The sequence below is a fragment of the Nocardia terpenica genome (assembly GCF_013186535.1).
GTDB lineage: Bacteria > Actinomycetota > Actinomycetes > Mycobacteriales > Mycobacteriaceae > Nocardia > Nocardia terpenica.
This window is the reverse complement of record NZ_JABMCZ010000004.1, coordinates 283,908-341,578: the sequence shown is the minus strand read 5'-3', so window position 1 is coordinate 341,578 and position 57,671 is coordinate 283,908. Positions and strand designations below refer to the sequence as shown.

Annotated in this window: 48 protein-coding genes (2 of these 48 cut by a window edge); 23 read left to right on the top strand and 25 right to left on the bottom strand. The window is 70.0% G+C overall.

The window, feature by feature from the left end:
* The 7 genes from HPY32_RS34330 to HPY32_RS34300 all read left to right on the top strand — a co-directional run.
* Positions 1–532, top strand: the end of a protein-coding gene (locus tag HPY32_RS34330; RefSeq protein WP_067589572.1) for a PucR family transcriptional regulator. Its footprint begins 659 nt before the window's first position; only the last 532 of its 1,191 coding nucleotides appear in the window; its start codon lies off the left edge, out of view; it ends in the stop codon at positions 530–532.
* Positions 533–952: 420 nt separating this feature from the next.
* On the top strand, positions 953–2,398 hold the full coding sequence (locus tag HPY32_RS34325) for a condensation domain-containing protein (RefSeq protein WP_082871505.1): 1,446 nt from the start codon (positions 953–955) through the stop codon (positions 2,396–2,398).
* Positions 2,389–3,855 carry a condensation domain-containing protein gene (locus HPY32_RS34320; protein ID WP_082871506.1) on the top strand — a complete coding sequence of 489 codons (1,467 nt, stop codon included), beginning with the start codon at positions 2,389–2,391 and terminating at the stop codon, positions 3,853–3,855. Before HPY32_RS34325 ends, HPY32_RS34320 begins: the two co-directional genes overlap by 10 nt.
* The gene (locus tag HPY32_RS34315; protein WP_067589578.1) at positions 3,855–5,213 is read left to right on the top strand and encodes a condensation domain-containing protein; all 1,359 of its coding nucleotides are present in this window, start codon (positions 3,855–3,857) and stop codon (positions 5,211–5,213) included. The genes HPY32_RS34320 and HPY32_RS34315 overlap by 1 nt, the downstream gene beginning before the upstream one ends.
* A 111-nt stretch (positions 5,214–5,324) precedes the next feature.
* Positions 5,325–5,945: a TetR/AcrR family transcriptional regulator gene (locus HPY32_RS34310; protein ID WP_067589581.1), complete on the top strand. Its 621-nt coding sequence runs from the start codon at positions 5,325–5,327 to the stop codon at positions 5,943–5,945.
* 69 nt (positions 5,946–6,014) lie between these two features.
* Positions 6,015–7,556 carry an FAD-dependent monooxygenase gene (locus HPY32_RS34305; RefSeq protein ID WP_067589584.1) on the top strand — a complete coding sequence of 514 codons (1,542 nt, stop codon included), beginning with the start codon at positions 6,015–6,017 and terminating at the stop codon, positions 7,554–7,556.
* Between the two features lie 193 nt (positions 7,557–7,749).
* Positions 7,750–8,505 (top strand): hypothetical protein, encoded by a 756-nt coding sequence (locus HPY32_RS34300; protein ID WP_067589587.1) that lies wholly within the window; start codon positions 7,750–7,752, stop codon positions 8,503–8,505.
* Between the two features lie 45 nt (positions 8,506–8,550).
* On the opposite strand, the gene HPY32_RS34295 is transcribed toward HPY32_RS34300, so the two are convergent.
* The 5 genes from HPY32_RS34295 to HPY32_RS34275 all read right to left on the bottom strand — a co-directional run bounded on the left by HPY32_RS34295 (position 8,551) and on the right by HPY32_RS34275 (position 12,630).
* Positions 8,551–8,928, bottom strand: a complete 378-nt coding sequence (locus HPY32_RS34295; protein ID WP_067589590.1) for a nitroreductase family deazaflavin-dependent oxidoreductase — start codon at positions 8,926–8,928, stop codon at positions 8,551–8,553.
* A 79-nt stretch (positions 8,929–9,007) separates the two neighbouring features.
* The gene (locus HPY32_RS34290) at positions 9,008–9,889 is read right to left on the bottom strand and encodes a 5-oxoprolinase subunit C family protein (protein ID WP_269456513.1); all 882 of its coding nucleotides are present in this window, start codon (positions 9,887–9,889) and stop codon (positions 9,008–9,010) included.
* 55 nt (positions 9,890–9,944) lie between these two features.
* Complete coding sequence (locus HPY32_RS34285; protein WP_067589593.1) at positions 9,945–10,577, bottom strand: 5-oxoprolinase subunit B family protein; 633 nt, start codon at positions 10,575–10,577, stop codon at positions 9,945–9,947.
* Positions 10,574–11,323 (bottom strand): LamB/YcsF family protein, encoded by a 750-nt coding sequence (locus HPY32_RS34280; protein ID WP_197696536.1) that lies wholly within the window; start codon positions 11,321–11,323, stop codon positions 10,574–10,576. Before HPY32_RS34280 ends, HPY32_RS34285 begins: the two co-directional genes overlap by 4 nt.
* Before the next feature lie 41 nt (positions 11,324–11,364).
* Entirely contained in the window at positions 11,365–12,630 is a 1,266-nt protein-coding gene (locus HPY32_RS34275) for an MFS transporter (protein WP_067589599.1), read from the bottom strand.
* 160 nt (positions 12,631–12,790) lie between these two features.
* Here HPY32_RS34275 and HPY32_RS34270 point away from each other — a divergent pair, with 160 nt between their 5' ends.
* On the top strand, positions 12,791–13,504 hold the full coding sequence (locus HPY32_RS34270) for a GntR family transcriptional regulator (RefSeq protein ID WP_067589602.1): 714 nt from the start codon (positions 12,791–12,793) through the stop codon (positions 13,502–13,504).
* 2 nt (positions 13,505–13,506) lie between these two features.
* Positions 13,507–14,016, top strand: coding sequence for an NUDIX hydrolase (locus tag HPY32_RS34265; RefSeq protein WP_067589605.1), 510 nt, complete (start codon positions 13,507–13,509; stop codon positions 14,014–14,016).
* Positions 14,017–14,390: 374 nt separating this feature from the next.
* Here HPY32_RS34265 and HPY32_RS34260 read toward each other — a convergent pair whose 3' ends face one another.
* The 5 genes from HPY32_RS34260 to HPY32_RS34240 are packed head-to-tail and all read right to left on the bottom strand — an operon-like array spanning position 14,391 to position 19,741.
* Complete coding sequence (locus HPY32_RS34260) at positions 14,391–15,071, bottom strand: TIGR00266 family protein (protein WP_067589608.1); 681 nt, start codon at positions 15,069–15,071, stop codon at positions 14,391–14,393.
* A gap of 30 nt (positions 15,072–15,101) precedes the next feature.
* Positions 15,102–16,412, bottom strand: a complete 1,311-nt coding sequence (locus HPY32_RS34255; protein WP_067589611.1) for an aspartate aminotransferase family protein — start codon at positions 16,410–16,412, stop codon at positions 15,102–15,104.
* Positions 16,412–17,458, bottom strand: coding sequence for a TIGR03842 family LLM class F420-dependent oxidoreductase (locus HPY32_RS34250; protein ID WP_067589614.1), 1,047 nt, complete (start codon positions 17,456–17,458; stop codon positions 16,412–16,414). The genes HPY32_RS34255 and HPY32_RS34250 overlap by 1 nt, the downstream gene beginning before the upstream one ends.
* Positions 17,459–17,480: 22 nt before the next feature.
* Positions 17,481–18,902, bottom strand: a complete 1,422-nt coding sequence (hydA, locus tag HPY32_RS34245) for a dihydropyrimidinase (RefSeq protein ID WP_067589617.1) — start codon at positions 18,900–18,902, stop codon at positions 17,481–17,483.
* Positions 18,902–19,741, bottom strand: a complete 840-nt coding sequence (locus HPY32_RS34240; RefSeq protein ID WP_067589620.1) for a nitrilase-related carbon-nitrogen hydrolase — start codon at positions 19,739–19,741, stop codon at positions 18,902–18,904. The genes hydA and HPY32_RS34240 overlap by 1 nt, the downstream gene beginning before the upstream one ends.
* 122 nt (positions 19,742–19,863) lie before the next feature.
* Between HPY32_RS34240 and HPY32_RS34235 the strand changes: the two genes are divergently transcribed.
* Positions 19,864–21,285, top strand: coding sequence for an aminotransferase-like domain-containing protein (locus HPY32_RS34235; protein WP_231951687.1), 1,422 nt, complete (start codon positions 19,864–19,866; stop codon positions 21,283–21,285).
* A gap of 298 nt (positions 21,286–21,583) precedes the next feature.
* On the top strand, positions 21,584–22,228 hold the full coding sequence (locus HPY32_RS34230) for a peptidylprolyl isomerase (RefSeq protein ID WP_067595944.1): 645 nt from the start codon (positions 21,584–21,586) through the stop codon (positions 22,226–22,228).
* A gap of 102 nt (positions 22,229–22,330) precedes the next feature.
* On the opposite strand, the gene HPY32_RS34225 is transcribed toward HPY32_RS34230, so the two are convergent.
* Both HPY32_RS34225 and HPY32_RS34220 read right to left on the bottom strand, forming a co-directional pair.
* Positions 22,331–23,851 carry an ArnT family glycosyltransferase gene (locus HPY32_RS34225; RefSeq protein ID WP_082871508.1) on the bottom strand — a complete coding sequence of 507 codons (1,521 nt, stop codon included), beginning with the start codon at positions 23,849–23,851 and terminating at the stop codon, positions 22,331–22,333.
* Positions 23,848–24,480 (bottom strand): TetR/AcrR family transcriptional regulator, encoded by a 633-nt coding sequence (locus HPY32_RS34220; protein ID WP_067589623.1) that lies wholly within the window; start codon positions 24,478–24,480, stop codon positions 23,848–23,850. Before HPY32_RS34220 ends, HPY32_RS34225 begins: the two co-directional genes overlap by 4 nt.
* A gap of 111 nt (positions 24,481–24,591) precedes the next feature.
* On the opposite strand from HPY32_RS34220, the gene HPY32_RS34215 reads away from it, so the two are divergent.
* Positions 24,592–24,825, top strand: a complete 234-nt coding sequence (locus HPY32_RS34215; RefSeq protein ID WP_067589627.1) for an AbrB/MazE/SpoVT family DNA-binding domain-containing protein — start codon at positions 24,592–24,594, stop codon at positions 24,823–24,825.
* Complete coding sequence (locus tag HPY32_RS34210; RefSeq protein ID WP_067589630.1) at positions 24,812–25,237, top strand: type II toxin-antitoxin system VapC family toxin; 426 nt, start codon at positions 24,812–24,814, stop codon at positions 25,235–25,237. The genes HPY32_RS34215 and HPY32_RS34210 overlap by 14 nt, the downstream gene beginning before the upstream one ends.
* A 51-nt stretch (positions 25,238–25,288) precedes the next feature.
* On the opposite strand, the gene arc is transcribed toward HPY32_RS34210, so the two are convergent.
* Complete coding sequence (gene arc / locus HPY32_RS34205; RefSeq protein ID WP_067589633.1) at positions 25,289–27,049, bottom strand: proteasome ATPase; 1,761 nt, start codon at positions 27,047–27,049, stop codon at positions 25,289–25,291.
* A 185-nt stretch (positions 27,050–27,234) separates the two neighbouring features.
* Here arc and HPY32_RS34200 point away from each other — a divergent pair, with 185 nt between their 5' ends.
* Positions 27,235–27,777, top strand: a complete 543-nt coding sequence (locus tag HPY32_RS34200) for a WKL family lipoprotein (protein ID WP_507236520.1) — start codon at positions 27,235–27,237, stop codon at positions 27,775–27,777.
* Between the two features lie 103 nt (positions 27,778–27,880).
* Here the strand turns inward: HPY32_RS34200 and HPY32_RS34195 are convergent, their stop codons facing one another.
* Entirely contained in the window at positions 27,881–28,714 is an 834-nt protein-coding gene (locus HPY32_RS34195; RefSeq protein WP_067589639.1) for a tRNA (adenine-N1)-methyltransferase, read from the bottom strand.
* A gap of 81 nt (positions 28,715–28,795) precedes the next feature.
* On the opposite strand from HPY32_RS34195, the gene HPY32_RS34190 reads away from it, so the two are divergent.
* Positions 28,796–29,650, top strand: a complete 855-nt coding sequence (locus HPY32_RS34190; protein WP_082871509.1) for a RecB family exonuclease — start codon at positions 28,796–28,798, stop codon at positions 29,648–29,650.
* A gap of 69 nt (positions 29,651–29,719) precedes the next feature.
* Here HPY32_RS34190 and hisG read toward each other — a convergent pair whose 3' ends face one another.
* The 9 genes from hisG to metH form a co-directional block, all read right to left on the bottom strand.
* The gene (gene hisG / locus HPY32_RS34185; RefSeq protein ID WP_067589642.1) at positions 29,720–30,571 is read right to left on the bottom strand and encodes an ATP phosphoribosyltransferase; all 852 of its coding nucleotides are present in this window, start codon (positions 30,569–30,571) and stop codon (positions 29,720–29,722) included.
* A 60-nt stretch (positions 30,572–30,631) separates the two neighbouring features.
* Positions 30,632–30,895, bottom strand: a complete 264-nt coding sequence (locus HPY32_RS34180; RefSeq protein ID WP_067589645.1) for a phosphoribosyl-ATP diphosphatase — start codon at positions 30,893–30,895, stop codon at positions 30,632–30,634.
* Between the two features lie 46 nt (positions 30,896–30,941).
* Positions 30,942–31,505 carry a GNAT family N-acetyltransferase gene (locus HPY32_RS34175; protein WP_067589648.1) on the bottom strand — a complete coding sequence of 188 codons (564 nt, stop codon included), beginning with the start codon at positions 31,503–31,505 and terminating at the stop codon, positions 30,942–30,944.
* A 334-nt stretch (positions 31,506–31,839) separates the two neighbouring features.
* The gene (locus HPY32_RS34170; RefSeq protein ID WP_067589651.1) at positions 31,840–33,657 is read right to left on the bottom strand and encodes a choline/carnitine O-acyltransferase; all 1,818 of its coding nucleotides are present in this window, start codon (positions 33,655–33,657) and stop codon (positions 31,840–31,842) included.
* Positions 33,654–34,487, bottom strand: coding sequence for a class I SAM-dependent methyltransferase (locus HPY32_RS34165; protein WP_067589654.1), 834 nt, complete (start codon positions 34,485–34,487; stop codon positions 33,654–33,656). The genes HPY32_RS34170 and HPY32_RS34165 overlap by 4 nt, the downstream gene beginning before the upstream one ends.
* A 13-nt stretch (positions 34,488–34,500) precedes the next feature.
* A complete protein-coding gene (locus HPY32_RS34160; RefSeq protein WP_231951688.1) occupies positions 34,501–35,349 on the bottom strand; it encodes a HalD/BesD family halogenase in 849 nt (282 codons plus the stop codon).
* 506 nt (positions 35,350–35,855) lie between these two features.
* The gene (locus tag HPY32_RS34155) at positions 35,856–36,545 is read right to left on the bottom strand and encodes an HAD family hydrolase (protein ID WP_269456514.1); all 690 of its coding nucleotides are present in this window, start codon (positions 36,543–36,545) and stop codon (positions 35,856–35,858) included.
* Positions 36,546–36,639: 94 nt separating this feature from the next.
* Complete coding sequence (locus HPY32_RS34150) at positions 36,640–38,397, bottom strand: serine/threonine-protein kinase (RefSeq protein ID WP_231951689.1); 1,758 nt, start codon at positions 38,395–38,397, stop codon at positions 36,640–36,642.
* Between the two features lie 50 nt (positions 38,398–38,447).
* Positions 38,448–42,026, bottom strand: coding sequence for a methionine synthase (gene metH, locus HPY32_RS34145; RefSeq protein WP_067589663.1), 3,579 nt, complete (start codon positions 42,024–42,026; stop codon positions 38,448–38,450).
* 189 nt (positions 42,027–42,215) lie between these two features.
* Here metH and HPY32_RS34140 point away from each other — a divergent pair, with 189 nt between their 5' ends.
* The 8 genes from HPY32_RS34140 to HPY32_RS34100 all read left to right on the top strand — a co-directional run bounded on the left by HPY32_RS34140 (position 42,216) and on the right by HPY32_RS34100 (position 57,069).
* The gene (locus HPY32_RS34140) at positions 42,216–43,103 is read left to right on the top strand and encodes a PAC2 family protein (protein ID WP_067589666.1); all 888 of its coding nucleotides are present in this window, start codon (positions 42,216–42,218) and stop codon (positions 43,101–43,103) included.
* Positions 43,104–43,154: 51 nt separating this feature from the next.
* Positions 43,155–45,713, top strand: a complete 2,559-nt coding sequence (locus HPY32_RS46655; protein WP_067589669.1) for an AMP-binding protein — start codon at positions 43,155–43,157, stop codon at positions 45,711–45,713.
* 480 nt (positions 45,714–46,193) lie between these two features.
* Positions 46,194–47,387: an XRE family transcriptional regulator gene (locus tag HPY32_RS34125; protein ID WP_197696537.1), complete on the top strand. Its 1,194-nt coding sequence runs from the start codon at positions 46,194–46,196 to the stop codon at positions 47,385–47,387.
* Between the two features lie 24 nt (positions 47,388–47,411).
* The gene (locus HPY32_RS34120) at positions 47,412–48,224 is read left to right on the top strand and encodes a DUF2127 domain-containing protein (protein ID WP_067589675.1); all 813 of its coding nucleotides are present in this window, start codon (positions 47,412–47,414) and stop codon (positions 48,222–48,224) included.
* A 138-nt stretch (positions 48,225–48,362) separates the two neighbouring features.
* Positions 48,363–49,862, top strand: coding sequence for a TIGR02677 family protein (locus tag HPY32_RS34115; protein WP_067595949.1), 1,500 nt, complete (start codon positions 48,363–48,365; stop codon positions 49,860–49,862).
* Complete coding sequence (locus tag HPY32_RS34110; protein ID WP_067589678.1) at positions 49,862–51,265, top strand: TIGR02678 family protein; 1,404 nt, start codon at positions 49,862–49,864, stop codon at positions 51,263–51,265. Before HPY32_RS34115 ends, HPY32_RS34110 begins: the two co-directional genes overlap by 1 nt.
* Positions 51,266–51,464: 199 nt before the next feature.
* The gene (locus tag HPY32_RS34105) at positions 51,465–55,685 is read left to right on the top strand and encodes a TIGR02680 family protein (protein WP_067589681.1); all 4,221 of its coding nucleotides are present in this window, start codon (positions 51,465–51,467) and stop codon (positions 55,683–55,685) included.
* A 19-nt stretch (positions 55,686–55,704) separates the two neighbouring features.
* Positions 55,705–57,069 (top strand): FAD-binding oxidoreductase, encoded by a 1,365-nt coding sequence (locus HPY32_RS34100; protein WP_067589684.1) that lies wholly within the window; start codon positions 55,705–55,707, stop codon positions 57,067–57,069.
* Positions 57,070–57,253: 184 nt separating this feature from the next.
* Here the strand turns inward: HPY32_RS34100 and HPY32_RS34095 are convergent, their stop codons facing one another.
* Together HPY32_RS34095 and HPY32_RS45130 are read right to left on the bottom strand one after the other, a co-directional pair.
* Entirely contained in the window at positions 57,254–57,454 is a 201-nt protein-coding gene (locus HPY32_RS34095; RefSeq protein WP_067589687.1) for a hypothetical protein, read from the bottom strand.
* A gap of 61 nt (positions 57,455–57,515) precedes the next feature.
* A protein-coding gene (locus HPY32_RS45130) for an MspA family porin (RefSeq protein WP_156674528.1) crosses the window boundary here: on the bottom strand, positions 57,516–57,671 show its end. 276 nt of this gene lie beyond the right edge of the window; only the last 156 of its 432 coding nucleotides appear in the window; the start codon falls outside the window, past its right edge; its stop codon occupies positions 57,516–57,518.

Sequence of the window (57,671 nt, the reverse complement as noted above, 5' to 3'; positions counted from 1 at the left end):
CGGCGGCTGGACCGCGCTGGTGCCGCTGCTGCCCGGCGACGACGGCACCGCCACCGCCGCCGGACTGTCCGGCCGCCTACCCGGCCGCGATCCCGAACTGCCGCCGCCGTTCTGGGTGGGCGTCGGGCCCGCCCGCAGCCGCGCCGACATCCCGGACGTCTACGCCGAGGCGCGCGTGCTCGCCGAACTGGGCCGCTGCCTGGACCGTTCGGAACTGCTCTGCCGCCGCCGCGACCTGCAGTTCGAATACACCGTCGCGGCCAGCGGGCCCGCCCGGCCCGGCCTGGCGATCGTGCTCGCGCCGCTGGACAGCCAGCCGCTGCTGGCCGAGACGCTGGAGGTGTTCGTCGACACCGGCTTCAACCAGCTCGCCACCGCCCGGCTGCTCAACATCCATCGCAACACCGTGACCTACCGGCTCGCCCGCGTGCACGAGCTCACCGGGCTGGATCCGCACCGGCCGACCGACGCCATGACGCTGTCGGCGGCCCGCATCGCGCGGCGGCTCGAATCCGCCTCGTTCGCACCGTAAGCCGGGTAACACTGCTGGTCCGGCATAGTGCGCCACGCCACGCGGACGGCGTGCCGCAGGCTTGTAAAAATCAGGAGAAGTCGAAGTGAATTCCGTCGTACCAGATCGAGGCTGGCGGCGGAGAATCTGCCTACCGAGCGATAGTTGACACATCATTCCAACTGGCAGTAGTACTTCAGTCCGAAATTAGCTACAAGATTGCTACCGGATTGTTATGCGACGAAACCGCTCCGTGACAGAGCTCACCGTCACATTCGTCGCTCCCATGATTTAGAGTCATGCCCATTCCGGCGTACGACGAGGTCACCGGCACAATCCGACAATCAGAGCACGCACCGGCGCGCGCCGATAATTTCCCCGACACACCGGAAATACTTCTTCCGGTTGGAATTACCTGAACACTCCGGATGAGGGCTGTCAATGGAATTCATCGAGCTGGCCGACTACCCCCTGCACGCCGGCCACGTCATCGAATGGCTACCGACCGCACAATCACACTGGGCCCACTGGCCGCGCGATACCCGATCGGTCTCCTACAATCACGAATATCATCTCCGGAATGCCTTGGAGCACAGCCGGATTCGCAATCCGCAGCCCAGCTGGCTGGGGCACGTCGTCCGCATCGACGGGCCGCTCGATCCGGCCGCGTGGCGAAAGGCGTTGGAGGCGTGGGTCGATCGGCACGAGGTGCTGCGCAGCCACGTCACCTTCGAGGGCGGCACGCCCGCCCGCTACACGCTGCCGCCGGGCGCGGTGCAGGTGCGGCCGGTCGACGCCGGCCGACCGACCTCTGTCATGGCCAGCTACCGCCTGGTGCAGCGGCTGCTCGACGAACGCACCTCCCCCCTGGACTGGCCCTCGCACCTGTGCGTGACCATCGCCCGCACCAACTCCTTCACCGCCGTCGTCGCCGCGGATCACTCGGTGATGGACGGCTATTCGACCACCACCATCGGCGGTGAGCTGCGCGCCCTCTACGAGGCCGCCCGCACCGGCGCCCCGGCCGAGCTGTCGGAGACCGCCAGCTACGTCGACTTCTGCCGGGACGAGCGCGCGCTGGCCGACGCCGTCACCGCCGAGGATCCCGCGGTCGGGATCTGGCGCGAATTCCTGGCCGGGAGCAGCGATTACGATCCCGCCCCGGGCAGCCTGGCCGGGGTCGCCGCCCAGCCCGTCGAACTGGTCGACCGCGGCGCGCCCGCGGATCGGCCGGTGCTGCAACGCAATCTGGCCGTCGAGGTGCTCGACGCGGCGGCCACCGACCGCGCGTCCGCCGCGGCCCGGGAACAGGGTCAGGGTCTGGTCGCGGCCCTGCTGGCGGCCTTCGCTGCGGCCCAGACCGAACCGACCGGCGCGCCGGACTTCCGCACGGTGGTGCCGATGCACACCCGCCGCGAGCGGCGCTGGGCCGACAGCCTCGGCTGGTACGTCGGCCTCGCGCCGTACTGGATCGACTGCGACGCCCGCGGTCTGGCCGACCTGGTCGGCCCGGCCGGGACCGAGCTGCGCCGGGTGGGCCCGGCCGCCTCGGTGCCCTTCGCGCGAGTGTGCGAGCTGCTCGAGGTGCAGCCGCGCATCTCGTTCATGGTGTCCTACATGGACATCCGCTCGATCGTCGGCGCGGATCGCTGGATCGAGTCCGATACCCGCTGGCTGCGCAGCCGGTGCTCGTCGACCGACGAGTACTTCTTCTGGTTCCTGCGCACCCAGGCCGGGGTGACGCTCAACATGCGCTACCCCGGCACCGCCCGCGCCACCCGCGACGTCCACCGGCACGTGCTGCGGGTGCGCGAACTGCTCGGCGCGTACGCCCGCCACGGCGACGCCCACCTCCGGATCGGACAAGGAGCACCCACATGGAGATGACCCACCTCAGCGAGTGGCTGCCCAAGCCGGGTGAACTGCTCGAATTCGTGCCCGTCGCACGCACTGTCGCCGCCGTGGCACCGACCTCCGTCGCGACCGTGCCCGCCTCGTTCATCCAGGAGTTCCACATCCGGTACTGGCACGGCCGCCGCCTGGCGTCCGCGCCGGAGGAGCTGGCCGACAACGTCCGCAACGAGCTGTCGATGTGCTTCAGCATGGCGGTCCCGCTCGACCGGGTGGCGCTGCGCCAGGCCTACACCGAATATCTGCGCCGGCACGACAGCCTGCGCTGCTGGTTCGATATCGCCGAATCGCCGGAAACGCCGCTGGTCGGGCACGTTCTCGACCCGGAGGCGGTCGAGCTGGCGACGGTCTCGCTGGGCAGCTTCGACTCCAGCGAGGAGCTGCGCGACCGGCTCGGCGTGCGATTCCAGACCCCGGACCCGACCGGCTGGCCCGCCTTCACCCTGGGCGCGATCGACCACGGCATGGACGGCTTCACCGTCTACGTCAGCTTCGACCACGCCTTCACCGACGGCACCTCGCTGGTCGCGTCGATCTTCGAGGTGCACCAGCTCTACACCGCTTTCGCCGCCGATCGCGAACCCGAGCTGCCGCCCGTGACCGGTTACGCCGAGTACGCGCGCCAGGAGCGCGACACCGTCGCCGCGCAACCCCCGGAGCTCGAGCGGCTGGCGCAAATCCTCGCCGACAATGTCGACAACATCCGGCCCACGCCGTGGGAGTTGGGCCTGGCGCCGGGCGAATTCGGCGACAGCACCGGCACCCGGTACGACCTGCTCACCGGCGACGAGGTCAACGCGTTCACCGAGGTGTGCGCGGCCAACGGCGACTCGTTCGCCTCCGGCCTCTACGCCGCCATCGCGCTGACCGAGCTCGAATTGGCCGGGCGCACCCGGTATCTCGGGCTCAACGTGGTCGGCACCCGCCTCGATCCGCGGTTCCAGTTCACCCAGGGCTGGTTCATCAATCTGGTGCCGGTCGCCTTCGAGGTGGGTGAGGCGGCGCGGTTCACCGAGCTGGTGGGGCGGGCCCGCGGCGCACTCAACGACATCAAGCCGCTCAGCGGCATCCCGCTGCTGGCCGCGCTGCGCCGCGCCACGGAACTGACCGGCGGACGGGAGTTCCCGCAGGTGCGGGACTGGCCGTGGGTCTCCTACATGGACATGCGGCCGATCTCGGGCGCGATGCTGGAACAGTCGCTGCCGGGTCTGAACGGCATCCGGGGCCTGAGCTCGTCCTCGCGGATCGGCCAGCCCTCGCCGCTGTGGTTCAACCGCGAGCACGACCGCGTGCACGTCGCGGTCATGTTCCCGGACACCGCGATCGCGCACGCCTCGGTCAACGAGTATCTGGACCGGCTGCGCACCGTGTGCCGCAGCATCGCCACCGCCGGTGAATACGGCACGGTCCCGGTGGGTTCGGAGGCGACCTGATGCGTTTGCTGTTCCTCGACCAGCTGGCGCCCGAACCCGGCACGCTGGTGGAGTGGTCGGTGTCCGCCCGGCCCGGACCGACGCCCGATCCGACGCCGCCCACGTCGAATCAGATCATCCACCTGTCCGGCACGGGGCCGACCACCTGGCTGGCCGCCACCTTCGACGTCGCCGGGCCGATCGACGAGGCCGCCCTGCAGGCCGCCTTCGCCGCCTGGCTCCCCCGCCACGACGCCCTGCACTGCTGCTTCGGCGCCGGGCCGACCGTCAATCTGGTGTCCGACAGCGATATTCGGCTCGAGCGCCGCAGGCCGGTGTACGCCGCCACCCCCGGCGAACTGCGCGACCTGCTCGGCGCCCGGCTGGATGCGGCCTGCGCGCCGTTCACCTTCCCGCCGTACTTCCTCGGCGCGGTCAGCAGATCCGAAACCTCCACGGTCATCTGCGGATTCGATCACGCGGTGTGTGACGCGTGGTCGATCACGGTGGCCGTCACCGAACTCGACGAGCTGTATCGCGCGGCACACGAGGACGGTCCGGCGGGCGCGGTGACGGCGCTCGAAAGACTGCCCGAGGCAAGCAGTTTCCTGGCCTACTCCACCCGCGAGGCGGCGGTCCCGGCGATGACCACCGATCCGCTGCTGCGCGAGTGGCGGGAGTTCCTGAGCGCGGCCGGGAACGATCTGCCGCACTTCCCCATGGATCTGGGCGTGCGATCGGGCGAGCTGGCGCCGCCGGGCAGCGACGTGCGCACGGTGCTCGGGCCGGGGACGACCGCGGGCCTGCACCGGGCCACCCGGGCGGGCGGTCACTCCCTGTTCGCCGTGCTGCTCGCGGCGGTCGCGCAGGCCACCGCGAAGCTGGACGGCAGCGACCACACCGACCTGGTGTTCCCCGTACACACCAGGCGAGAACCGCGGCACCACAACACCTTCGGCTGGCTGGTGTCCAACGCACCGGCGCGCATCCAGGTCGGTCCCGATCTGGCCGCCACCATTCCCGGTGCGGCACAGGCGATCCGGTCCGGGCAGCGGCTGGCGCAGGTCCCGGCGACCCGGGTGCTCGCCGCCCTGGACGGCGAGCTGCGCCGGGAGCGGCACGGGCTGTTCAGCGTGTCCTACGCCGACTACCGGCAGCTGCCGGGCGGCTCCCGCAGCGAGCTCGGACTCTCGTTGCCGCGCAACGCGACCCACATCAGCCGCACCGCACCGCTGGACGACGTGCAGCTGTGGTTCGCCCGCACCGACGACGGGCTCGCGCTGCGCACCCGCTATCCCGACACCCAGACCGCGCGGGCGGTGGTCGCCGAGTTCCTCGGCGTCGTCACCGATCTCGTGCAGACGGCCGCTCAGGGCTGAGCGACCGGCGCGATCGCCAACGGGGTCGGTCGAGCCATACAGATGCCCATCGGGCAAGTTTTCTCGTAAGGAAATCTTGCTCGGTGGGCATCTTTCTGTCATGCTTGGTGTATGCCCACCGAACAGACCCCCGGTCTCCGGGAGCGCAAGAAGCTCGACACCCGCAAGGCGCTCAGCGACGCCGCGCTGGATCTGGTCTTCGAGCTCGGCCTGGAAAACGTTGTGCGCGAGGACATCGCGGCACGGGCCGGGGTCTCGGTGCGCACCTTCAACAACTACTTCAACGGTAAGTTCGACGCCCTGGCCTACCGCCAGATCGAGCGGATGCACCGCACCATCGCGGCATTCCGCGCCCGCCCGGCCGACGAGCCGACCTGGACCGCGGTCACCACGGCGGTGTTGGAGACCCTCGAGGCCGACCGCGTCGGGTGGGGGGCGCCCACCGCGGCGCAGATGCACGAGATCCGCAAGTTCGTCCGGTCGCCGGAGGTGCAGGCCTCGATGACACGCGGCGCCCTCGACGAGTTCGTCGCCGCGATCGCCGAGCGCACGGGCCTGGACCCGCAGCGGCATCCGTACCCCCGCCTGGTGGCCGGGATAACCCTCGCCGTCCATCAGAGCGCCCTGGAGGTCTACATCCACGCCGATCCGCCGGTGATCGTCACCGATCTGCTCCGGGAGGCGTTCGCGGCCGTCGCCGCCGGACTCCCGGACCCGTCCGGCGGGGTATGACCCGCCGTAGTTCCTCGTCCCTTCGATCCGAATATCTGAATAACCACTCCGTCAGGGGGTTTACTCGTCATGTCCGAAACACGGTGCGATGTCGTTATTTCCGGTGGTGGGCCGAACGGGCTCATGCTCGCCTGCGAGCTGGCGCTCGCGGGCATCACGCCGATCGTGCTGGAGCGGCTGCCCGAACCGTCGGTCGAGCAGAAGGCCAACGGCATGATCGGCCAGGTGGTGCGGGCCATGGATATGCGCGGCCTGTACCCGGATTCGCCGCCGCGGCCGATGGACGGCTTCCTCTTCAGCGGCATGCCTCTGAATCTCGGCCTGCTGCACGACAATCCGATGCATGCCTGGATGATCCCGCAGCCCGACCTGATCCGGCTGCTGGTCGAGCGGGCCCGGGAACTGGGTGTCGACATCCGCTGGGGGCATACCCTCACCGACTTCACCCAGGATGCCGACACCGTCACCGCATCCGTCACGACCCCGTCCGGCGAGCGGCGGTTCACCGCCCGATACCTGGTGGCCGCGGACGGCGGAAAGAGCCTGGTGCGCAAGCGGTCCGGGATCGACTTCCCCGGGCACACCAATCCCAACCAGGTCTCGCGCATGGGGCACGCGATGGTTCCCGACGAATTCCGCACGCCCACGGGCGATCTCCGGATCCCCGGCGTCGAAGACCTGCACTGGGGTCACAATCGCCTCGAGCGCGGCATGTTCATCTTCGCCGAACTGCAGCCGGGCCGACCCCTGGTCGCCGTCATGGAATTCGACGCCGAACCGGTCGACGACAGCATTGCGATGACGTTCGACGAACTCCGCGAGAGCGTGTCGAGAGTGCTCGGCGCCGACCTGCCGATACAGCCGCCGACCTGGGCGGGCGTGCCCGCGCTGCGTCGGATCAGCGGCCAGAACACCCGGCTGGCCGAACGGTACCGCGACGGTCGCGTGCTGTTGCTGGGCGATGCGGCACACGTGCACTCGGCCATCGGCGGCCCGGGCCTGAATCTCGGCCTGCAGGACGCGCTCAACCTCGGCTGGAAGCTCGCCGCGCAGATCCGGGGCTGGGCGCCGGAGGGTCTGCTCGACACCTACGAGTCCGAACGGCGCCCGATCGGCGAGCGGGTGATGATGAGCTCCCTCTCGCAGAGCGCGCTCATGGCCTCCGGCCCCGAGGTGACCGCGCTGCGGCAGCTGTTCGGGGAGTTGCTGACCATACCGTCCACCGTCGAGCACATCGCCCGCACCATGTCGGGGACCGATATTCGCTACGACGTCGGCAGCGACCACCCGCTCGCCGGGCGCTTCTTCCCGGAGGCGACGGTCGAAACCGGCACGGGCCCACGGCGAATCGCCGAACTGTTGCATTCCGGACGACCGCTGCTGCTCGACCTCACCGGCGCGCTCGCCCCGCACGCCGCCGACTGGTCCGACCGCGTCGACACCGTCGCCGCCACCGCGGCCGACGCACCGGCGGCCGCCCTGCTGATCCGTCCCGACGGCTACATCGCCTGGGCCACGGACGATTCCGAGCCCGGCGACCTCCCCGAGGTTCTGGCGCGCTGGTTCGGCCCGGCGCGCGCATTGGTCGCCGACCGATCGCCGATCGAATGAAGGTATTCGATACCGGCCGGTGTTGAATTCCGAAAGGTTCTATACCGCAAGGTATTCTCGGGGCATTGCCAGCGGAAATGACTGTCTCACAGACATTTTCGGGGCAATGTCCGGACATCCCCGGCCCGCGGTGTGTACCGTCTCGTTACACGAACCCGCACGGGGATTCCCGCCGAATTGTCCGAGGACGGCCATGTCGCCTGAACTCATCGACGAACTGTATCGATTGGAAAATGCGCGCAGCACCGGCATATTGTCCGTCGGAGACGGCGCATTTCACCTCGCGGACGGAACCATCGCCGCCGCCGAATGCCACCGCACGACCGGGCTGGATCGGCTCGTCGTCGAATCGGGTGCGGCCACCGTCGACGAATGGCGGCGGATTCGCGCCGGGGATTCCGGCCGATTGCTGCATCGGCCTCGGCTGGAAACGCTTGCGCTGCTGTCGATCTTCGACGCCGCCTATTTCCTGCTGGCCGCCCCGGCGGAGCCGGAATTCCGGCCCGCGCCCCGGCACTGGCTCACCCCGGTCTGCCGCGTCGCCCCGCGCGCACTCGTCGACGAATGCGCGCGCCGCGGCGATCCGGCCGCGGGCCCGTGGCCGGTGGATCTGGTCGACCGCACGCCCGTGGTGCCGGTCCGCCACGTGCGGCGTCGGCACCCGGTGCTCACCGACGCCCAGGCCGAGGTGCTCGCGGCCACCGATGCCCGGCGCAGCGTCACCGCCATCGCCCACGACCTCGGCCGCACGACCTACGGCTGCCTCACGGCCGTGCGGGAACTCACCGCGGCCGACCTGATCCAGCGCCCCGACTCGGCGACCACCGCGCCGCTCCCCCAGCGGCGACGGAGGACGCCGAGGACCGGGCCGTCCGACCCCGGCACTCAGGAACCGGTCGACTGCGACATGCTGCTCCGCGTCCGCGCGGCCCTGTGGGAGCTCGCCTGACCGCGCACGCCTGACGACTTCTCGTGCGGCGCGGCGGTATTCGGCTCAGGACGGGCGCGCCTCCAGGTAGTACTCGGCGGACAGGGCGGTGAAGAAGGGGCGCATGCCGACCGGGGCCCAGCTGGCGGCCGGGTCGTGGCGCACCACCGGATCGTGGACGTGTAGCACGCGGCCGCCGAGTTCCATATCGAATTCGCCCGCGGCGAGGATGTTCTTGAGCCAGTCGACGTCGCGGCCGTAGGTCAGGGCGATGCGGAAGGCGCCGTCCTGGTTGAACACCGTCACCGGCGTCCGATACACGCGACCGGACTTCCGTCCCTCGTGCACGATCACCCCCAGACCCGGCGCGCGGCCGGCGACCAGGCCCGCGACCCGGTTGGTGACCCGACGGTTGAACTTCGCCAGTGCGTGCGGAAACGGCATGAGCGACCCCTCTCGGCTGTCTGTGCGCCCCACAGGCTACGCCCGCGCCGACCGTTGCGCGCCGGTTGCGATCACCCTGTTACGGCGCCCACATCCGGAACCGCACCCGCTGCCCCGGCCGCGCCTGCGCCAGCAGGTCCACATCGGCATCCAGCACCGTGCCCACCACGGGATACCCGCCGGTAATCGGGTGATCCGCAAGAAAAACGACCGGTTGCCCGGACGGCGGAATCTGGATGGCGCCCAGCGCGACCCCCTCGGTGGGCAACTCCGTGGCATCGACCCGGACCAGCGCGGGACCGTCGCCGACGCGATCGAGCCGCACCCCGACGCGGTCGGTGTCGGTGGACACCTGCCACTGCCCGGCGCACAGGTCCGCGGCCCGGGTGAACCAATCGTCCCTGGGGCCCAACCGAACTCGCGCCAGCACCGGTTCGCCGGTGAGCGCGGCGACCGGCGCCACCGCCACGGTCGGCCAGCCCCGCGGCGCGGCCCCCACCGGGAGCTCGTCTCCGGCGCGCAGCGGCTCCGGCCCGATCCCGGCGAGCGTGTCGCGGCTGCGCGACCCCAGCACCGGCGCGACGTCGATGCCCCCGCGCACCGCGAGGTAGCTGCGCATCCCGGCCGCGGCATGACCGAGGTCCAGGCGCTGCCCGGCCCGCAGGTACAGCACCGACGCGTGCGCCTCGCGGCGGCCGTCGACCGTGATCGGCGCGGGCGCGCCGGTCACCGACATCACCACGGGCCCGGTGGTTTCCAGCCGCAGCCCCCCGATCAGGCATTCGATCGCCGCGGCCGATTCGTCGTTGCCGACGAGCCGATTCGCCAGCGCGAACGACCCTCGATCGGCGGCGCCCGCCACTCCGACACCCGAGTGGAACCAGCCGCGCCGCCCGAAATCCTGCACGGTGCACAACATTCCGGGCTCCAGCACCCGCAGCCTCGCCGTGCTCGTCACCACCGCCACATCCCTTCTTCCCCAACCACACCCACCACGGCACCCGGCACGCGACGGCTCAGTCCCGCACCGGCGTGAACCGGACCCGCCCGCCCGGATGCAGCAGGGCGGGTTCGGGCCGATCGAGATCCCACAGCGCCACGTCGGTGGTCCCGATGATCCGCCAGCCGCCCGGCGAGGTGCGCGGGTAGACGGCGCTGTAGCCGCCCGCCAGCGCGACCGATCCGGCCGGGATCCGGGTGCGCGCCTGATCGCGGCGCGGCACCGCCAGATTCGCCTCCGGCGACTCCAGATAGCCGAAGCCGGGCGCGAATCCGATGAAGGCGCACCGCCACACGTGCCCGGTATGCCTGCGGATCAGCTCGTCGGTCGAAATACCCAGCAGGGCAGCGGTTTCCGCGAGATCGGCGCCATCGTAGCGGACCGGGACGACAATCGGCTCCTCGGCACTCTCGGCTCCCGACGTCCCCTCGACCGCCTCGGCCGCCGCCCGCAGCCCATCGGCCACGGCGGCGAGATCGACGCCCCGCTCCACGGTGACCAGCACCGTCCGCGCCGCCGGAAGGAAATCGGTCATCCCCGCCAGCGGACGCGCCCGCAGCCGATCGACCAGACCGGCCAGCGCGGCGTGGTCCCCGGGCTCCACCAGCAGCGCCCGATCCCCCGCGGGGCGGATCAGCAGATCACTCATGCGAAGGCCCGCAGCTCGATGCCCTTGCCGGTCAACGCCTCTCGGATCGCGCGGGCCATGGCGACCGCGCCCGGCGAATCGCCGTGCACGCAGAGGCTGCGCGCCGGAACCGCCACCGGGGCGCCCGCGATATCGCGCACCGAGCCGTCCACGGCGATCGAGATCGCCTGTGCCAGCGCCGATTCGTGGTCGAGCACGCTGCCCGCCTCGCTGCGCGACACCAGCGATCCGGCGGGCGTGTAGGCGCGGTCGGCGAAGCCCTCGGCGTGGAACGCGATTCCGGCCGCCGTCGCCGCCGCCTCCAGCTGCGATCCGGGCAGCCCCAGCACGCTCAGCCCGCCGTGCGCCGCGATCGCGGACACCACCGCGTCCGCGACGGCACGGTCCGAGGACGCCGAATGATACAGCGCGCCATGCGGTTTCACGTAGCGCACCCGGTCGCCCGCGGCCCGCGCGAAGGCGTCCAGCGCACCGATCTGGTACAGGCATTCGTCGGCCAGCTCCCGCGGCGGCACCGCGATGGCGCGGCGGCCGAATCCGGCCAGATCCCGATAGGAGATGTGCGCGCCGATCCGCACCCCGCGCGCCACCGCCAGCTCACAGGTCCGGCGCATGATCGCGGGATCCCCGGCGTGGAATCCGCACGCGATATTGGCACTGGTCACGACCTCCAGCAGGGCCGCGTCGTCGCCCATGGTCCAGGCGCCGAAGCCCTCGCCGAGATCACTGTTCAGATCGATCATCACACTCCCTACCTCGTATTCTCTTACCGCACAACCGGTTCCGTTCACGCCAGCGCCCGGCCCCGCGTCTCGGGCAGCCCGAGCAGCGCCAGCACCGCGACCGCGTAACCGAGCGCCCCGAACAGCATCGCACCCGCCATCCCCAGCGTCGTCGAGGCCAGGTATCCCACCGCCGTCGGGAACACCGCGCCCACGCCGCGCCCGAAGTTGTAGGTGAACCCCTGCCCGGTGCCGCGGTATCGGGTCGGAAACAGCTCCGCCAGATACGAACCGAAGCCGGAGAAGATGGCGGAGGTGGAGAAGCCCAGCGGGAACCCGAGCACCAGCACCAGGGTGTCGGCGCCCTGCGGAACCTGCGTGTAGGCGATCATGAACACCACCGACAGCATCGCGAACAGCTGGATATTGCGCTTGCGACCGAGCCTGTCGGTGAGGATACCCCCGGCGATGTAGCCGCAGAACGCGCCGCCGATCAGGAACACCAGATAGCCGCCGGTGCCGACGACGGTGAGATGGCGGCTCTTCTTCAGGTAGGTGGGCAGCCAGGTGGCCAGCGTGTAGTAGCCGCCCTGCACGCCCGTCGCCATGATCGCCGCGAAAACCGTGGTGCGCCACAGGTCCTGGGCGAAGATGCCGCGAAAACCGCCGCGCCCGGCGGTGTCCCCGGGCGACCGCGTCACCACCGCGGCGTCGGTCACGCTGCGCCGCACCCAGACGATCAGCACCGCCGGGAGCGCGCCGGTGAAGAACAACACCCGCCACGCGACCCGCTCGTCGAACAGCTGGAACACCACGGTGTACACGCACACGGCCAGCCCCCAGCCGACCGCCCACGCGCTCTGCACCCAGGCCACGGCCCGGCCCCGGTACTCCGGCCGGGCGTACTCGGCGACCAGGATCGCCCCCGCCGCCCACTCGCCGCCGAAGCCGAGCCCCTGCAGCGCCCGGAACAGCAGCAGGGTCTCGAAATTCCAGGCCAGCCCGCACAACACGGTGAACACCGCGTACACCGCGATGGTCAGCTGCAGCGTGCGCACCCGGCCGATGCGGTCGGCGAGCACGCCCGCCGCCGCCCCGCCGACGGCCGACACCACCAGCGTGACCGTGGTGAGCAGCCCGGACTGCCCGGTGCTCAGCGCGAAGTAGGAGCCGATGGCGCCCAGCGCCAGCGGCAGCACCTGGAAGTCGTAGGAATCCAGCCCGTATCCGCCGAACGCGCCCGCGAAGGCGCGCCGGCCCGGGGCGCTCAGGGTGCGGAACCACTGCATCGGTGGCGCGGTGGTGCGGGCGGCTGTCGGTGTGTCGGTCATGGTGACCCCTCGTGTTCCTCGGGAGGGTGTGGCAGAGGTCTCATCGTAGGAATCGTTGAACGATCCTGCAATACCACGAGTGGATTGTTCGGAAATTGTCCGTCGACCGGGGTAATCTCGAGGCAGAGCGTGTATCGGCACAGAAACAGGGAGGACCGCGATGACGGCGTCATCCGGCGCGGCCGTCGGGACCTACGCGACGCTGGCCGCCCACCGCGACCGGCTCGATCGCGCCAGCCGCAGCGCCCAGGTGGCCGATATCGTGCGCGAGGGCATTCTCAATGGCACCTTCCTGCCGGGCACCCGGCTGTCGGAGCCGGACATCTGTGCGGCACTGGGTGTTTCGCGCAATACCGTGCGCGAGGCGTTCCGCACGCTCATCGAGGAGCGGCTGGTCGTCCACGAGCTCAATCGCGGTGTGTTCGTGCGCATTCCGAGCGCCGACGATGTCGCCGAGGTGTACAAGTGCCGCCGCATCGTGGAGTGCGCGGCGCTGCGCGACCACGCCCGCACCGGCGCCGACCTCGGCACGGTCGGCGCGGCGCTGGAGCGCGCGGATCACTGTGCGGCACAGGGCGACTGGACCGGCGTCGGCACCGCCGACGTCGACTTCCACCGCGCCGTCACCGCGCTCAACGACAGCCGCCTGCTCGATGCGCTGATGGCCTCGGTGTGGAACGAGCTGCGGCTGATCTTCCACGTGGTCGCCGATCCGCACGCCTTCCACCGCCCGTATCTGCGGCGCAATCACGACGTGTACGACGCGCTCGCCCGCGGCGAGGCCGCCGCGTCGGCCCGGATGCTGGCCGATTACCTGCGCGATGCCGAGGCACAGATCCTGGCCGCGTACGCCGAACTCGGCCGGGTGTCCTGAGCATGGGCGAGATCATCGCGATCTACGACCGGCACGGGCGGCCGACCGGCAGCGCCGAACGCTCGGTCGTCTACGCCGAGGGTCTGTGGCACGCCAGCGCCGGGGTGCTGGTGCGGTCGCCGGACGGCGAGCGGATCTACGTCCACCGCCGCACCGACACCAAGGCGGTGTTCGCCGGAATGCACGACTGCCTGGCCGGGGGCGTGCTGGACCCGGGCGAGAATCCGGCCGCGGCGGCCGTGCGCGAGCTGGGCGAGGAATTGGGAATCACCCCGGCCGCCGATCCGGTGCCGCTGGCCCGGGCGTCCTGGGACGGGCAGTGGCTGGGCAGGCCGATGCGCTGCCACCTGTTCGCCTACGAGGTGCGCTGGGACGGCCCGATCCGCCATCAGCCCGAGGAGATCGCCGCCGGATGGTGGTGGACCGACGCGGAATTGCGTGCGCACCTGGCGGATCCGGACTGGCCGTTCGTGCCCGACACCCGCGTGCTCATCCCGGATCTGCTCGCCTGACCGGTTGTCCGGCCCATCGTCGCGGGACGGCACGCAGCCCACCGGGTCCGCGCTCCCGGTGGGCTGTCGTGCGGTCGACCGGCTACGAGCCACTTCCGGTCGGCATGAAAGCCTGGACCAAATCCACGATAAACTTGGCCAGAAATTCGGCCAGGAAATCTGCGGCAGGTCCGGTTCCCATGGGGTTGTTCCTCCTTTCGGGACGCCGCATTTCGCCCGTTTCGGCTACGACCGAAGCATGCCCGACCCGCAGTAGGGGTGGAGGCGTTTTCGGGTATTTACCCTTCGCCTCGGAAGTATTCCCGCTGCTCCGCGCGCCCGCATGCCCGGTCGGCCCCCCTATTCGGGGGCGGCCCGGGATCCGATCGCAGGGCCTACCCGGAGGCGGTGACCGCGCCCGCCCAGGCGGCGAATGCCCCGGGGTTGCGGGTCTGCAGCAGCACACGGCCGGGACCGGTGAAATCGAACACCAGCCCCTCCCCCGATTTCAGCGATTGCAGCGAGCGGCCCGACACCGCCCGCCGGATACCGAACTTGATCGACAGGTCGTAGGCGACCACATGCCCGCTGTCGATGGCCACCGTCTCGCCCGGCTGCAGATCGAACACGTCGATCGCGCCGAACACACCGAGCACCACCTCGCCCTGCCCGTGCGCGCGCAGGCCGAATCCGCCCTCCCCGCCGAACAGGTTGGCGAACCCGCCCCACTTCGTTTCCACCTGCACGCCATGGGAATTGGCGATCCAACTGCCGCGGCTGATGAAGAAGGGGCGCTCCGCGACGATCGGCAGGGCGAGCATGTCGCCCGGTAGCGCCGGTGCGACGTCCACCCAGCCGCCCTGCGGCGGCGCGGTGAACGTCGACACGAAGAACGACTCACCGGCCAGCACCGACCGTTTCAGCCCGGCCAGGATGCCGCCCTCGGCCTTGGCGGCGAGCGCCACACCGGCCGAATGCGCCACCATGGCACCGCTTTCCACCCGCATGGGCTCGCCGCCGGCGAGGAAGCAACGCCCGATCGTCGAGGAGGGATTGTGCCGCAGCTCCACCTTCATGACCGCGAATTTAGCAGTGTCCGCGACCGTTCAGCTCGAAGCGACGTAGGCGTCGGCGACGGTGAGCACCTCCTCCAGGATCTCCAGGCCCTGGCGCAGTTCGTCGGCCGAGGTCGTCAGCGGCGGGGCGAGCTGGAGCCGGTTGCCCGCCGGGAACGGCCACAGGCCACGGTCCTTGGCCGCCGCGACCACCGCCGCCATCGGTTCGGCCGCGGGTCCGGCGGCCGCGAACGGCACCAGCGGCTCCCGGGTGGCGCGGTCGCGGACCAGTTCCAGCGCCCAGAAGAAGCCGAGACCGCGCGCCTCGCCGACCGACGGATGCCGGGTTGCCAAGTCGTGCAGGCCCTTTCCCAGCACATCGGCGCCCGCGGTGCGGACGTGCTCGAGAATGCCCTCCCGTTCGAACGCCTGGATGGAGGCCACCCCGGCCGCGCAGGCCAGCGGGTGCCCGGCGTAGGTGAGCCCGCCCGGGTACACGGTGTGGTCGTAGCGGGCGGCGATCGGCTCGGCGATGAGAACGCCGCCGAGCGGCACGTATCCGGAGTTCACGCCCTTGGCGAAGGTGATCAGGTCCGGCGCCACGTCGAACGCCTGCACGGCGAACCACTCGCCGACCCGGCCGAATCCGGCCATCACCTCGTCGGCGATGTAGACGATGCCGAACTCGTCGCACAGCGCCCGCACCCCGGCCAGATAACCGGGCGGCGGCACCAGAACACCGTTGGTGCCCACCACCGTTTCCAGGATCAGGCCCGCAATGTGTTGCGGCCCTTCGAGTTCGATCACCTGCCGCAGGTGCCGCAGCGCGGCCGCCGTCTCCTCCTCGGGACTGCCCGTGTCCCAGGCGGATCGGTACGGATACGGCCCGAAGAACCGGATCACGTCCACATTGGTGGGCTCGGCGCCCCAGCGCCGCGGCTCACCGGTGAGGCCGATGGCGGTGCCGGTGCCGCCGTGATACGAGCGGTAGGCCGACAGCATCTTGGTGCGCCCGGTGTAGCTGCGCGCCAGGCGTACCGCGTGTTCGACGGCCTCCGCGCCGCCGGTGGTGAACAGCACCCGGTTCAGCGCGCCCGGGGCGCGCTCCACGATCAGGCGGGCCAGCTCGCTGCGCACCTCGTTGCCGACGGTCGGGGAGATGGTGGTGAGCGTATTCGCCTGGGCCACAATGGCGGCCACCACATCCGGATGCTGGTGACCGATGTTCACGTTGACCAGCTGGGACGAGAAGTCCAGGTAGCGTTTGCCGGTGGCGTCCCAGAACCACGAGCCGGACGCGCCCGTGATCGGGACCGGATTCACCGCCGCCTGCGCGCTCCACGGATAGAAGACATGGTCCATCATCGTTGTCCTTCGGCGCTCGCGGTGGCCGTGACGGGCCCCGCCAGGTGCGGGATGACCGACTCGCCGTAGGCGTCGAGCGTGGCGGTCTTCGCGTCGTGCTGCAGGTAGACCGCGAACTGATCGACGCCGAGCCCCCGCAGTTCCCGCAGCCGCGCCACCTGCTCCCCGGGGGTGCCGAGCAGGCAGAAGCGGTCCACGATCGCGTCGGGCACGAAGTCGGCGTGCGTATTGCCCGCGCGGCCGTGCTGGTTGTAGTCGTAGCCGGTGCGCCCGGCGATGTAGTCGGTCAGCGCGGCCGGAACCTCGCTGCCCGCACCGTATTTCGCGACGATGTCGGCGACGTGGTTGCCGACCATGCCGCCGAACCAGCGGCACTGCTCGCGAGCGTGTTTCAGGGCGGCCGCCGACCCGTCGGTGATGTAGGCCGGGGCGGCCACGCAGATGGTCACCTCGTCCGGATCGCGACCGGCGCGTTCGGCGGCCGCGCGCACCCGGGCCACCGTCCACGCGACGATATCCGGATCCGCCAGTTGCAGAATGAATCCGTCGGCGACCTCGCCGGTCAGATCCAGCGCCTTGGGCCCGTACCCGGCCACCCACACCGGCAGCCGGGACGCGTGCGCCCACGGGAACCGGATCACCCGGTCGCCGATGCGCGCGGACCGGCCATTGCCCAATTCCCGGATCACACCGACGGATTCGCGCAGCGCGGCCAGATCCGACGGCCGCGACCCGAGGGTCCGCAGCGCCGAATCGCCCCGGCCGATCCCGCACACCGTGCGATTGCCGAACATCTCGTTGAGCGTCGCGAAGGTCGACGCGGTCACCGTCCAGTCCCGGGTCGCGGGGTTGGTGACCATCGGCCCCACCACGACCTTCCTTGTCGCGGCGAGGATCTGGCTGTAGATGACGTACGGCTCCTGCCACAGCAGGTGCGAGTCGAACGTCCAGACATGCGAGAATCCGTACGTCTCGGCCAATCTCGCCAATTCCACCACGCGCGAGGCGGGCGGGGTGCATTGCAGCACCACACCGATGTCCATGTGGCCCACTCCGTTCCGATGCTCAGATGAGGTTCTGCGACAACGCGCGCCGGACGAATCGTCCGTGTCCGGCGCTGCCGACATACCGGTCGTCGTCGACGACCACCCGGCCGCGCGACAGCACCGTATCGACGTGCCCGTCGATCTCGAAACCCTCGTACGCCGAATAGTCCATGTTCATGTGATGGGTCTTGCCGACCCCGATGCTGGTGTGCCCGTTGGGGTCGTACACCACGATGTCGGCGTCGGCGCCCGGGCTGATCACGCCCTTGCGCGGATACATGCCGAACATCCGCGCGGGCGTGGTGCAGCAGACGTCCACCCAGCGTTCCAGCGCGAGACGACCGTCGCGCACGCCCTGGAACATCAGGTCCATCCGATGCTCGACGCCGCCGATTCCGTTGGGAATCTTGCTGAAATCGCCGATGCCCCGCTCCTTCTGGTCCTTCATGCAGAACGGGCAGTGATCGGTGGCCACGGTGGTCACGTCGCCGGTGCGCAGGTAGCGCCACAGCTCGTCCTGATGCCCCTCGGCGCGGGCGCGCAGCGGCGTGGAGCACACCCACTTCGCGCCCTCGAAACCCGGTGCGCCCAACTGCTCTTCGAGCGACAGGTACAGATACTGCGGGCAGGTCTCGCCGAACACGTTGTGCCCGTTGCCCCGTGCCTGCGCGATCTGCTCCAGCGCCTGCTTGGCCGATACGTGCACGATGTAGAGCGGGGCGCCGGTGACCTGGGCGAGCATGATCGCCCGGTGGGTGGCCTCCTCCTCCAGCTGCCAGGGCCGCGTGACGCCGTGGTAGTACGGCGCGGTCTCGCCGCGCCGCAGCGCCTGCGCGACGAGCACGTCGATGGCAATGCCGTTCTCCGCGTGCATCATCAGCAGCGCGCCGAGTTCGGCGCCGGTCTGCATGGCGCGCAGGATCTTGCCGTCGTCGGAGTAGAACACGCCCGGATAGGCCATGAACAGCTTGAAGCTGGTCACGCCCTCGGACACCAGTTCGGCCATGCCCTTCAGGGATTCGTCGGTGACCTCGCCGATGATCTGATGGAAACCGTAGTCGATCGCGCACCGGCCCGACGCCTTGTCGTGCCAGCTCGCCAGCGCGTCCTGCAACCGCACGCCCGGCGTCTGCACCACGAAGTCGACGATGGTGGTCGTGCCGCCGAATGCCGCTGCGCGCGTGCCGGTTTCGAAGGTGTCCGACGCCTCGGTGCCGCCGAAGGGCATCTGCATGTGGGTATGCCCGTCCACGCCACCGGGAATCACATACTTGCCGGTGGCGTCGATGACCACATCGGCGGCCGCGGCGAGATCGACGCCCAGGGCGGTGCTGCCGGGCTGCACGACGGCGGCGATGGTCTCGCCGTCGATCAACACGTCGAGAAGCTGAGATCCCGTGGCGGACACCACCGTTCCGCCACGGATGAGGGTGCGGGCCATCAGGGCTGCACCAGCGGTCCGTAGGCGTCGGGGCGCCGGTCGCGGTAGAAGGCCCAGCGGTCGCGCACCACCTTGATCAGGTCCATGTCGAGGTCGCGGACGACCAGTTCCGGGGCGGTGTCGGAGGCCACGTCGCCGACGAATTTGCCCTCCGGATCGACGAAATAGCTGGTGCCGTAGAAGTCGTCGTCGCCGTAGTCGCTCTCCACGCCGACCCGGTTGATGGCGCCGATGTAGTACTCGTTGGCCACCGCGGACGCCGGCTGCTCGAGCTTCCACAGATACCCCGACAGGCCGCGCGAGGTGGCCGACGGGTTGAACACGATCTCCGCTCCCGCCAGGCCCAGCGCCCGCCAGCCCTCGGGGAAGTGCCGGTCGTAGCAGATGTAGACGCCGATCCGGCCGACCGCGGTGTCGAACACCGGCCAGCCGAGATTGCCGGGCCGGAAGTAGAACTTCTCCCAGAACCCGCTCACGTGCGGGATGTGATGCTTGCGGTACTTGCCGAGGTAGCTGCCGTCGGCGTCGATCACCGCGGCGGTGTTGTAGAGCAGGCCGGGCTGCTCCTGCTCGTACACCGGCAGCACGATCACCATGCCGAGTTCCCTGGCCAGCGCCGCGAAGCGCTCGGTGGTGGGACCGGGCACCGACTCGGCGTAGTCGTAGAACTTCGCGTCCTGCAGCTGACAGAAGTACGGCCCGTAGAACAACTCCTGGAAACAGATCACCCGCGCACCCTGCGCGGCGGCCTGCCGCGCGTAGTCCTCGTGGGCCTTGATCATGGACTCTTTGTCGCCGGTCCAGTTCGTCTGGACTAGGGCGGCTCGAACGTTCGCCATGCTTTGTTATTGTGCACCCTGAACCAGTTCCGTTGTGTTACAACGGTGAGGAAACATTTTCGGATTCGTAAATTCCGGCCCCGGCGCTGGTCGGAGCCCCCGCACCCGCCCAGAATGACGCCGTGACCACCGAACTCGATCCGCACACCGTAGCCCTCGCGGTGCTCACCGCCGACCTCGACGACCGCACCCCCGCGGGCATCGCGGCCGCGGTGAGCCGGAGCATCCGCTCCGGCGCGCTGCCGCCGGGCACCCGGCTGCCGACCGTGCGGGACATGGCGCGCGAGCTGAAGGTCTCCCCCGCCACGGTGAATCAGGCGTGGCGGGCGCTGGCCGCGGCGGGCGCGATCGTGGCGCGCGGCCGGGCGGGCACCTTCGTCGGCACCCCGCCCGCCGGGTCGGCGGGTACCCCGGCCGGGCGCTATCAGCGGCTGCATCCGCGCTCGGACAACGCCTTCCGGATCGACCTCTCACGCGGGGTGCCCGATCCCGCACTGCTGCCCGATCTCACGGCCGCGCTGCGGGTGCTGGCGAGCGACGGCGCCATCGACCGCCTGTCGGCGACCTACCTCGGCGAGGCGGTGCTGCCCGAGCTGGAGCGGCTGGTTCGTGCCGACTGGCCTTGGCGCGCAGAGCGTTTCACGGTCCTGGACGGCGCGCTGGACGCCGTCGACCGGCTGCTCACCGCACATGTCCGGCTCGGCGATGCGGTGGTTGTCGAAAACCCGTGCTTCCCACCGTTTCTCGATCTGCTCGCCCGGCTGGGCGCGCGGCCGGTTCCGGTCGGCATGGACGAATCCGGGCTGCTGCCGGGCGATCTCGCCGCCGCCCTGGCCACTTACGCTCCGACCGCGGTGCTACTGCAACCGCGCGCCCAGAACCCCACCGGCGCCTCGCTGTCGGCGCGGCGCGTGCGGGAACTGGCGGCGGTATTGGCCGACAGCCCGGCCGTCGTGGTCGAGGACGATCACTGCGCGGGCATCGCCCAGGCGCCGCCGCGGTCGCTGGGCGCACGGCGGCCGGACCGCACCGTGCACATCCGGTCGTACTCCAAATCGCACGGCGCGGATCTGCGGCTGGCGGTGGCCGCGGGGCCGGGGCGCCTGCTGGATCCGGTGATCGAGCGCCGCATGCTGGGGCCGGGCTGGACCAGCCGCCTGCTGCAGCGGGTGCTGGCGCACATGCTCACCGACGCCGAGGCGGCCGCGGCCGTGGCGGCCGCCCGTCGCGCCTATCGCGCCCGCGCCGATGCGCTGCGCAAGGCGCTGGCCGGGCACGGTATCGCGCTGCCGCGACCGGACGGCATCAATCTGTGGTTGCCGGTCGCCGACGAGAATGCCGCGATGATCTCGCTGGCGGCCGCGGGCATCAAGGCCGCGCCGGGCGGGCCGTTCGAGGTCACCGAGCACCCCCGCACCGATCATCTCCGCGTGACGGTCGCGGCGGTTCCCGAATCCGGTATCGCCGATCTCGCGGCTCATCTCGCCGCGGCGGCATCGGCGATTCCGACTTATCGGCGTGTCCGCCGAACCGAGCAGTTCTGATTTTCAGTTACCGCATGGCAATCGATGAAATGGGATTCTCTCAGCGCAACGACGATGAGTTGACGACCCTCTGACAGTCAGGTTACCGCCAGGCAATTACCGGAAAAACGTCCTCGCAGTGAATTTCTCGGCCTATGCCCGCTTCGGATAGGACGACGTGGAAAGATGCCCGTCGGTATCGTTCCCCCATTCCTGATGAAGGAGGCACCCTCCGGTGCAGAGCGTCCCGCACGACCAGCAATTCGACGTCGACCAACCGACCGAACGGAACCGCAAGCCGCGCAGGACGCTACGCCGGATGGGTCTGGTGGCCGCGGGCGCGGCGCTGGCCATCGCGGCGGCGGGGCGGGCCTTCGCGGTGCCGCTGCCGCTGCACACCGAGGCCCCCGGGTGCATGGCCGCCTCCGACGAGAAGCCCAACGGCAAGCAGTTCCCGAGCGAACCGGCCATGACCATCGATCCGGCCGCCGCCTATGCTACGAAGCTGCAAACCAATTGCGGCACAATCGATATCGCCCTCGATGCCGCACATGCGCCGCGCACGGTCAATTCCTTCGAATTCCTGTCCGGGCAGCAGTATTTCGACCACACGCCCTGCCATCGCCTCACCACCCAGGGCCTGTTCGTGCTCCAGTGCGGCGACCCCACCGGCACCGGCACCGGCGGCCCCGGCTACCAGTTCCCCGACGAAAACCTCGCCGGGGCAACCTATCCCACCGGCACCGTCGCCATGGCCAACGCCGGTCCCAACACCAACGGCAGCCAATTCTTCCTGGTCTACTCCGACAGCAAGCTCCCGCCCAACTACACCCCCTTCGGCCACATCACCGGCGGCCTGAGCGTCCTGCAGAACATCGCCACCGGCGGCGTCAAGGACGGCGGCCCCGACGGAGCGCCCGCCACCCCCGTCACCCTGGAATCGGTCACCACCGCCCGCAACTGACGCCGCGCGGCGCCCGGGCCGGAAGGCACACAAGCCCTCGATCCCGGCGGCTTCCTCCCTTGTTCCCGGCGTGCTTTTGGCCGGGAACAAGGAGTCGGGAATCTACAACCGCCGCATCCCCGCCCACGCCTGCGACCACGGCCGACGCGGGTCGTCGCAGCGCCAGATGGTCACGTCGCGGGTCACGCCCGGATAGCCGAGGCGGGCGTCCACGCGGCCGATGGGGGTCACCGTGGCGAAGCGGGAGCGCAGGTCGGATTCCCTGCCGCCCACCCACAGCACGGTGATGGCCGAGTCGGGCGGGGCGCCGAAGTAGCCGAAGCCGCGGTTGGGGCTGTACACGGCCGGTAGTCCGTATCGGTCGCGGTCGTTGTCGAGTGCTGCCGCCTGCCAATAGGAGTTGGTGACGATCACGGCGTGGGCGCGCCGGGCCTCGGGCAGGGCCGCGTAGGCCGCCGCGGCGCCCTGCGCCAGGTCCGACCAGCCGAATTTGCCGTTGACGAACATCGCGGCCGAATCCGGTTCGCTGGCAGCGGGTTTCAGGTCCTGCTCCGGCGTCACCGGCAGGCCCAGCACCACGAACGGCACCGACGAGGCGATCGTGACCACCGCGACGATCATGCGCCACCGCGGCATCACCGCGCGCGCCCACCACACCGCGCCCGCCGCCATTACCACCGGATAGCAGCCCATCACGTAGTAGGGACGACCGTTGGTCACCACGAACGCGACCATCAGCACCAGCGGCACCACACCCAGAAAACGGTAGGGCCGCAAGGCTTCCGCACGCAACAGCGCCCACAGGCCCACGCAGAGCAGCAGCAGGCCCCAGCCCCCGGCCGCGTACAGGGCCATCGGAACGAAGAGCAGGCGGCCGCCGTCCCCGCCCATCTCGGCGGACACCTGTGCCCCCATGGCCAGCTGCGGCCACCCGTGCCCGGCCTGCCAGATCAGGCTCGGCACCATGGTCACCACCACCAACGCCGCACCCCACCACAGCGCGGGGCGGCGCAGCAACTCCCGCGGGCCGAAGGCCAGCACACCGACGGCGAGCGCGACCCAGAAGAACGGGATCAGCCATTTCACCTGCATATCCAGCGCGGTCACCGCGCCCGCCCACAGCAGCAGCACATCGCGGCGGGTCCGCACCCAGCGCACGATCAGCCAGCTGATCACCACCCACAGCGCGATATCGACGACATTGGTCGACAGCTGCCCGCCCTGGATGAGCAGGAACGGCGCGACCGCATAACCCAGCGCGGCCAGCACCTGCGCCCGGCGCGAACCACCGAATTCGCGGGCGATCTGCGCGGTGACCGCGATCGCTACCACCGTCAGCAGGACCCCCGGAAGTCGTTGCGCCACCAGCGATCCCGGAGCGAGCAGATCCATCAGCCGGGCGATGGCCGGTACCGCGGGCCCCTGATCGGCATAGCCGACCGTCAGCCGGCGGCCCGCCGAGATGAAATACAGCTCGTCGCCGAAGAATCCGTAGCGTCCGATGGTGAGCAGCAGCGCGACCGCCGCCACCCCGGCCACCACCGCGACGCCCACCGTCGCGTACGGCGCACTCTCCTGCCGGATATCGCGTTGCGGCACACCGGATTCCACTGCCGTTGTCATCGGTCCTTTTCCTTCCGCGTGGCCAGATCGAAGATCCGGCACACCTCCGCGGAGTATTTCCGCATGTCCCAGTCCTGTTCCCGGATGAAGCGCCCCGCCGCGCCGTCGATGGTGTCGCGCATGGCCTTGGCCATCATGATCGGATCGAATTCGCCGAACTCCCCGGCACTCTGGCCGTCCCGCAGAATCTCGATGAGCGGATTGATGATGTCCCCCTCGCCCTCGGAGGAGGCGAACCTCAGGCTCCCGTCCGGATTACGCAGCGACAGCACCACTTCGGTGAGCGCGGTCACGTAGTCGCGGTTGTCGTCCAGGAAGGTCAGATTCGCATCCAGATAGGCCAGCATCTTCGCGCGCGCCCCGGTCGCCTTCCCGACCGCGGGCCCGACGAACTCCCCACCCGAGACGTACAGCTGGATGACCAACTGCGTCATCAGATCGTCCTTGCCCTCGAAGTGATATGAGATCACCCCCTTCGAGATCCCCGCCCGCTTGGCGATCCGCGCCAGCGAGGCCCCCTGATACCCCACCTCGGATATCACCTCCACCGCCGCCGCAATGATCTGCCGCCGCCGCGCCTCCTCGATGAACGACCTCCTCTGACCATCCGGACCATTTTCTGACCGCATGGCCAAATTTTAACCCACCGGGCCAGAATCCCGCACCCCGAGGAATCGGAGGCAACGCCGGAGAGCGGGCGATATTCTTACTCTTACGGGTAGGAGTCTTACGGAGGGATCATGCGAATCACGTCCAAGGGGCAGGTCACCGTCCCCAGCCCGATCCGGCAGCAGCTCGGGTGGCACGAAGGCACCGAGGTCGACTTCGTCGTGGACGGCAATGCCGTGCGCATCGTTCGAGTCCAGGGCAGCGAAACCCACGGCCGCGCCCTGGCCCGGAAGCTCAAGGGCCGCGGTGGCGCCAGCGGCATGAGCACCGACGAGCTCATGAGGCTGTTGCGTGCCGAGGACTGACACGCCCCCGACGACACTCGTCGACTCCTGCGTGATCTTCGATCTGCTGACCGAGGATCCCCGGTGGTCCGCCTGGTCGGAGAACGCCCTCGCCGACGCCGCCGACGAAGGTCCCCTGGCCATCAATCCCTTGATCTACGCGGAGATTTCGGCGGACTTCACCACGATCGAAGAACTCGACGAGGCCCTGCCGCCCAGCGACTACCGGCGCGAACCGCTGCCCTGGGAGGCGGGTTTTCTAGCGGGACAAGCCTTCCTGCTGTACCGCAGGCGCGGCGGCGCGAAACGATCGCCCATCGCCGACTTCTACATCGGCGCCCACGCGGCCGTCCGCGGCTATCGAATCCTGACCAGGGACACCCGGCGCTATTCGTCCTATTTCCCGACGGTGTCGCTGATCAGCCCCGGCTGAGGCAAGGGCCGCGCCTTCGAATGAAGGCGCGGCCCTTGGGGTTCCGCTGTTCTACAGGTACTGGCCCGTGTTCGACTCGGTGTCGATGGCGCGGCTGGCCGAGGCGTTCTTGCCGGTGACCAGGGTGCGGATGTAGACGATGCGCTCGCCCTTCTTGCCCGAGATGCGGGCCCAGTCATCGGGATTCGTGGTGTTGGGCAGGTCCTCGTTCTCGGAGAACTCGTCCACGATGGAATCGAAGAGATGCTGGATGCGCAGGCCGGGGTTGCCGGTTTCGAGCACCGACTTGATCGCGTACTTCTTGGAGCGGTCCACGATGTTCTGGATCATGGCGCCGGAGTTGAAGTCCTTGAAGTACAGGACCTCCTTGTCGCCGTTGGCGTAGGTGACCTCCAGGAAGCGGTTGTCCTCGCTCTCGGCGTACATGCGGTCGACCACGCGCTCGATCATGGTCTTCACGCACTTGGCCCGGTCGCCACCGAACTCGGTGATGTCGTCGGCGTGCAGCGGCAGGCCCTCGGTGAGGTACTTCGAGAAGATGTCCTGCGCCGCTTCGGCATCCGGGCGCTCGATCTTGATCTTCACGTCGAGGCGGCCGGGACGCAGGATGGCCGGGTCGATCATGTCCTCGCGGTTGGAGGCGCCGATGACGATGACGTTCTCCAGGCCCTCGACGCCGTCGATCTCCGACAGCAGCTGCGGCACCACGGTGGTCTCCACGTCGGAGGAGACGCCCGACCCGCGGGTGCGGAAGATCGAGTCCATCTCGTCGAAGAACACGATCACCGGGGTGCCCTCGGAGGCCTTCTCCCGCGCCCGCTGGAAGATGATGCGGATGTGGCGCTCGGTCTCGCCCACGAACTTGTTCAGCAGCTCGGGGCCCTTGATGTTGAGGAAGTAGGACTTGGCTTCCTTGGCGTCCTCGCCGCGCGCCTCGGCGATCTTCTTCGCCAGCGAGTTGGCCACGGCCTTGGCGATGAGCGTCTTACCGCATCCGGGCGGGCCGTAGAGCAGCACACCCTTGGGCGGACGCAGCGCGTACTCGCGGAACAGATCCTTGTGCAGGAACGGCAGTTCGACCGCGTCGCGGATCTGCTCGATCTGCCGGGACAGGCCGCCGATGTCCTCGTAGTCGACGTCGGGCACCTCCTCCAGGACGAGGTCTTCCACCTCGGCCTTGGGGATGCGTTCGAAGGCGAAACCGGCCTTGGTGTCGACGAGCAGCGAGTCGCCGGGGCGCAGCTTACGGATGGGATGGTCGGGATCGTCGATGTCGTCGACGTCGACCAGGCGGCTCAGCGGGCCGGACAGCCACACCACCCGCTCCTCGTCGGCGTGGCCGACCACCAGGGCGCGGCGGCCGTCGTCGAGGATCTCGCGGAGGGTGCCGATCTCACCGGTGCGATCGAACTCCCCGGCCTCGACGACGGTGAGCGCCTCGTTGAGGCGGACCGTCTGCCCGTAGTGCAGGGTGGACGTGTCGATATTGGGCGAGCACGTCAACCGCATCTTGCGACCGGAGGTGAAGACGTCGACGGTCTGGTCCTCGTAGACGCCGATCAGCACGCCGTAGCCACTCGGAGGCTGGCCCAGCCGGTCGACCTCCTCGCGCAGCGCGACCAATTGCTGACGGGCTTCCTTGAGGGTGTCCATCAGCTTGGTGTTGCGAATCGTCAGCGAATCGATACGCGCTTCCAATTCCCTTGTGCGATCCGGCGTGTCGGCGAGTTGCCTTCGGAGTGCAGCCGCCTCGGCGCGTACCACCTCGAGTTCCCTCCAGGCCGCCGAATCCGAATTCTCGATGGGGCTCATGATGCTGCTCCTCCCAGTCCCGGTCTATCAACGCTACCGGGCGCGAACCGTTCTCGCTTTCCGACATGGTTTCGTCGTGATCACATCTAGGCTGCGGTCTGCGGCCGATCAACCATGTTAGCCTGCCCTAACCTGTTTCCGGCGAGTTAATTCTCGCCGGACCGAGCCGAAAGGGTGTCAGTCGAATGCTCCTTCCCACCGGTCGTCCCATGGTGGCGGGACTTCTCCCCAGAAGCAACGCCGCACGCACCGTTCGTGTTTCCGTTGCTACCGCTTTCGCGGCGCTGGCCGTTACCGGTATGACAGCATGCGGCACCGACAAGTCCGCGGGCTCCGGCTCCTCGGCGACCGCGACCAGCGCATCCGCCCATACCGGCGGCTCGCACGCCGCACCCTCGGTGGAGGCCCTGCAGGCCACCCTGGACGGTTTCGTGGACCCGGCCGAACCGACCGACCGGAAGGCGAAACTGGTGGTCGACGGCGAGAAGCGGACCGCCAACATCGACACCATGACCCGGGGCCTGGCCAACTACGGCAAGATCGGCTTCGCGGTCTCCGACGTCAAGGCCGAGGGCGACACCGCGACCGCGCAGGTCGTCATCAACTCGCCGCACGGCCCCGCGCCCGCCATGCCGATGACCTGGCAGCACACCACCGCGGGCTGGCAGCTCAGCGATGCCAGCGCGTGCACGATCCTCGCCATGGGCAAGGCCCCCTGTCAGGCGTAATGCCAACTGCCGCACCCCTTTCCGGGTTCCGTATCCCCCTATCGCGACCCGCAGGGTCTACGTTTCCCGGAAGGGGCGCGGCGAAACCCCTAATTTTCCGCGGTCAGCCCTTGGACGGGCGACGCTGCGGTTTGGGCGCCACCACGCCGTCGGCGAGTCGGCGCGCGCTGATCAGGAACGCGGTGTGGCCCTGCATGCGGTGCTCGGGGCGCACGGCCAGGCCCACGACGTGCCAGGGCCGCACCATCGACTCCCAGGAGCGCGGCTCGGTCCAGCACTGCTGCTGGCGCAGCGCCTCCACGGTCTCCGACAGCTGTGTGACGGTGGCCACATAGACGATCAGCACGCCGCCGGGAACGAGCGCCTTGGACACGGCGGGCAGCGCGTCCCACGGCTTGAGCATGTCCAGAACGACCCGGTCCACCTGCTCGCCGTCGTAATCGGCGACGTCGGCGATGGTCAGCGACCAGTTGTCGGGGCGCTCGCCGAAGAACCGCTCCACATTGCGGACCGCGTGGTCGGCGTGGTCGTCGCGGATCTCGTAGGACAGCACCCGCCCCCGCGGCCCCACCGCGCGCAGCAGCGAGCAGGTCAGGGCCCCGGAACCGGCCCCGGCCTCCAGCACCCGGGCGCCGGGGAAGACATCGCCCTCGTGCACGATCTGGGCGGCGTCCTTGGGGTAGATCACCGCGGCCCCGCGCGGCATCGATAACACGTAGTCCACCAGCAGCGGCCGTAGCGCGAGATACGGTGTGCCGTTGGCGGATTGCACCACGCAGCCCTCGTCGGAGCCGATCAGGTCGTCGTGGCGGATCTGGCCCTTGTGGGTGTGGAACTCCTTGCCCGGCTCCAGCACGACCGTGTGCTGTCGGCCCTTGGCGTCGGTCAGCTGCACCCGGTCACCGGCGGTGAATGGACCGGTCCGTCTGGCCGTCATGGATCTCCGTTCTACTGATGCGTTTTCGTGGTGGATGCGAGCGTGCCGGATTTGTCGGTGCCCCCCGATAGCCTGCCAGGTATGTCAGCGCCACCGACGACGACCCCGGCCCGCGAGCTCCCCGGCTCTCGCGGCCCGGCGCTGTCGCCCTCGCGGGCAATCGATTTCAAACAATGCCCGTTGAAATATCGATTGCGTACCATCGACCACATTCCGGAGGCGCCGTCCCGTCATGCGGTACGCGGCACGGTGGTGCACGCCGTGCTGGAATCGCTGTATGGGCTACCGAGCGGCGAACGCGTTCCGGAGCGTGCCGCCGAGTTGGTACGGCCCGCCTGGGAGCGTTTGCTGGCCGAACGCCCGGAGGCCGCGGGCCTCGTCGCCGACGGCGGCCTCGACGATTTCCTCGCCGAGGTGGCGGCCCTGGTCCACACCTACTACCGCCTCGAGGACCCCACGGCCTTCGACCCGGAGTCGTGCGAGGCGCTGGTGGAGGTGCGGCTCGCGGACGGCTCCCCGCTGCGCGGCTTCGTCGACCGCATCGACGTCGCCCCCGGCGGGCAGTTGCGCGTGGTCGACTACAAGACCAGCAGGGCCCCGTCCCCCGGCTGGGAGAACCGTGCCCTGTTCCAGCTGAAGTTCTACGCGCTGATCATGCTGCGCACCCGCGGCGTGGTGCCCGCCCAGCTGCGCCTGATCTACCTCGGCGACGGCCAGATCCTCACCTACTCCCCCGACGCGGAGGAGCTGGGCCGCTTCCAGCGCATCCTGTCGGCCCTGTGGACGGCCATCACCGAGGCCGGGCGCAGCGGCGACTTCCAGCCGAATCCCGGCTGGCTGTGCGAATTCTGCGAGTACAAGCCGCTGTGCCCGGCCTTCGGCGGGACGACCCCGCCCTACCCGGGCTGGCCGGAGGTGGCCGCCGACCTGCGGTAGGGGTCCCGGCCAAAAGCACGCCGGGACCGACGGGGGCGCCGGTCAGGCCGGGACCGACGGGGGCGTCGGTCAGAAGGCGCGGCAGGAGCGGATGTCGGTGGCGAGGATGGCCTTGGCGCCGAGGTCGGCGAGTTGGTCCATGACGTCGTTGCCCTGGCCGCGGGGGACGAGGGCGCGCACGGCGACCCAGTTCTCGTCGGTCAGGGGCGAGACGGTCGGGGATTCCAGGCCGGGGGTGATGCGGACCGCGGCGTCCAGCAGTTCCTTGGGGCAGTCGTAGTCCAGCATCAGGTACTGCTGGGCGAAGACCACGCCCTGGACGCGGGCGACCAGCTGATTGCGGGCCTTGTCGCGGCGGTCGGAACCGGCGGCCTCGATCAGCACGGCCTCGGAGTCGCACAGCGAGTCGCCGAACGCGACGAGGTGGTGCTGGCGCAGAGTGCGCCCGGAGCCGACCACGTCGGCGATCGCGTCGGCCACGCCCAGCTGGATGGAGATCTCGACCGCGCCGTCGAGGCGGATGACCTCGGCCTGGACGCCGTGCCGCTGCAGATCGCGCAGCACGAGATTGGGGTAGGCGGTGGCGATGCGCTTGTCGTAGAGGTCCTCGACCTTCCACTCCCGCCCGGCGGGGGCGGCGTACCGGAAGGTGGAGCGGCCGAACCCGAGGCTCAGCCGCTCCTGCACCGGCGCACCCGAATCCAGCGCCAGGTCACGTCCTGTGATACCCAGATCCAGCTCACCCGAACCCACATAGATGGCAATATCTTTCGGGCGCAGGAAGAAGAACTCGACCTGGTTGGCGTTGTCGAGCACCGACAGGTCGCGGGAGTCGGTGCGCCTGCGGTAACCGGCCTCGCTCAGGATCTCGACGGCCGATTCGGAGAGGGCCCCCTTGTTGGGGACGGCGACGCGAAGCATGGGATGTCCTTTCGGGACTCGTGACGGATTGTCGGCGTGCCCGTTGCCGCGGGCTGTCCGTCACAGATGTCGATAGACGTCCTCGAGTCGCAGACCGCGACCCACCATCAGCACCTGCACCCAGTACAGCAGCTGGGAGATCTCCTCGGCGAGCTGATCATCGCTCTCGTGCTCGGCGGCCAGCCACACCTCGCCGGCCTCTTCCAACACCTTCTTGCCCTGTGCATGGACGCCGGCGTCCAATGCGGCCACGGTCCCGGATCCTTCCGGACGGTTGACCGCGCGGTCCTGCAGCTCGGCGAACAGGGCTTCGAAAGACTTCACGGGGGGCCATTCTCTCAGACCCGAGCGCATCTTCCGCAATCGGATATCAGGGACGATCGACCCGGTAGACGTAGTGGTGGCCGTCGTCGGCCGAATGTGCCGGGGGCAGCGTCCCTTCGGCAACGCGGCGCATACCGGCCTTCTCCAGCGCACGCCACGAGGCCCGGTTGGCGGCCGCGATCGCGACGACGATGCAGTTCGCGTGCGGATACGCCGACCAGGTCCCGGCGATGGTCGCCGCGATCAACGCCGATCCCAGACCGCGGCCGGTCCGGTCGGGATCGCCGATCAGGTAGTCGATCGTGACCGCCTCGGGGGGAATCTCGGTCAGCGCCTCGAGTTCCCCGAGGTATTCGGGATAGTCGGCCAGGCGGCACCGCTGTACCAGGCCGACCGGTTCGCCGTCGGCGCAGACCAGAAGATCCTCGGCCGGTTCCTCGCCCCGGGCGGTCGGGCCGAAGTCCCGCTGCACTGCCTCGGGGGTGAATTCGTGGTTCCACCACCGCCGCACGTGCGGTTGCGCGAGCCACCTTGCCAGTAGCGGAAAGTCGGCGAAAGTCAGTCGCCGCCACTCGAATCGGGGGATGAATTCTGTTCCGGTTGCGGGCATGTGGTCCCTGTCATACCTTCTGTTAGGTCCTCCCGTATGGAAGGACTGAATTTGATGAAGGAGTTCTCTCTGATGGACCTCAATACGTTGAGCACCGGCTCGTCCACCTTCGCGAATGCCACCAGCGGCATCCTCAACCTCATCAAGATCCTGGGGACGTTCGGTTCGGCGTAGTCGACCGCGATACCTCCTGGTCCCGGCCAAAAACATGCCGGGATCAGGGGGCCAGCGGGACATGCCGGGACCAGGGGGCTAGCGGACGCCGGGACAAGAAGGCCGACGACCGCCGGGACAAGAGGGCCGACGGCCGCCGGGACCAGGGGGCGACGACTATCTATTGCTCGGAGGCCAGCAATTCCTCCAGTTCCCGCACCGCCGCGCGCAGCTGATCGGCGAATTCGTACATTTGGGACGCAACGGATTTCGGGGTGGCGAGGTAGATGTTCCAGCGGTCCGGGAGCAGGACGTAGGCGACGCCGATGCATTTCGGGCTGGTACAGCCGAAACCGAAGTATTGAATATTGGCCGAGGGGGCGGAGCTGGTGGACAGGTAATCGTCGCGGGTGATGCGCCAGCCGGGGCTGTCGTAGAACGGCATGGGCGCGGTGGCGCCCAGCCGCTCGCCGCGGCGGCGCTGGATCAGCTGCAGCTCCCACAGATGCTGTTCGGGGGCCTCGCCGCGCTGGCACTGTTTGGCTCGGGTCACATGCGCCTGCGCCGCCGCGCGCAGCGCCGCCCGCCGGGCGTCGGCATCGGCGGCCGGATCGTCCATGGCGGCAACGAAATCCAGGATCTGCGGGGTGACCACGCGCATGGCCTCGGTGCGGCCGTTGCGGAGCTGCCGGGTGGCGATGGACTCGTAGGTGGCGCCGGTCAGCCCCTTGCTGCGCCGATGCGCGAGCTGGTAACTCAGCTGCGCGAACGCGTCCGGCGAGATCCCCAGCGCCTTGGCACGATCCGCGCCGAAGGATTCGAACGACACCACGGCGGTCGCGTTGTCGGCGGCGAACTGCGCGAACGAGGCCGCCGCCGAGGCGATCTCGGCGTGCCGGGCATCGTCGAGAACGAACTCGACCGGCTCGATCTCCGGCAACCCCTGTGCCCGCGCGCCCGACCGTTCCGCGTGCTCGCCGACGGGTGCCTCGAGCAGCGCGTCGACGAACGACAGGATCGTGGTGCCGTCCAGGCCGCAGTGCTCCACATTGATCCCGGCGCTGCCGTTACCGAACACCACGAACGACACCGCCTTGTCGAACCACCGGTTGCCGCTGTCGCCGTGCAGCAGTTGATCGCACGCCTGCTGGACGTCGCGCGGCGCGAAGTCCTCCAGGCACACGCAGAACAGCGCGGTCTCGATCGCATCCAGCGCCGCCACATTCGCCGGTTCGGTGCGCAGCGCGGCCCGCACGCCCGCCCACTCGGCGCGGGCCAGCGTGGTCAGATGGCCCACCGCGCTGTTGGTCGGTGCGCGCCGGGCGCCCGCCTTCAGCACCGCCCGCAGCCCGTCGGCCAGATCGCCCGGACCGTAGGGCGCGCCGTCCGGGCCGAGCACATCCATCCGGAAGATGTTGCCGCGGAAGAACACCACGATGTGGCGCGCGCGCGACGGCCCCGGCCACTCGGCGCTGTAGGGCATGCGCACGGTGTCCTGCGGGTCGCCGGGAATCCTGGTCTCGGAGAACAGGGATTTGTTCTGCACCATCGACAGGTGTTGCCCGCGTTGGGTCACCGGCGGTACGGCCTCGGCGTCGAGCAGCAGCTTGTAGTTCACCGCGGCGGTGACGATCGCGGCCGCCCGCTCGACCTGCTGCGCGGGGGTGGAGCGGGCCAGCGGGGTGTCGTCGCGGAACAGGAAGAAGAAGTTCGCGTTCAGCGCGATGCGGTCGCGGCGGCCCAGATACCGTGCGGGCCAGAACTCGTCGAGCCAGCTGCCCACGCCGGGTTGCGCGTCGAAGCGCTCCAGGTCGGCGTGCAGGATACGGGCCGGTCCGTCCGGGCGCAGCAGGTCGGCGACGGCGCGCTCGGTCTCGGCGAATTCGTCCTCCGTCAGCAGCGGCGCGCTCCACCGCAGGAAGCGCGCACAGCTGTCTTCCAGGGTGGGCAGCGGAACGCGCGGCAGCCGATCGTCGAAGGCGAAGGTTCGGTCGGTCACGAAAGGTCCTCGTGGTCGTTCGGGGTGCGGGGGTGAGCGTCGGGTACGGACAGGTAGAGCTGGGCATGCAGCCACCCGTCCGCCTCCAGGCCGGTCGGGTCGATTCCGTTGGCGGACAGGGTGTTCAGGACCTGATCCTGTTCGTCGGCGGAGGCGAAGCGGCGCTGCCGGAAGGTGCCGGGGCGGCGTTCGGTGCGATATCCGAGCTCGGCGAGTCGCTCCGCGATCGGTTCGAACGAGAACATCCGCAACACGAAGTGTGCCATCCACGGCAGCCGCTGTCCGTGCGCCCGCACGACACGCAGCAGCGTCCGGTCGGTGACGTAGCCGACGCACCCGGTGGACACCACCAGATCCGCGCTGGCCAGCAGCCGCCGCTGCGGTTCGGTGGGGTCGGCGGCCTCCAGGTCGGCGTGCACGACGTCGTGCAGCAGCCCGGCCGCGGCCGCATACGACAGCGCGGGCGCGGAGGCGTCCATGCCGAGGAAACGCACGTCCGGCATTCGGTCGCCGGCGGCGAGCCGGGCGCGGTCGCGGTCGGCGCGGGTGGCGGGATCGCCGTCGCGGTAGTGCCCGGCCAGGTCGTCGATCGTCGTATCCAGCCGCAGCAGCGCCGCGTTCACGCCGTAGGAGCAGCCAATGTCCAGGACGGTGGGCGCGGTTCCGGTGGCCGCGCGGTAATCGTCGATGATCCGCCGGAAGTGTGGCTTCGCCAATTCGGGGATCTGGTAGTCCAATTCGGACATGCGGAGGTAGTAGGCGGCGGGGTCGGGGCGATCGTAGATGTCGTCGAAGGAGGCTTTCCCGGTGCTGTCCAAGGAAACCGGCACGGACGTCTCTCTCTCAGTCGAGTAGTCGATCACCGCGGACGACGCCGGCCGCGGCGTGGTGATCCGCAAGCACCCGCCCGAACAACTGCCGGGTGCGTTCGAGGTTTCCGATGACTCCGGGCCGCTCGCTGTAGGCGAAGATCGCCGTGTGCCGCTGCCGGTCGCCGACCACGGGCGAGACCCGGTGCAGCGCGAACCGGCCCTGGAACAGCTGTAGATCGCCGGGCCGCAGGGTCAGCCGGCGGATGAAACGCTCACCGTCGCCGGTCAGTACGGCGCGCACGTCGGCGAGGTTCTCCGCGTGCGGCGACCGGATCGCGGGGCAGTACTCGAAGATTCCGCCCTCCTCCGGTTCCTGGGTGAGCATGGAGACGGTGAATTCGTTGGTGTCGAAGTGCCACGGATGCGACATCCCGGGCGACACCACGTTCAGGCACAGCCCGGCGAGCGGGTCGGCGAATTCGTGCAGTGCGGCGAGGCCGAAGCAGTCGGCGACGAACCGCTGGAACAGCGGGCTGGTGTAGAGCACCTGGATCAGCGCGTCGGGCGGGATGAGATCGCGTGCGACGAAGGCGTTTCCGCGTTCCAGCACGATCCGGCCCGGGTGCCCCTCGGGCAGGTCGGCATCGACCGGGATATTGTAGGCATTGACCTGCTCGACGGTGTAGTAGGCGTGCGGGGCCAGCGCACGGCCCTGCACGCGCAGGGTGTCCAGCAGCTGCGGGCGGATGAATCCCGGTAGTACGCAACATCCGTCGGCGGCGAGATCGTCGCGTGCCTGTGCCACCACGGCACGCCAGGCGGCGCTGTCCGGTTCGGTCAGTGGATACCGTTCGGAATCAAGCAGTTCCGCCGCAGCCATACCGCTCATTCTGTACCGGCACGTCGGCGGCGCGCCGGGATTCCCAGAGATCACAGAGAAACGTCATATAAGGGTCAGCGGGCGGGAAGGGCCGGATTGCGATGGCCCCCGGCGCGCCTCCACCTTTGATCCCGGCGCGCACCCACCCTCCATCCCGGCGCACATACACCCTCCATCCCGGCGCGCATACACCCCCCATCCCGGCGCGCATACACCCCCCATCCCGGCGCGCATACACCCTTGATCCCGGCGCGCTTTTGGCCGGGATCTCGCGGTGGATCCCGGCCAAAAGCACGCCGGGATCAAGAGATTCGACGCGCCGGGATCAAGAGATTCGACATGCCGGGATCAAGAGATTCGACATGCCGGGATCAAGAGATTCGACGCGCCGGGGACAAGAGACTCAGCGTGCAGGGACCCGGCGCGCAGGATGAAGAGACTCAGCGCGCAGGATCAAGGGGCTCAGCGCGACGAGCCAGGAGACTCGGCACGGCAAGCCGAGGGAGTCAGTGCGGGGAGTCGGAGGAGATCAGGGATTCCCGGTGGATCTGGTGGAGGTCGGGGAGGGTCAGGCCGAGGAGGGTGGGGCGGAAGATCAGTGAGGGGGCCGGGGGGACCGGGACTTCGCAGGGGACCACCAGGACGGCGCAGCCTGCACGGGTGGCGGCGCGGGAGCCGGTGGGGGAATCTTCTACGGCCAGGCAGGTTTTCGGGGGGACGCCGAGGAGTTCGGCGGCGCGGAGGTAGGGGTCGGGGGCCGGTTTGCCGTGGGGGACGTCGTCGCCGCAGACGGTGTGGTCGAAGTAGTCGCGGCCGAGGGTGTCCAGGCAGAGTTCGGCTACCGAGCGCTTCGTGTTGGTGACCAGGGCGCTCTTCAGTCCCGCCGCGCGGACCAGGGCCAGGGCGTCCTTCGCGCCCGGGCGCCACGGGATGGGCCCGGCCATCAATTCGACGACGCGGCGCTCGAGCCAGGCGCCGGCCGCGGCCATGGCCGCGGGGTCGCGTTCCAGGCCGAGACCGTCGAAGGTGATTCGCAGGGCCTCGGGCGCGGCGGCGCCGATGAGGGCGTGCCGGATCTCGTCGGTCATCCGCCCGCCGAGCTCGACCGCGAGCTCCCGCATCCCGATGTCCCAGAGCTTCTCCGAATCCAGCAGAGTCCCGTCCATATCCCACAGGACGGCGGCCAGCGCTGTCACCCGGAGAGCTCCTTCCGAACGATGATTATCTCCGCCCGGAAAGATCCGGACCGGCGTCCAGGATAACGGCAGCCGACACACCGGCGGCCACGGGTTACGTTCCGGAGCCGGTGATCAGCATGCGGCCACCGGACGAGTCGACCCGCAGCCACCGCGATTCGGAGGTGACGGTGCCGTCCTTCTTGCGGTAGGTCAGCGCGGCGGTCGCCATATCGGGGCCGGTCTGCGTGACGCTGTTCACCGACACCGACGCGATGGTCGACCACCAGCTCGCATACGCCTGGTATCCGCCGGTCGATGCCTGATACCCGGGCGAGAGCATCGCCCACGCGCTCGACGTATTGCCCGGCAGCGCACCGTAATAGCTGTAGACGAAGCCGGTCAGATTGGCGGCCGGGGGCGCGGCCGGGCCGAACGGGGTCGTGGTGACCGTGGTCCGCGGGGCACTGCTGGGCGGCGCCGAGCTCGGCGCCGACGGAGTGGGAGTCGGGGTCGCCGACCCGGACGTGCTCGGCGGCGCTGGCGTCGTGGTCGCCGCCGCGCCGCCACCGGGCTGAGCGCTACCGGCCTGCGAACCGCCGGACTGGCCACCACCGGATTGGGCGCCGCCCGCCTGGCCGCCGCCGGGCACCGGCGCGCCACCCTCCGCCGGGGGCGCCGCCACCGAGGACGCCGCCGGTGCCCGTCCGGCCGCGACCGAGTGACTGCCGCCGTCGCCGCCGCGGGTCAGGACCGCGATCAGTCCGACGATCACCAGCACGACCAGCACGCCCGCACCGGCGAGCAGCAGCAGCTTGCGATTTCCCGCGCCGCCCGAATTCGCTTGCGGCGCAGCGGGTGCCGCGGGCGTGGTCCCACCGGAACCGGAGTCGGCGGCGATGTGCACGGTCGCGGCCGCGGCATCGCCCGCGGGCCGCGCGCCCGACAGCACCGTGGTGGCGGCGGAAGTGTCCACGGCCGCAGCGGTTTTCGGCAGCACCCTGGTGGCCTGCCGGGGCAGCTCCGCGGCGCGGCCCTCGGCGACCGCCTCCATCGCCTCCCGGGCCTGCTTCATGGTCGGGCGGTCGGCGGCCTCGGCGGCGAGCAGGGTCATCAGCACCGGACCCAGCGTTCCGGCGCGCTTGGGCTCGTTCACCTGCGCGCGGGCCACCGAATGCAGCACCGCGAGCGGGTTGTCGCCCTCACCGAACGGCGGGGTGCCCTCGACCGCGGCGTACAGCGTGGAGCCGAGCGCGAACACATCGGAGCTCGGCTCCGGGTTCTCCCCGCGCGCCACCTCCGGCGACAGATACGCGGGGGTACCGGCCAGAAATCCGGTCGAGGTGACGGTCACGTCGCCGACCGCGCGGGAGATGCCGAAATCGGTGATCTTCACCGTACCGTCATCGGCCACAAGGATATTCGCGGGCTTGACGTCGCGGTGCACGATGCCCGCGGCGTGCGCGGCGGCCAGGGCGCCGGCCACCTTCGCGCCGATGCGCGCCACCTCCTGCGGATCCATCGGACCCTTGTCGCGCATGAGCGCGGCCAGGCTGGGGGCGTCGACGAATTCCATGACCAGCCACGGCTGGCCGTCCTCTTCGGCGACGTCGAATACGGTGACGGCGTTCTGATGGTGCAGCCGCGCGGCGATGCGGCCCTCGCGCATCGCCCGCATCTTGGCCTCGAGCGCCTGTGCCTTGGTCAGGCCCGGCGCCAGGATCAGCTGTTTGACCGCGACGGTGCGGCGCAGACGCACATCACTGGCCCGCCACACCACCCCCATGGCCCCGGTGCCGATGGGATCGCCCAGCCTGTACCGTCCCGCGACCAGCCGGTCCGCCGTCATGTTGTCGTACCCTCCTGCGCTCACACGCCGAGCCACCCTGCCACTCTGCGTGTGAAGCCCGGAATTCCAAAACCCTACGCGGTGAAGTATTTAGCTTCCGGATGCAGTAGGACGAAAGCATCCGTCGACTGCTCCGGATGCAGCTGCAACTCCTCCGACAATGTCACACCGATGCGCTCGGATTCCAACAGCGACACCAGTTTCGCCCGATCCTCGAGGTCCGGGCAGGCGCCGTAGCCGAAGGAGTAGCGGGCACCACGATATCCCAGTTTGAAGTAGTCCCGCACATCGGAGGGGTCCTGTTCGGCGATCGAATGTCCTTCCAGGACAAGTTCTTCGCGGATCCGGCGGTGCCAGTACTCGGCCAGCGCCTCGGTCAGCTGCACGCCGATCCCGTGCACCTCGAGGTAGTCGCGGTAATTGTCGGCGGCGAACAACTCGTTGGCGAAATCGGCGATCGGCTGGCCCATCGTCACCAACTGGAACGGCAGCACGTCCACCTGTCCGTGCGCCACCGCCGCCTCCCGCGAGCGGACGAAGTCGGCGATGCACAGGAACCGGTCGCGCTGCTGGCGCGGGAAGGTGAACCGGAACCGCTGCGGCGCAGCGGGATCCGGCTCGGACAGCACCACCACGTCGTCGCCCTCGGAGACGGCCGGGAAGTACCCGTACACCAGGGCAGCGTGCTGTAGCACGCCCTCGGTCGCGAGCCGATCCAGCCAGTAGCGCAGCCGGGGACGGCCCTCGGTCTCCACCAGTTCCTCGTAGGTGGGGCCGTCGCCGCCGCGCTGACCGCGCAGCCCCCACTGCCCCAGGAACAGGGCGCGCTCGTCGAGCAGGCCCGAATAGTCGTGGATCGCAAGGCCCTTCACCACCCGGGTGCCCCAGAACGGCGGCACCGGCACCGGCAGGTCCGCGGCCACGTCCGACCGCTCCGGCACCACGACCGGGGTTTCCTGCGCGCGGCGCTCGGCGGCGATCCGCTGGGATCGCTCGTGCCGGGCCTTGCGCTCGGCGGCCTTGCGCTTCTCCGCGAGCGCCTCCGGGCTGTCGTCGACCACGGCGCCGCCGCGTTTGCGGGTCATGATGTCGTCCATCAGCCGCAGGCCCTCGAAGGCGTCGCGGGCGTAGTGCACGTCGCCCTCGTAGACGTCGGTGAGATCGTTCTCCACGTAGGCGCGGGTGAGGGCGGCGCCGCCGAGCAGGACCGGGTACTGGTCGGCCATGCCCCGGGTGTTCATCTCCTCGAGGTTTTCCTTCATCACCACCGTGGACTTGACCAGCAGCCCGGACATGCCGATCACGTCGGCCTTCTTGTCCACCGCGGCGTCCAGGATCGCCGAGATCGGCTGTTTGATCCCGAGATTCACCACCTCGTACCCGTTGTTGGACAGGATGATGTCGACCAGGTTCTTGCCGATGTCGTGCACGTCGCCCTTCACGGTGGCCAGCACGATCCGGCCCTTGCCGGAGTCGTCGGTGGCCTCCATGTGCGGTTCCAGGTGCGCCACGGCCGCTTTCATCGTCTCGGCGGACTGCAGCACGAACGGCAGCTGCATCTGCCCGGACCCGAACAGCTCACCGACGGTCTTCATGCCCGCCAGCAGGGTCTCGTTGATGATCTGCAGCGGCGGGACCTCGGCCATCGCGGCGTCGAGATCCTCGGCCATCCCGGCCTTCTCGCCGTCGACGATGCGCCGCTCCAGCCGGTCGAACAGCGGCAGCGCCGCCAGCTCCTCCGCGCGCGACGCCCTGCTCGAAGCCGCGGACACGCCCTCGAACATCGCCATCAGTTCCTGCAGCGGGTCGTAGCCGTCGCGGCGGCGGTCGTAGACCAGGTCCAGGGCGGTCTCGCGCTGCCGTTCCGGAATGCGGCTGATGGGCAGGATCTTCGACGCGTGCACGATGGCCGAGTCCAGACCGGCCTGCACGCATTCGTGCATGAATACCGAATTCAATACCTGCCGCGCCGCCGGATTCAGGCCGAAGGAGATATTCGACAATCCGAGGGTGGTCTGCACGTGCGGGTGGCGGCGCTTGAGTTCGCGGATCGCCTCGATGGTCTCGATCCCGTCGCGGCGGGACTCCTCCTGCCCGGTGCCCAGGGTGAAGGTGAGGGTATCGATGATGATGTCGCTCTCGGCCAGGCCCCAGTTGCCGGTGATGTCGGCGATCAGGCGCTCGGCGATCTCGACCTTCTTCGCCGCCGTGCGCGCCTGCCCCTCCTCGTCGATGGTCAGCGCGACGACCGCGGCGCCGTGCTCGGCGACCAGTCGCATCGTCTGTTGAAACCGCGACTCCGGCCCCGCGCCGTCCTCGTAGTTGACCGAGTTGATCGCGCACCGGCCGCCCAGATGCTCCAAACCCGCACGCAGGACCGCGGTTTCGGTGGAATCGAGCATGATCGGCAGCGTCGACGCCGTCGCCAGCCGCCCCGCCAGCTCGGCCATGTCCGCGGTGCCGTCGCGGCCCACGTAGTCGACGCACAGGTCGAGCATGTGCGCGCCGTCGCGGGTCTGGTCCTTGGCGATGTCCAGGCACTTCTGCCAGTCCCCCGCCAGCATCGCCTCACGGAACGCCTTGGAGCCGTTGGCATTCGTGCGCTCGCCGATCATCATGATCGACGCGTCCTGCTCGAACGGCACCGCCGTGTAGACGCTGGCCACCGCCGGTTCGTGCCGCGGGGTCCGCTGCGCCGGTTGCACGTCCGCCACCGCGGCGGCGACCTGGCGAATGTGCTCGGGGGTGGTGCCGCAGCAGCCGCCCACCAGCGACAGCCCGAATTCGGTGACGAAACCGCGCAGCGCCGCGGCCAGCTCGTCGGGGGCGAGCGGATACTCCGCGCCCTTGGCCCCCAGCACCGGCAGGCCCGCGTTCGGCATCACCGACACCGGGATCTCCGCGTGCTTGGACAGGTGCCGCAGATGCTCGCTCATCTCGTCCGGGCCGGTCGCGCAGTTCAGGCCGATCATGTCCACGCCGAGCGGTTCGATCGCGGTCAGCGCCGCGCCGATCTCGCTGCCCACCAGCATGGTGCCGGTGGTCTCCACGGTCACGTGGGTGATGATCGGAATCCGGCGCCCGGCCCGCGCCATCGCCCGCCTGCTGCCGACGACCGCGGCCTTGACCTGCAACAGGTCCTGGCAGGTCTCCACCAGAATCGCGTCCGCACCGCCCTCGAGCATGCCCAGCGCGGCCTCGGTGTAGGCATCGCGCAGCACGGCGTACGGGGCGTGTCCCAGCGTCGGCAGCTTGGTACCCGGACCCATCGACCCCAGCACGTACCGCGCGGTCCCGTAGGCGGTCGGCCCCATCTCGTCGGCGACCTCGCGGGCCAGCCGGGTGCCGCGCTCGGACAGATCCCGGATCCGGTCGGAGATCCCGTAGTCGGCGAGATTCGGTAGATTGCACCCGAAGGTATTGGTCTCCACCGCATCGGCGCCCGCCTCGAAGTACGCGCGGTGAATCGACCGCAACACATCCGGCCGGGTTTCGTTCAGGATCTCGTTACACCCCTCCAACCCCCGGAAGTCGTCCAAGGTGAGATCGGCGGCCTGCAACATGGTGCCCATCGCACCGTCGCCGATCACAACGCGCCGCGACAGCGCATCGAGAAGCGTGGTATCGAACGCGGAACCCGAGGACACAGACATGTACTCAAGAGTAATGGTCAAGGTCGACAATCCCGCCCCCGCGCACACCCTCCACCCACCGAACGTGTCCCGCGCCACACTTCCCCGTTGCGGGCCGTCGGTACCCGCCGGTCCGCAACGCCCCTAGCGACACGCGCGTTCGAGCAATATGCGGTGAACAGGCGGGGCGAGACACCGTAGGCTGACCGAGTGAACCCCAGTGCATCACCCGATCCGGACCTGCCGACGCTGCGCGATCCGGTCCTCGTCGCCGCCTTCGAAGGCTGGAACGACGCGGCCGATGCGGCCAGTGGCGCCGTGGAACATCTGGAACTGATCTGGGACGCCGAACCCCTCGCCGAGCTGGACTCCGAGGACTACTACGACTACCAGGTGAACCGTCCGACCGTCCGTCAGGTGGACGGCGTCACGCGCGAGATCCAATGGCCGTCCACCACCCTGTCGGTGTGCTCGCCACCCGGCAGCGAACGCGATGTGGTGCTGCTGCACGGCATCGAACCGAACATGCGCTGGCGCAGCTTCTGCGCCGACATCATCGAACTGGTCGAACAGCTCGGCGTCACAACGGTTGTCATCCTCGGTGCGCTGCTCGCCGACACCCCGCACACCCGCCCCGTCCCCGTCACCGGCACCGCCTACAGCAAGGAGGCGGCCGAGCGCTTCAACCTGGAACAGACCCGCTACGAGGGCCCGACCGGCATCACCGGCGTGCTGCAGGACGCCTGCGTGCGCGCGGGCGTTCCGGCGGTGTCGTTCTGGGCGGCGGTGCCGCACTACGTGTCGCAGCCGCCCAACCCCAAGGCCACCATCGCCCTGCTGCACCGGGTCGAGGACGTGCTCGACATCGAGGTCCCGCTCGGCGAGCTGCCCGCCCAGTCCGAGGACTGGGAGTCCGCCGTCGACGAGATGACCGCCGGGGACGAGGAGGTCAGCGAGTACGTGCGCTCGCTCGAGGAGCGCGGCGACGCGGCCGTGGACCTGAACGAGGCCATGTCCAAGATCGACGGCGACGCCATCGCGGCGGAGTTCGAGAAATATCTGCGACGACGAGGCGGGAAGGGCGGCTTCGGCCTGTAGGCGGCGCGCGCCTCCCGGGGGCAGCGAACTTCCAGCACTACACTCCCGCGGGTGACCTCGTCTCGGATCGTCGCGCACCTGCGGGCATTCGGCGAACGGACGGCGGTGATCGCGGACGGGGACCGGGCCGTCACCTATGCGGGGCTGGCCGAGCTGGTCGACGACTACGCGCACCGGCTCGGTCCGCAGCGGCGGCTGGTCGCGCTCGCCGCCCGCAACGAGATCGGTTCGCTGGTGGCCTATCTCGGTGCGCTCGCGGCCGGATGCGTGGTGTTGCTGACCGGTGAGGTGGGCGAAGACCTTTCGCGCACCTACGATCCCGACGTCGTCATCGAGCCCGACCCGCACGGCGGCATCCCGGCGCCGACGGTGCTGCGGCAGCGGTCGGCACACACCCTGCATCCGGATCTCGCTCTGCTGCTGAGCACTTCGGGCTCGACCGGGTCGCCGAAGCTGGTGCGGCTGTCCTACCGCAACCTGTTCGCCAACGCCGCCGCCATCGCCACCTATCTGCGCATCGGGGCGGCGGACCGGGCGGCGACCACACTGCCGCTGTTCTACTGCTACGGACTGTCGGTGGTGCACAGCCACCTGCTGCGCGGCGCGAGCCTGCTGCTCACCGACCGGTCGGTGACCGATCCCGAGTTCTGGCAACGGTTCCGGCGCCACCGAGCCACCTGTTTCGCGGCGGTGCCGTACACCATCGACCTGCTCGACCGCATCGGCTTCGACCGAATGTCGTTGCCGCACCTGCGCTATGTGACCCAGTCGGGCGGACGCCTGGATCCGGCGGCGGTGCGCCGCTACGCCGGGCTCGCCGCCGCGGCGGGCTGGGAGTTCGTGGTCATGTACGGGCAGACCGAGGCCACCTCGCGGATGGCCTACCTGCCGCCCGCGCTCGCCGCCGACCACCCCGACTGCGTCGGAATCGCCATCCCCGGTGGCAGATTCGGCCTCGCCGAGGTCGAGGAGGGCACCGAACTGGTCTACCACGGCCCCAATGTCATGCTGGGCTACGCCGAATCGGCCGCCGATCTCGCGCTCGGCCGCACCGTGACCGCCCTGCGCACCGGCGATCTCGCCGACCGCACCGACGCGGGCCTGTACCGGCTGCTGGGCCGCCGCAGCCGGTTCGCGAAGATCTTCGGGCTGCGAATCGACCTGCAGCGCATCGAATCCGGGCTCGCCGCCGCCGGATATCGGGGCTACTGCGCGGAATTCGACGACCGCACCCTCGTGGTCGCCGTGGAGAATCCGACCGCCGACCCGACTGGTCTGGTAGCGGAATTGTCCGGATTACCGGCCTCGGCGATCCTGGTGCACGCCGTCTCGGAAATTCCTCGGCTACCGAACGGGAAAACGGACTACTCCGCCATTCGCGACATCGGGAATCGACGCCCGAAATCCGTTCCGCCCCCGGCGGGATCGTCGGCCGACGCCCTGCGCGCACTGTTCGCGGAGGCGCTCGGCCGCGACGCCGCCGCGATCGATCCGCGCCGCACGTTCGCCGAACTCGGCGGCGATTCGCTCACCTATGTCCGGCTGTCGGTACGCCTCGGGCAGGCCCTCGGGCGGCTGCCCGCCGACTGGCCGAACACCCCGATCGCCGAGCTGGCCGCGGTTGCGCGCCGCCGCACCGGGTTCGGCCGCTCCCTCGACACCACCGTGCTGCTGCGCGCGATCGGGATCGTGCTGATCGTGGGCTCGCACGCGGGACTGTTCGAGCTGTGGGGCGGCGCGCACGTGATGCTCGGCGTCGCCGGATTCAACTTCGCCCGGTTCGCCCTCACCACCGCGCGGGCGCAGCGGCTCGGGCACATCCTGCGCACGGTGGCGCTGATCGCGGTGCCCACCGCGGCCTGGGTGGCGGCGACCATGCTGTTCTCCGACTACTACTCCTGGCAGAACCTGCTGCTGCTCAACAAGATTCTGGGCCCGACCGACAGCCCGACCGCGGGCCACCTGTGGTTCGTGGAGGTGCTGGTCTACTTCCTGCTCGCCGCCGCGCTGCTGCTGCGCGTGCGGTGGGTGGACGCGCTGGCGCGGCGCGCGCCGTTCTGGTTTCCGGCGGCGCTGCTGGGGGTGGCGCTGATCGCGCGCGTGCAGACCTTCGGCTGGTATCCGAAGGCCGACGCACCCTTCTCGCCACTGGCGTTCTGGATCTTCGTGCTCGGCTGGGCGGCCGCCAAGGCGACCGATCCGGTGCGGCGCACCGCGCTCAGCGCCATCGTGATCGCGGCCGTGCCCGGCTATTTCGACAATGCCGACCGCGAACACGTGGTCGTCGCCGGGTTGCTGCTGCTGATCTGGTTGCCCGCGCTGCGGACGCCGGCGCTCGTGGCCGCCGGGGCCGCGGTGCTCGCAGACGCCTCCCTGTTCACGTATCTGCTGCACTGGCAGGTGTATCCGTTGTTCGGACAGCACCCGGCGGTGGCGGTGGTGGCCTCGCTCGCGGTGGGTGTGTTCGCGGCCGGGCTGGTGGCGCTAGCGCGCACGCTGCGGGGCTCGGTCGCAGTGCTCGACGGTCCAGATCTGGGCTTCCGCCTCGTGCGCCAGCTTCGCGATCAGCAGGTCGCGCGGAATGGTCTGACCGGCAAGATGATCGAGTGACGGCACCACCACATGGTGCGCATCGGCGCGCTTGAGCTCGGCCGTCAGCTCCGCGAACGCGGTGCCGTCACCCGGGGTCGATTCATGGAACGTTGCGGCGAAGCAGAGACCCTCGGCGCGCGCGAAGGTGAACATCGCGTCCTCGAGCTCGTCGCTGTGACCATCGGCCAGGTCGTCACGCACGTATCCATAGATCAACGCTTCCACCCGAACCTCCGTATGGATGTGGACTGGGATTCGCTGTTCTCTTGGTTGGATAGGCCGCCCGCCGAAGCGGGCGAGGTACTGCAGTTTCGACGGTGCGCAGGGGGCCTGCACAGGGCTGGCAAACTACCCACACTCATCATGCGATGCGTGCAAATGTACTTGCAGATGTCAATGCGGTGACAACTGGATGCCCTATCCGGGCCATCTTGCGTTAACTGGTGGGATACTACGATCGTGGCCGCTGGTGACGATCGACCCGTCTGGGCTGTCAGGATGCGTTCGGAACGCGACGCCAGGGGGTGGTCACAGGCCGATGCCGTCCGGGCGATGCGCGCCAAGTCGTCGCACAATCTGCCGACAGACAGTACCCTCCTGCGGAACTGGCGCCGCTGGGAATCGGGCGAGTCGCGGCCGGACGACTTCTATGCCCCTATCATCGCCGCCGCCTTCGACACGGTGACCGCGGCCTTCTTCCCGAAGGCCCGCCCCAACCGCGACGACGAGCTGCTGTCCTCCACCGGCATGGACACCCTCGAGTTCATCGGACGCCTTCGGATGTCCGATGTTTCGTCGGCGACCCTGGACGCCATCCGCATCACCGCCGAGCGACTGTGCTGTGAATACTCCTGCGCCGATCCGCACGAGTTGCACGCCGAGGGCACCGCGTGGCTGCGGCGCATCACCTCGCTCCTGGACGGCCGCCTGACACTGGCGCAGCATCGCGAGGTGCTCGTGCTCGCCGGATGGGTGGCGCTATTGGTCGGATGTGTCGACTACGACCTCGGCTGGCGCACCGCCGCCGAGGCGACACGCCGGGCCGCGACGTCGCTGGGCCAGGAGGCCGAGCACGCCGAAATCATCGGCTGGGGAGCCGAAATGGCCGCTTGGTTCGCTTTGACCCAGGGCAACTATCGCGGCGCGATCGAGGCCGCCGAGGGCGCGCGGGCAACTACCGAGCATCTCGGCGTCGGCGTACAGCTGGCGGCGCAGCAGGCGAAGAGCTGGGCGCGCATCGGCGATCGATCGGCCATGGAAACGGCCCTCGCGCAGGGGAGGGCGATCCTGGAGCGACTGGACTGCCCGGCCAATCTGGACAATCACTTCGTGGTCGACCCGCAGAAGTTCGACTTCTACGCGATGGACTGCTGCCGGGTCGCCGGTGACGACCGGCTGGCCGAAAGCTATGCCCGCCAGGTCATCCGGACCTCGACCGGACCGGACGGTTCTATTCGCAGGCCGATGCGCGTGTCGGAGGCGCAGCTGACGCTGGCGGTGGTGGCGGTGCGCGCCCGTGATCTGGAGCGCGCCGTCGACGAGGGCATCCGCGCGCTGTCCGGGAAGCGCCGCTCGCTGCCGTCGCTGCTGTGGATCGCGGGCGAGGCGGCGCGGGAGATGATCGAGCGCTATCCGGGCGACCCGCGCACGCACGCGTATCTGGATCAGCTGCGGTCGTTGGCGGCGGATTGACGCGGCACCGGTATTCTGCACCGAATGGACTTCAGTCTGCGGGCCTGCTCCTGGCACGGCCACGAGACCTACGCCCCCGATGAGACCGGATTGGCTGAGCGCCTGCATGTTTCGACCGCGGCCGGACCGGCGTGGCGCTGCCTGCGCTGCGGCGACTTCGTGGTCGGCGAGCCGCGCGGGCGCGGACCGGCCGACGCGGCGCCCGAGGTTCCGCGCGGGCGGCTGCTGCGCGACCGATTCATCATGCGGCTGCTCGCCGCCGAGCGCATCGTGCGCGGCATCGTGTTCGTCTTACTCGCGGTCGGCGTATTCAAGGTGCGCAACTCGCAGACCCGGCTGAAGGCGGCCTTCGATCGGGAGATGCCGCTGATCAAGCCGCTGGCCGACCAGATCGGCTGGAATCCGGACAATTCCAAGATCGTGCACTTCATCGAGAAGGGCTGGACGCTCTCCCCGACCGTGCTCACCCTGATCGCGGTGGGATTGCTGGCCTATGCGGTCATCGAATTCGTCGAGGCCGTGGGCCTGTGGCTGGTGCAGCGCTGGGGCGAGTACTTCGCGGTGATCGCGACCAGTATCTTCCTGCCGTTCGAGATCTACGAGCTGACCGAGCGCGTCACCGTGGTGCGGGCGGGCGCGCTGCTGATCAATATCGCGGCGGTGATCTGGCTGCTGTGGTCCAAGCGCCTGTTCGGCCTGAACGGCGGCGGGCGGGCCTACCACGCCGAACACAGCGAGGAGAGCTTGCTCACGGTGGAGCGCGCGGCGCTCGAGGCGAGCGCCGACACCCGCGCTCACCAGCGCGAATCGCACACCGCCGCCACCCGGGCCGACTGATCGGCCGCGGGCTCGCGCCGCGGCGGCGCGCCGATGCCCGGCCACGGCGTCGCCCTGTCGGACATCGGTACTACCCTCTTCCCGGTGACCGAGTCCGCTGAAGGATTGCCAACCGCCGCCACCGCCGCCGAGGAGCGGTTGCGCCTGTTCTCCTTCGCGACCGCGGAGAAGCGCGGCGAATACCTGTGGGTGCTGCGCGCGTTCGATCATGCCCGCGCCGCCTACGTGGTGCTGCTGCACGCCAGCGAGGTGGCCGAGACCCTGGCCCGGATGCCGCAGGCGCCGCGGCCGACCGCGGCCGAGGTGGGCCCGCTGCTCGAGCAGCTGCACCAGTGGGGTGTGCTGGAGCGCAGTTACGACGGCACCCGCGCGGCGACGCTGGCCGAATACCGCAACCGGCACTTCGTGTATCAGTTCTCGCAGGCCGGATATCAGGCGTATCGGGCGGTGGCGGACGTGCTGGGCGCGCGGCTGGACGAGGCGTCGCTGTCGCGGCTGGTGCTGCCGGAGCTGCTGGCCGATCTGCAGGCGCTGGCGCAGGCCAACCGGACCGGCGACGCCGAGCGCGTCTACCGCGTGCTCAACCGGCTCGACACCGCGCTGTCGGAACTGGCCGACCGCGCCGCCCACTTCTACCTGACCCTGGGCGATCTGGTCCGCACCACCGAGGCCACGCCGGAAGCCTTTCTGGCGCACAAGGATGCGCTGCTGGCGCACATGCGCGAGTTCAGCATGGATCTGGCCCGGTTCGCGCCCCGGCTGGCCGCCGCCATCGCCGAGGTCGAGGACACCGGCGTCGAGGAGCTGATCGCGCGGGCGGGGGCGTGCGACGAGCGCGTGCTGCTGAGCGTGGCCGAGCGGGAGGCCGACTGGCGGGCCCGCTGGCGCGGCCTGCGCGGGTGGTTCGTCACCACCGCCGAAGCCGTGGCAGGCGAGGGCAATTCGGTCACCGAGGCGGAGCGGCTGCGGGAGGCGACGATGAGCGCGATCGCCGCGGTGCTGTCGCTGCTGCGCCGGGTCACCGAGACCCGCAAGGGCGGGGTGAGCCGGGAGTCGGCGCTGCGGCACCTGGCGGGCTGGTTCACCGCCGCCCCGACCACCGAGAGCGCCCACGCCCTGTTCGACGCGGTGTTCGGGCTGGGCCGCCCGCGCCACCTGGCCATGGAGCACCCCGACGCGGATGTCATCCCGCCGATCCGATCCTGGTGGGACGCACCGCCGTTGGAGATCGCCCGCACCCTCGCCGAGACCGGGCGGCCGCCGTCGCCGGGTGCGCCGTCGCGAATTCAGCGCAACGACGCGGGAATTCGCCGCCTGCGCGAGGCGCAGTTGGACGCCCAGCGGGCCCGGGCCGAGGCCGCGCGCTCGCTGGCGTCGGGGGACGTGCACGAGCGCGAGCTCGACGAGCGCGAGACCGAGGTGCTGCTGCGGCTGCTGGACGCGGCGTCGACGGCGTGGGTTCCGGTGAGCGGCAAGGTATCCGGCACCACCGGCAGCGACAGCGGGGTGACGCTGACGGTGTCCGAGCATCCGGGCTCCACCGCGGTCCGCACCGCGCGCGGACTGCTGCACCTGAACAATCGCAAGCTCGTGGTGCGCGAGAACAGCCGCGCCCGAACCGCTTCCGGGCGGCCGTGATGCATGCCAGGGGTATCGACGCGCTGGCGCTGGACAGCTATCAGCGCGCCGCCCGCGTCGTGCTGGCCAATCATCTGGTGACCCGCACCTTCCCGGATCGTATTGCGCTGCCGCTGATCCGGCGCTGGGCCACCGAGCTGCGCGAGGACCTGGCCGAGCTGTTCGGCTACCGGCTGGAGGTCACCGAGACCACGGCCCGACTGTTCCCGGTGCTCGACCGCCTGGACGCCGGGCGGCCCGCCCGCACCCCGGCCGAGCGCGTCTTCGACCGCCGCCGCTACGCGTATCTGTCGCTCGCGCTGGCCGCGCTGGGCCGGGCCGGGGATCAGATCACGCTGTCGGAGTTGGCCGATCAGGTCGCGGCCTATGCGACGCGGGTGGACGGGCTGGAGCTGTCCACCGATCGCGCGGCGGACCGGGACGCGTTCGTGGACGCGGTGGCGTGGCTGGCCGCGCGCGGGGCGCTCGCCCTCGCCGACGGCGACGCCGGGGGCTGGGCCGCCGATCCGGAGGCCGGGGAGGCGCTCTACGACATCGACCGGTCGGTGGTGTTCGCGCTGTTCCGGCCGCCGCGCGTGCTGCAGCACCTGCACAGCGTGCGCGGGCTGCTCGCCGACGAGAGCGATTCCGCCGCACCGGGTTCCGGCGCGCAGACGCGGGCGGCGGCGGCGCGGCGGGTGCGCCGGGCGCTGGTCGAGCTGCCGGTGGTGTATGCCGAGGAGCTGCCCGCCGACGAGCGCACGCTGCTGGGCACGGAGAAGTTGGTCGCCGAGGTCGAGCTGCTCACCGGCCTGCGGGCCGAGCGCCGCGCCGAGGGGGTGGCGCTGATCGACAGCTCCGGCCGGTTCACCGACGTCCGCTTCCCCGGCACCGGCACCCTCGCGCAGGTGGCGCTGCTGCTGGTCGGCGAGATCGCGGATCTGGTGCTCGATATCGACAACCCGGTGCCGCGCCGCCCGCTGCCCGCCCCGCCGACGACCCTGCAGGATCAGCTCGACGGCGCGATTCCCGAGGCGACGGTCTTCGCTCCCCTGTCGGTACCGGCGGAACCCGATGCCGCCGAGGAGGATTCGGACGCCGAGAGCGACGGCGGGCCGGTGGTCGCCGAGCATCCGGTCATTGCCCTGTCCTGGATCCGGGAGACCGTCCAGGAGCTCACCCACCGCTACGGCTCCACCTTCGCCGCCCAGTGGCAGGCGGACGTCCCCGGCCTCACCACCGAGGTCGTGGCCCTGCTCGAGCGGCTGCGCCTGGTCCGCGTTCTCGGCGACGAGCTGATGATTCTTCCGGCGCTGGCCCGGTATCGGGGCGCGGTGGTCACAGTTCGTACTCGCGCGGAGAGCGAATTATTCGCCTCGGCAACCAAACTGGGGGCGCACGCTGCGGGGGAGGACGCGTCGTGACCGGCGGGAGGTCCCGGCCAAAAGCATGCCGGGAACGACGAGGGGTTGCCAACCGGGAACAACGAGGGGTCGCCAGCCGGGAACAACGAGGGGTCGCCAGCCGGGAACAACGAGGGGTCGCCAGCCGGGAGCGACGAGGGGCGGGCCGAAATACGCTGCGCAGCAAGCATGGACAGAACAGAAGGGGACGGCACGGCTGATGGACCTTATTCACGGTGGAGTTCGGTTCGTCCCCACCCGCGCGGGCATCGTCAATCTCTGGGACTACCGGGATCAGGAGTTCTGCTTCGCGGACGGGCGCCTGGTGTTGCGGGGGCCCAACGGGTCCGGCAAGACCAAGGCGCTGGAGGTGTTGTTCCCGTTCGTCTTCGACGGCCGGATCGAGCCGCGGCGGCTCAACCCGTTCGCCGGTGAGGAACGGACGATGAAGTCGAATCTGCTGTACCGCAAGCAGGAATCGGCGTACTCGTACGTGTGGATGGAGTTCGCGCGCGGCCGCTGGAGCGATCCGGAGATCGTGACCGTCGGAATCGGCATGCGCGCCACCAAATCCAACGACAAGGTCACCCGCTGGTACTTCGTCGCCGACGGCCGGGTGGGCGTGGACTTCTCGCTCATCGGCCCGGACGATCGCCCGCTCACCCGCAAGCAGCTGGCCGAGCAGATCGGCACCGACGCCATCGTGGACCGGCCCGTCGACTATCGCGCGGCCATCGACGCCCGCATGTTCGGGCTCGGCATCCAGCGCTACGACCAGCTGATCAATCTCATTCTGACGCTGCGCCGCCCGCAGCTGGCCAAGAACCTCGACCCGCGCGGCCTGTCGCAGGCGCTCACCGACGGCCTGCGCCCGCTGGACGAGCAACTGATCCTCGACGCGGCCCGCTCGTTCAGCGATATGGAGGAGGTCGGCCGCACGCTCGAGGGCCTGGTCCAGGCCGACACCGCCACCCGCGCCTTCGTCGACGTCTATCGCAAATACCTTGGTGTGCAGGCCAAATCGGATGTGGATCAGGTCCGCGCCCGCCTGGACGCGGTCAACCACGCGAGCACGGCGCTGTTCGCGGCGACCGCGCTGCGCGAGCGCCGCGAGTCCGAGCGCGGCGCCGCCGAGGTGCGCGCCGAGGAGGCCGATCGCGCCTACGAGCAGGCCCTGTCCGATCGCGAGACGCTGCAGCGGTCCAGCGCCTACGAGGGCAAGCAGCAGCTCGACGACCTGGCCGACGCGGTGCGGCGGCTGGAGACCTCCGCGGCCGTGCACCGCGACAAGGCCACCAAGGCCCGGCAGGCGGTCGACCAGCGCGCCGACGAGGCCGAACGGGCCCGCGGCGCCGTCGAATCCGCCGCCGCCGCGCTCGCCCGCGGCGAGGAGGAGCTGCGCGCCGCGGCCGAGGAGGCCGGAATCGCCTGGGCCGCACTGCCGGAGCAGGCCCGCGGCGATCAGCTGACCACGACCGTGCGCAGTCACGCCGAGGAGCGCGACGCCGACGTGCGCGCGGTGCGGCAGGCGCTCACCCTGGTCGACGCCGCGGCGGCCGACCGCACCCGCGCCGAGCGGGCCGCCCAGCGCGCCACCGAGGGCCGCGACACGGCCGCCGCCGCGCTCGCCGAGGCCGAGGCCGCGGTCACCCTGGCCCGCGCCGATACCGCTGCGGCCCTGCGGGATTGGTGGGAGCGCCACCGCGAGATCCACGAGCCGGTCCGCGCGGGCCTGTTCGAGGCGCTCGACGTCGCGCTCGCCGACGCCGGGACCGGTGACGCCCCCACCCTGGCGGAGGTGCTCTCCGAGCGCACCGAGCCGCTGACCGAGCAGATCCGCACCCGCCGCCAGCAGGCCCGCGCCGCCGCCGAGCAGGCCACCGCCCGCGCCGCCGCGCTGCGCGCCGAACAGCAGCAGGTCGCGGCCGAAAAGGACGACGCCCCACCGCCATTCGCGGCCCGCACCGACGACCGCACCGGCCGAACCGGCGCCCCCCTGTGGCGACTGGTCCGCTTCGCCGACTCGGTGACACCGGAACAGGCCGCGGGCCTCGAGGCAGCCCTGCAGGCCGCAAACCTCCTGGACGCCTGGGTATCCGCAGACAGCCCACCGCCACACCACAATTCGGACCAGTTCCTGATCCCCCTGCCCCCCGAACGGCGCCCCTCCGGCCGCACCCTCGCCGATGTACTGGCGGTGGAAGAGGATTCGGAGTCACTGACCGTCCCCCACCAGGCGGTCGCCGACATACTCGCCTCGATCGCCCTGTCCGACACCAACTCCCCCGGCGGCACCTTCCCCGGCGAAGCCGGGGCTCCGGTCTCCGTTGCCGCGGACGGTCGCTATCGGCAGGGGGTTCAGGTGGGGCGTCACACCAAACCGCATGCCGAGTTTATCGGTGCCACCGCTCGTGCTCGTCGCCGTGAGTTGCGGCTGGCCGATCTGGCGGGCGCGCTGGAGGAGGCCGAGCAGGCCGGGCGTGCTGCTCGCGCGGAGGAGGAGTCTGCCACCGAGGCGCTGAGCCGGATCTCGGCGGCCGCCAAGGCATTGCCGCGTACCAGCGCCGTCACCGCGGCGCTGCGGGCGGTGTCCGAGGCCGCGGGCGTGCTGCGGTCGCGGTCGGAGGCCGCGGCCCAGGCCGAGCGCGATCTGGATCAGGCCGTCGCCGAGTTCACCGCCGCGGACAAGAAGGTGCGGTCGGTCGCGGCCACGCACCGGGCCCCGCGCGATCCGGGCGAGCTCGACGCGCTGGCCGCAGCCATCCGGCATTTCGAGAACACCGGCACGGCGCTGCTGCGGCTGCGCGGCGACCAGCTGCGCGAGGCCGAGCGCGCCCGCGAGGCCGACGACCGGATGGCCGAATCCCGGGATCTGGCCGAGGCGTTCGCCGAGGAGGCCGAGGCCGCCCGCACCGGCTACGAGGAGCAGCTGCGCAAGCTGGAGACGCTGCGCGAGGCGCTGGGCGCGGGCGCGGCCGATATCGATCGTGAGCTGGAACAGGCCCGCGAACGCATCGAAGCCGCTCGCGCGGAACAGAAGTCGGCCCGCAAGGCCGCCGCCGACGCGATCGAGGGCGTGGGCACCGCCGAGGGCGCCTACCGGGCCGCGCACGACGCGCTCGGCACCGCCCTCACCGAGCTGCTCGCTGACGTGAAACACCTGGCCCCGTACGCCCGCCCGGATCTGCTGTCGCTGCTGGGCGCGCCGGAGGACGGCCGCTGGCCCGCCAGCGAGGCGGCGTGGTCGACACCGGAGCAGCTGCTGTACCGGATCGAGACCGGCGGCCCGCGGGCCGAGCCGCGGGTGCTGCCGGACGAGGTGCACGAGCTGTTCGAGAGCCTGTCCGCCGCAACGGCATCCGTGCGCGCGGGCGAGGCGGCCCGCAAGTCCACCCGCAGCGCGGTGACCGCGGCGCTGCAGGAGTTCGATGCCGCGCTGGCCGCCGCGCGCCAGGACTACCGGCTGCAGTGGGACGCCGCCGACGGGCTCACCGTGGTGCAGGTGCACGACGACCAGGGCGTCGCGGCGCTGGCGGATTTCGCCGACCGCATCGCCCGCGCCCGCGCCGATCAGGAGCTGCTGCTCACCGACGCCGAGCGCCGCATCCTGGAGGACGCGCTGCTGACCGGCCTGGCCCAGCAGATCCACGAACGCACCTGCGACGCACGCGATCTCATCACCCGCATGGGCAGCGAGATGAAGCAGCGGCGGATGTCGTCCGGCAACACCATCGGCGTGCACTGGGTGCTGGCCGACAACCTGTCGGAGTCGGCGCGCGCGGTGTGCAAGCTGCTCGACCGCGACGCATCGGATCTGGGGCCCGACGATCTGGCCACCATTCGAGCCCAGTTCGCCGCGGAGATCCGGACCGCGCGGGCCGCGCACCCGGAGCGCTCCTATCCCGAAATCCTGGCCACCACACTGGATTACCGCACCTGGCGGGTGTTCTCGTTCACGCTGATCACCGCCGACGGGACCGAGGACCGGCTCACCGTGGCCCGGCACAGCGCGCTCTCCGGCGGCGAGCAGTCGGTGTCGCTGCACCTGCCGCTGTTCGCGGCCGCCCACGTCATGCTGGATTCGGCCGATCCGCAGGCGCCACGGCTGCTCGCGCTGGACGAGGCGTTCGCCGGTGTCGACGACAACGGCCGCAGCGAATTGCTGGGCCTGTCGGTCGATTTCGATCTGGACCTGTTCATGACCGGCTACGACCTGTGGATCACCTACGACCACGTGCCCGCCTGCGCCCACTACGACCTGGCGCACTCGGCGGCCGAGAACACCGTCAGCGCAACGCTTCTGGTGTGGGATTCGAAGGATCTGCTGGCCGAGCACGACGGCTCGGACCTCACCGAGGCGCTGGGCTCCCCCAACCGCCGCCGCACCCCGCACACCGTGGAGGGCGGGATAACCTTCGACGAGGCAATGGAACCGGCGTAGGTCTGACAGCATGGGTGGGATGGGAGAACCACACGACCACCACCCCGCGCTCGACGCGCTGCCGCTCGCGGTCGACACCCGCCCGTCGGTGCTGGATCAGTTCACTATCGACGAGACCGGACGGCCCGGCGGCCGCCCGCGCGGCGTCGTCCATCCGACCGGACTGGAGGAGGTGCTGGCGGTGGTCGGCTGGGCGCGCGACACCCGCACACCGCTGATCTGCCGCGGGGCCGGGACCAGCCTGGAGGGGCATCTGCTGGCCCGCGGCGACGAGCTGATCGTCGATCTGTCGCAGGCGAATTCGATCCTCGAGATCGCGCCCGCCGATTTCACCGCCACCGTGCAGCCCGGCGTCACCCGCGCCACACTGAATGCGGCGACACAGCACTACGGCCTGCAGTTCACCGTCGACCCGGGCGCGGACGCGTCGCTGGGCGGCATGGCCGCGACCAACGCCAGCGGCACCACCGGTGTCCGCTACGGCGGCATGCGCGCGAATGTGCTTGCGCTGCAGGCGGTCTTCGCCGACGGCACGCACGCGCGGCTGGGGCGGGCGGTGCACAAGTCGTCGAGCGGGTACGACCTGCGCGATCTGCTGATCGGCTCGGCGGGCACGCTGGGCATCATCACCGAGCTCACCGTGCGGCTGCATCCGATTCCGGAATGGCTTCGCTCGCTGCGGATCTCGTTCCCGACGGTGGCGGCGGCCGTCGACGCGGCGGTCGACATGCTCGGCGCCGCACTGCCGGTCAGCCGATTGGAACTCGTCGACGCGGTGAGCATCGCCGCCATCAATGCCTATCGCGGCACCGCGCACGCGCAGGCGCCCGCGCTGTTCGTCGACCTGGAGGCGGGTTCCGCCGCCGCGGCCGACGCCGACGAGGCCGAGATCGACCGTATCGCCCGCGGCCACGGGGCCCTGGACATCGCCCTGGCCCGCACCCACACCGATCGTTACGCGCTGTGGGAGGACCGGCACAACCTGTTCTTCGCGCTCAAGGCCCGCTATCCCGGCCACCGCTTTCTGGTGACCGACACCGCGGTGCCGTATTCGAAGATCGCCGGTGCCGTGGCCACCGCCACCCGGCTGGGCGCCGAACTCGGCCTGGAGGCCAGCGTGGCCGGTCATATCGGCGACGGCAACGTCCACGCGGTGGTGCCCTACACCGAGGCCACCCGGGAAGCGGCGCAACAGTTCTCCGACCGGGTCGTCCGGCACGCGCTCGAGGTGGGCGGCACCGCCACCGGCGAGCACGGCATCGGCCTGACCAAGAAGCGCTACCTCCGCGAGGAGCACGGCCCGGCCGCCGATCTCATGACCGCCATCAAACGCACCCTCGACCCACTCGGGCTGCTCAACCCCGGCAAAGTGTTGGACGCCTGACTATTTCGCGTCGGCCGGGTCCACCATTTCCCCGCCAGACCCGGGAATCACACCCGCTGGCCCCGCAACACTACTTCCGGCGGCCCTGGGATCACTTCTTCTCGTCGGCCCCGGAACACTACTCCTCGTTGGCCCCGGCACTATTTCCCGCTGGCCCCGGCACTACTTCTCGTCGGCCCCGGCACTACTTCGCAACGACCCCGGGGATCGTGAAGGCTGGGGCGAAGGGTTTCGGGGTGGGGTCCTCGGGGTCGGGCGCACCGGGATTCACCGTCGGCGGGGCGGTTTCGGCCGACGTCGGGGCCGCGACGGCCGTGATGACGCCCGCCGCCACGATCGCCCGGAGGCGTTGGACCCGCTGAGGGTCACGAATTTCGATGCGCATCGAGCCTCCTCGAATCGGATTCGCTGGGCTTTTCTTCACTGGACTGTTCACGATGCTGGGATCAAGTGAATCTCGGAAAGATCCAGGTAGGCAAGGGGGTTCGGGAGGGAGATCGTGGCCGGAAGGTGACCTCCCGCGACGGCAGGACCGTCACCGTGGCACCGGCATGCGCACCGATCGACGGTGTGTTACCGGCCGACGGCCCGGTGGGGCCGAT

Coding starts and splice junctions, on each gene's coding strand:
- HPY32_RS34325 (WP_082871505.1), top strand. CDS start 953: ATGGAATTCATCGAGCTGGCCGACTACCCCCTGCACGCCGGCCACGTC.
- HPY32_RS34320 (WP_082871506.1), top strand. CDS start 2,389: ATGGAGATGACCCACCTCAGCGAGTGGCTGCCCAAGCCGGGTGAACTG.
- HPY32_RS34315 (WP_067589578.1), top strand. CDS start 3,855: ATGCGTTTGCTGTTCCTCGACCAGCTGGCGCCCGAACCCGGCACGCTG.
- HPY32_RS34310 (WP_067589581.1), top strand. CDS start 5,325: ATGCCCACCGAACAGACCCCCGGTCTCCGGGAGCGCAAGAAGCTCGAC.
- HPY32_RS34305 (WP_067589584.1), top strand. CDS start 6,015: ATGTCCGAAACACGGTGCGATGTCGTTATTTCCGGTGGTGGGCCGAAC.
- HPY32_RS34300 (WP_067589587.1), top strand. CDS start 7,750: ATGTCGCCTGAACTCATCGACGAACTGTATCGATTGGAAAATGCGCGC.
- HPY32_RS34295 (WP_067589590.1), bottom strand. CDS start 8,928: ATGCCGTTTCCGCACGCACTGGCGAAGTTCAACCGTCGGGTCACCAAC.
- HPY32_RS34285 (WP_067589593.1), bottom strand. CDS start 10,577: ATGAGTGATCTGCTGATCCGCCCCGCGGGGGATCGGGCGCTGCTGGTG.
- HPY32_RS34275 (WP_067589599.1), bottom strand. CDS start 12,630: ATGACCGACACACCGACAGCCGCCCGCACCACCGCGCCACCGATGCAG.
- HPY32_RS34270 (WP_067589602.1), top strand. CDS start 12,791: ATGACGGCGTCATCCGGCGCGGCCGTCGGGACCTACGCGACGCTGGCC.
- HPY32_RS34265 (WP_067589605.1), top strand. CDS start 13,507: ATGGGCGAGATCATCGCGATCTACGACCGGCACGGGCGGCCGACCGGC.
- HPY32_RS34260 (WP_067589608.1), bottom strand. CDS start 15,071: ATGAAGGTGGAGCTGCGGCACAATCCCTCCTCGACGATCGGGCGTTGC.
- HPY32_RS34255 (WP_067589611.1), bottom strand. CDS start 16,412: ATGGACCATGTCTTCTATCCGTGGAGCGCGCAGGCGGCGGTGAATCCG.
- HPY32_RS34250 (WP_067589614.1), bottom strand. CDS start 17,458: ATGGACATCGGTGTGGTGCTGCAATGCACCCCGCCCGCCTCGCGCGTG.
- hydA (WP_067589617.1), bottom strand. CDS start 18,902: ATGGCCCGCACCCTCATCCGTGGCGGAACGGTGGTGTCCGCCACGGGA.
- HPY32_RS34240 (WP_067589620.1), bottom strand. CDS start 19,741: ATGGCGAACGTTCGAGCCGCCCTAGTCCAGACGAACTGGACCGGCGAC.
- HPY32_RS34230 (WP_067595944.1), top strand. CDS start 21,584: ATGGGTCTGGTGGCCGCGGGCGCGGCGCTGGCCATCGCGGCGGCGGGG.
- HPY32_RS34225 (WP_082871508.1), bottom strand. CDS start 23,851: ATGACAACGGCAGTGGAATCCGGTGTGCCGCAACGCGATATCCGGCAG.
- HPY32_RS34220 (WP_067589623.1), bottom strand. CDS start 24,480: ATGCGGTCAGAAAATGGTCCGGATGGTCAGAGGAGGTCGTTCATCGAG.
- HPY32_RS34215 (WP_067589627.1), top strand. CDS start 24,592: ATGCGAATCACGTCCAAGGGGCAGGTCACCGTCCCCAGCCCGATCCGG.
- arc (WP_067589633.1), bottom strand. CDS start 27,049: ATGAGCCCCATCGAGAATTCGGATTCGGCGGCCTGGAGGGAACTCGAG.
- HPY32_RS34200 (WP_507236520.1), top strand. CDS start 27,235: ATGCTCCTTCCCACCGGTCGTCCCATGGTGGCGGGACTTCTCCCCAGA.
- HPY32_RS34195 (WP_067589639.1), bottom strand. CDS start 28,714: ATGACGGCCAGACGGACCGGTCCATTCACCGCCGGTGACCGGGTGCAG.
- HPY32_RS34190 (WP_082871509.1), top strand. CDS start 28,796: ATGTCAGCGCCACCGACGACGACCCCGGCCCGCGAGCTCCCCGGCTCT.
- hisG (WP_067589642.1), bottom strand. CDS start 30,571: ATGCTTCGCGTCGCCGTCCCCAACAAGGGGGCCCTCTCCGAATCGGCC.
- HPY32_RS34175 (WP_067589648.1), bottom strand. CDS start 31,505: ATGCCCGCAACCGGAACAGAATTCATCCCCCGATTCGAGTGGCGGCGA.
- HPY32_RS34160 (WP_231951688.1), bottom strand. CDS start 35,349: ATGGCTGCGGCGGAACTGCTTGATTCCGAACGGTATCCACTGACCGAA.
- metH (WP_067589663.1), bottom strand. CDS start 42,026: ATGTCTGTGTCCTCGGGTTCCGCGTTCGATACCACGCTTCTCGATGCG.
- HPY32_RS34125 (WP_197696537.1), top strand. CDS start 46,194: ATGCGTTCGGAACGCGACGCCAGGGGGTGGTCACAGGCCGATGCCGTC.
- HPY32_RS34120 (WP_067589675.1), top strand. CDS start 47,412: ATGGACTTCAGTCTGCGGGCCTGCTCCTGGCACGGCCACGAGACCTAC.
- HPY32_RS34110 (WP_067589678.1), top strand. CDS start 49,862: ATGCATGCCAGGGGTATCGACGCGCTGGCGCTGGACAGCTATCAGCGC.
- HPY32_RS34105 (WP_067589681.1), top strand. CDS start 51,465: ATGGACCTTATTCACGGTGGAGTTCGGTTCGTCCCCACCCGCGCGGGC.
- HPY32_RS34100 (WP_067589684.1), top strand. CDS start 55,705: ATGGGAGAACCACACGACCACCACCCCGCGCTCGACGCGCTGCCGCTC.
- HPY32_RS34095 (WP_067589687.1), bottom strand. CDS start 57,454: ATGCGCATCGAAATTCGTGACCCTCAGCGGGTCCAACGCCTCCGGGCG.